Annotated in this window: 55 protein-coding genes and 1 pseudogene (1 of these 56 only partly in view); 41 read left to right on the top strand and 15 right to left on the bottom strand. The window is 42.1% G+C overall.

Features of this window, described 5'->3' with window-relative positions; genetic code table 11:
• On the bottom strand, window positions 1–843 hold the 5' portion of the coding sequence (locus tag RG959_RS17975; RefSeq protein ID WP_342798300.1) for a sulfate permease. Its footprint begins 237 nt before the window's first position; 843 of the gene's 1,080 nt are visible here — the first part of the coding sequence; the start codon lies at window positions 841–843; its stop codon lies off the left edge, out of view.
• A 774-nt stretch (window positions 844–1,617) separates the two neighbouring features.
• On the opposite strand from RG959_RS17975, the gene RG959_RS17970 reads away from it, so the two are divergent.
• From RG959_RS17970 to RG959_RS17935, 8 genes are all read left to right on the top strand, one after another.
• Window positions 1,618–2,580: a sugar-binding transcriptional regulator gene (locus RG959_RS17970; protein WP_342798299.1), complete on the top strand. Its 963-nt coding sequence runs from the start codon at window positions 1,618–1,620 to the stop codon at window positions 2,578–2,580.
• A 60-nt stretch (window positions 2,581–2,640) separates the two neighbouring features.
• Window positions 2,641–3,069, top strand: a complete 429-nt coding sequence (locus RG959_RS17965; RefSeq protein WP_342798298.1) for a transcriptional regulator GutM — start codon at window positions 2,641–2,643, stop codon at window positions 3,067–3,069.
• Between the two features lie 20 nt (window positions 3,070–3,089).
• Window positions 3,090–3,635, top strand: a complete 546-nt coding sequence (gene srlA / locus RG959_RS17960; protein ID WP_342798297.1) for a PTS glucitol/sorbitol transporter subunit IIC — start codon at window positions 3,090–3,092, stop codon at window positions 3,633–3,635.
• A gap of 13 nt (window positions 3,636–3,648) precedes the next feature.
• Window positions 3,649–4,674: a PTS glucitol/sorbitol transporter subunit IIB gene (srlE, locus tag RG959_RS17955; RefSeq protein ID WP_251272208.1), complete on the top strand. Its 1,026-nt coding sequence runs from the start codon at window positions 3,649–3,651 to the stop codon at window positions 4,672–4,674.
• Between the two features lie 52 nt (window positions 4,675–4,726).
• Window positions 4,727–5,092, top strand: coding sequence for a PTS glucitol/sorbitol transporter subunit IIA (locus RG959_RS17950; RefSeq protein ID WP_342798296.1), 366 nt, complete (start codon window positions 4,727–4,729; stop codon window positions 5,090–5,092).
• A 142-nt stretch (window positions 5,093–5,234) separates the two neighbouring features.
• Entirely contained in the window at window positions 5,235–6,035 is an 801-nt protein-coding gene (locus RG959_RS17945; RefSeq protein WP_342798295.1) for an SDR family oxidoreductase, read from the top strand.
• Window positions 6,036–6,132: 97 nt separating this feature from the next.
• Window positions 6,133–6,816, top strand: a complete 684-nt coding sequence (locus RG959_RS17940; RefSeq protein WP_342798294.1) for a transaldolase family protein — start codon at window positions 6,133–6,135, stop codon at window positions 6,814–6,816.
• 66 nt (window positions 6,817–6,882) lie between these two features.
• A complete protein-coding gene (locus RG959_RS17935) occupies window positions 6,883–7,539 on the top strand; it encodes an HAD family hydrolase (RefSeq protein ID WP_342798293.1) in 657 nt (218 codons plus the stop codon).
• A gap of 322 nt (window positions 7,540–7,861) precedes the next feature.
• Here the strand turns inward: RG959_RS17935 and RG959_RS17930 are convergent, their stop codons facing one another.
• Together RG959_RS17930 and RG959_RS17925 are read right to left on the bottom strand one after the other, a co-directional pair.
• Window positions 7,862–9,316 (bottom strand): alkaline phosphatase PhoX, encoded by a 1,455-nt coding sequence (locus tag RG959_RS17930; protein ID WP_342798292.1) that lies wholly within the window; start codon window positions 9,314–9,316, stop codon window positions 7,862–7,864.
• Window positions 9,317–9,831: 515 nt separating this feature from the next.
• A complete protein-coding gene (locus tag RG959_RS17925; protein WP_342798291.1) occupies window positions 9,832–10,716 on the bottom strand; it encodes an AraC family transcriptional regulator in 885 nt (294 codons plus the stop codon).
• Window positions 10,717–10,834: 118 nt separating this feature from the next.
• Between RG959_RS17925 and RG959_RS17920 the strand changes: the two genes are divergently transcribed.
• The 9 genes from RG959_RS17920 to RG959_RS17880 all read left to right on the top strand — a co-directional run bounded on the left by RG959_RS17920 (window position 10,835) and on the right by RG959_RS17880 (window position 18,605).
• Window positions 10,835–11,779: a DMT family transporter gene (locus RG959_RS17920; protein WP_342798290.1), complete on the top strand. Its 945-nt coding sequence runs from the start codon at window positions 10,835–10,837 to the stop codon at window positions 11,777–11,779.
• Window positions 11,780–12,001: 222 nt separating this feature from the next.
• The gene (locus tag RG959_RS17915) at window positions 12,002–12,511 is read left to right on the top strand and encodes a hypothetical protein (protein ID WP_342798289.1); all 510 of its coding nucleotides are present in this window, start codon (window positions 12,002–12,004) and stop codon (window positions 12,509–12,511) included.
• Window positions 12,512–12,578: 67 nt separating this feature from the next.
• Window positions 12,579–13,037, top strand: coding sequence for a DUF2691 family protein (locus tag RG959_RS17910; RefSeq protein ID WP_342798288.1), 459 nt, complete (start codon window positions 12,579–12,581; stop codon window positions 13,035–13,037).
• A 224-nt stretch (window positions 13,038–13,261) separates the two neighbouring features.
• On the top strand, window positions 13,262–13,909 hold the full coding sequence (locus RG959_RS17905; RefSeq protein WP_342798287.1) for a DUF3221 domain-containing protein: 648 nt from the start codon (window positions 13,262–13,264) through the stop codon (window positions 13,907–13,909).
• 131 nt (window positions 13,910–14,040) lie between these two features.
• Window positions 14,041–14,394: a DUF3221 domain-containing protein gene (locus RG959_RS17900; protein WP_342798286.1), complete on the top strand. Its 354-nt coding sequence runs from the start codon at window positions 14,041–14,043 to the stop codon at window positions 14,392–14,394.
• 140 nt (window positions 14,395–14,534) lie between these two features.
• Window positions 14,535–15,086 (top strand): hypothetical protein, encoded by a 552-nt coding sequence (locus tag RG959_RS17895; protein ID WP_342798285.1) that lies wholly within the window; start codon window positions 14,535–14,537, stop codon window positions 15,084–15,086.
• A 259-nt stretch (window positions 15,087–15,345) separates the two neighbouring features.
• The gene (locus tag RG959_RS17890) at window positions 15,346–16,716 is read left to right on the top strand and encodes an NCS2 family permease (protein WP_342798284.1); all 1,371 of its coding nucleotides are present in this window, start codon (window positions 15,346–15,348) and stop codon (window positions 16,714–16,716) included.
• A 200-nt stretch (window positions 16,717–16,916) separates the two neighbouring features.
• The gene (locus RG959_RS17885) at window positions 16,917–17,945 is read left to right on the top strand and encodes a GTPase (protein ID WP_342798283.1); all 1,029 of its coding nucleotides are present in this window, start codon (window positions 16,917–16,919) and stop codon (window positions 17,943–17,945) included.
• A gap of 6 nt (window positions 17,946–17,951) precedes the next feature.
• The gene (locus RG959_RS17880) at window positions 17,952–18,605 is read left to right on the top strand and encodes a GTPase domain-containing protein (protein WP_342798282.1); all 654 of its coding nucleotides are present in this window, start codon (window positions 17,952–17,954) and stop codon (window positions 18,603–18,605) included.
• 111 nt (window positions 18,606–18,716) lie between these two features.
• Here RG959_RS17880 and RG959_RS17875 read toward each other — a convergent pair whose 3' ends face one another.
• A complete protein-coding gene (locus RG959_RS17875; protein ID WP_342798281.1) occupies window positions 18,717–20,636 on the bottom strand; it encodes a beta-glucoside-specific PTS transporter subunit IIABC in 1,920 nt (639 codons plus the stop codon).
• Between the two features lie 196 nt (window positions 20,637–20,832).
• A complete protein-coding gene (locus tag RG959_RS17870) occupies window positions 20,833–22,263 on the bottom strand; it encodes a glycoside hydrolase family 1 protein (RefSeq protein WP_342798280.1) in 1,431 nt (476 codons plus the stop codon).
• A gap of 424 nt (window positions 22,264–22,687) precedes the next feature.
• Here RG959_RS17870 and RG959_RS17865 point away from each other — a divergent pair, with 424 nt between their 5' ends.
• Window positions 22,688–23,263: a TetR/AcrR family transcriptional regulator gene (locus RG959_RS17865; protein ID WP_342798279.1), complete on the top strand. Its 576-nt coding sequence runs from the start codon at window positions 22,688–22,690 to the stop codon at window positions 23,261–23,263.
• 52 nt (window positions 23,264–23,315) lie between these two features.
• Window positions 23,316–24,188 (top strand): NAD(P)-dependent oxidoreductase, encoded by an 873-nt coding sequence (locus RG959_RS17860; protein ID WP_342798278.1) that lies wholly within the window; start codon window positions 23,316–23,318, stop codon window positions 24,186–24,188.
• An 89-nt stretch (window positions 24,189–24,277) separates the two neighbouring features.
• Here the strand turns inward: RG959_RS17860 and RG959_RS17855 are convergent, their stop codons facing one another.
• Window positions 24,278–25,930 (bottom strand): alkaline phosphatase, encoded by a 1,653-nt coding sequence (locus tag RG959_RS17855; RefSeq protein WP_342798277.1) that lies wholly within the window; start codon window positions 25,928–25,930, stop codon window positions 24,278–24,280.
• A gap of 412 nt (window positions 25,931–26,342) precedes the next feature.
• Here RG959_RS17855 and RG959_RS17850 point away from each other — a divergent pair, with 412 nt between their 5' ends.
• From RG959_RS17850 to RG959_RS17835, 4 genes are all read left to right on the top strand, one after another.
• Window positions 26,343–27,518 carry an FAD/NAD(P)-binding protein gene (locus RG959_RS17850; RefSeq protein ID WP_342798276.1) on the top strand — a complete coding sequence of 392 codons (1,176 nt, stop codon included), beginning with the start codon at window positions 26,343–26,345 and terminating at the stop codon, window positions 27,516–27,518.
• Between the two features lie 67 nt (window positions 27,519–27,585).
• A complete protein-coding gene (locus tag RG959_RS17845) occupies window positions 27,586–28,767 on the top strand; it encodes a GTP-binding protein (RefSeq protein ID WP_342798275.1) in 1,182 nt (393 codons plus the stop codon).
• 90 nt (window positions 28,768–28,857) lie between these two features.
• Window positions 28,858–29,127 (top strand): 30S ribosomal protein S14, encoded by a 270-nt coding sequence (gene rpsN / locus RG959_RS17840; RefSeq protein WP_342798274.1) that lies wholly within the window; start codon window positions 28,858–28,860, stop codon window positions 29,125–29,127.
• Between the two features lie 4 nt (window positions 29,128–29,131).
• Complete coding sequence (locus RG959_RS17835) at window positions 29,132–29,488, top strand: hypothetical protein (protein WP_342798273.1); 357 nt, start codon at window positions 29,132–29,134, stop codon at window positions 29,486–29,488.
• 291 nt (window positions 29,489–29,779) lie between these two features.
• Here the strand turns inward: RG959_RS17835 and RG959_RS17830 are convergent, their stop codons facing one another.
• The 4 genes from RG959_RS17830 to RG959_RS17815 form a co-directional block, all read right to left on the bottom strand.
• A complete protein-coding gene (locus RG959_RS17830; protein ID WP_342798272.1) occupies window positions 29,780–29,947 on the bottom strand; it encodes an aspartyl-phosphate phosphatase Spo0E family protein in 168 nt (55 codons plus the stop codon).
• Window positions 29,948–30,234: 287 nt separating this feature from the next.
• On the bottom strand, window positions 30,235–31,215 hold the full coding sequence (locus RG959_RS17825) for a cation diffusion facilitator family transporter (protein ID WP_342798271.1): 981 nt from the start codon (window positions 31,213–31,215) through the stop codon (window positions 30,235–30,237).
• A gap of 122 nt (window positions 31,216–31,337) precedes the next feature.
• Window positions 31,338–32,279, bottom strand: coding sequence for a magnesium transporter CorA family protein (locus RG959_RS17820; RefSeq protein ID WP_342798270.1), 942 nt, complete (start codon window positions 32,277–32,279; stop codon window positions 31,338–31,340).
• 569 nt (window positions 32,280–32,848) lie between these two features.
• The gene (locus tag RG959_RS17815; protein ID WP_342798269.1) at window positions 32,849–34,414 is read right to left on the bottom strand and encodes an S-layer homology domain-containing protein; all 1,566 of its coding nucleotides are present in this window, start codon (window positions 34,412–34,414) and stop codon (window positions 32,849–32,851) included.
• A gap of 472 nt (window positions 34,415–34,886) precedes the next feature.
• Between RG959_RS17815 and RG959_RS17810 the strand changes: the two genes are divergently transcribed.
• The 8 genes from RG959_RS17810 to RG959_RS17775 all read left to right on the top strand — a co-directional run bounded on the left by RG959_RS17810 (window position 34,887) and on the right by RG959_RS17775 (window position 44,918).
• Entirely contained in the window at window positions 34,887–35,195 is a 309-nt protein-coding gene (locus RG959_RS17810; RefSeq protein WP_342798268.1) for a hypothetical protein, read from the top strand.
• A 243-nt stretch (window positions 35,196–35,438) separates the two neighbouring features.
• Window positions 35,439–36,887: a helix-turn-helix transcriptional regulator gene (locus RG959_RS17805; protein WP_342798267.1), complete on the top strand. Its 1,449-nt coding sequence runs from the start codon at window positions 35,439–35,441 to the stop codon at window positions 36,885–36,887.
• A 153-nt stretch (window positions 36,888–37,040) separates the two neighbouring features.
• A complete protein-coding gene (gene hutU / locus RG959_RS17800) occupies window positions 37,041–38,720 on the top strand; it encodes a urocanate hydratase (RefSeq protein ID WP_342798266.1) in 1,680 nt (559 codons plus the stop codon).
• A complete protein-coding gene (gene hutI, locus RG959_RS17795) occupies window positions 38,717–39,973 on the top strand; it encodes an imidazolonepropionase (protein WP_342798265.1) in 1,257 nt (418 codons plus the stop codon). The genes hutU and hutI overlap by 4 nt, the downstream gene beginning before the upstream one ends.
• Window positions 39,970–40,950 (top strand): agmatinase family protein, encoded by a 981-nt coding sequence (locus RG959_RS17790; protein WP_342798264.1) that lies wholly within the window; start codon window positions 39,970–39,972, stop codon window positions 40,948–40,950. Before hutI ends, RG959_RS17790 begins: the two co-directional genes overlap by 4 nt.
• Before the next feature lie 188 nt (window positions 40,951–41,138).
• Window positions 41,139–41,597, top strand: coding sequence for a histidine utilization transcription antiterminator HutP (gene hutP / locus RG959_RS17785; RefSeq protein ID WP_342798263.1), 459 nt, complete (start codon window positions 41,139–41,141; stop codon window positions 41,595–41,597).
• Between the two features lie 236 nt (window positions 41,598–41,833).
• Window positions 41,834–43,360 carry a histidine ammonia-lyase gene (gene hutH / locus RG959_RS17780; RefSeq protein ID WP_342798262.1) on the top strand — a complete coding sequence of 509 codons (1,527 nt, stop codon included), beginning with the start codon at window positions 41,834–41,836 and terminating at the stop codon, window positions 43,358–43,360.
• An 85-nt stretch (window positions 43,361–43,445) separates the two neighbouring features.
• Window positions 43,446–44,918 carry an alanine/glycine:cation symporter family protein gene (locus RG959_RS17775; protein WP_342798261.1) on the top strand — a complete coding sequence of 491 codons (1,473 nt, stop codon included), beginning with the start codon at window positions 43,446–43,448 and terminating at the stop codon, window positions 44,916–44,918.
• 190 nt (window positions 44,919–45,108) lie between these two features.
• Here RG959_RS17775 and RG959_RS17770 read toward each other — a convergent pair whose 3' ends face one another.
• Window positions 45,109–45,915 (bottom strand): helix-turn-helix transcriptional regulator, encoded by an 807-nt coding sequence (locus tag RG959_RS17770; protein ID WP_342798260.1) that lies wholly within the window; start codon window positions 45,913–45,915, stop codon window positions 45,109–45,111.
• Window positions 45,916–46,105: 190 nt separating this feature from the next.
• Here RG959_RS17770 and RG959_RS17765 point away from each other — a divergent pair, with 190 nt between their 5' ends.
• From RG959_RS17765 to RG959_RS17755, 3 genes are all read left to right on the top strand, one after another.
• Entirely contained in the window at window positions 46,106–48,061 is a 1,956-nt protein-coding gene (locus RG959_RS17765; RefSeq protein WP_342798259.1) for a primary-amine oxidase, read from the top strand.
• Window positions 48,062–48,122: 61 nt separating this feature from the next.
• Entirely contained in the window at window positions 48,123–48,671 is a 549-nt protein-coding gene (locus RG959_RS17760; RefSeq protein ID WP_342798258.1) for a hypothetical protein, read from the top strand.
• A 62-nt stretch (window positions 48,672–48,733) separates the two neighbouring features.
• Window positions 48,734–50,173, top strand: a complete 1,440-nt coding sequence (locus RG959_RS17755; RefSeq protein ID WP_342798257.1) for an APC family permease — start codon at window positions 48,734–48,736, stop codon at window positions 50,171–50,173.
• Window positions 50,174–50,381: 208 nt separating this feature from the next.
• On the opposite strand, the gene RG959_RS17750 is transcribed toward RG959_RS17755, so the two are convergent.
• Window positions 50,382–50,918: a helix-turn-helix domain-containing protein gene (locus RG959_RS17750; RefSeq protein ID WP_342798256.1), complete on the bottom strand. Its 537-nt coding sequence runs from the start codon at window positions 50,916–50,918 to the stop codon at window positions 50,382–50,384.
• A 194-nt stretch (window positions 50,919–51,112) separates the two neighbouring features.
• On the opposite strand from RG959_RS17750, the gene RG959_RS17745 reads away from it, so the two are divergent.
• The 4 genes from RG959_RS17745 to RG959_RS17730 are packed head-to-tail and all read left to right on the top strand — an operon-like array spanning window position 51,113 to window position 53,217.
• Window positions 51,113–51,352: a PLD nuclease N-terminal domain-containing protein gene (locus RG959_RS17745; protein ID WP_342798308.1), complete on the top strand. Its 240-nt coding sequence runs from the start codon at window positions 51,113–51,115 to the stop codon at window positions 51,350–51,352.
• Window positions 51,349–52,257, top strand: a complete 909-nt coding sequence (locus tag RG959_RS17740; RefSeq protein ID WP_342798255.1) for an ABC transporter ATP-binding protein — start codon at window positions 51,349–51,351, stop codon at window positions 52,255–52,257. The genes RG959_RS17745 and RG959_RS17740 overlap by 4 nt, the downstream gene beginning before the upstream one ends.
• Window positions 52,254–53,033 carry an ABC transporter permease gene (locus RG959_RS17735; protein ID WP_342798254.1) on the top strand — a complete coding sequence of 260 codons (780 nt, stop codon included), beginning with the start codon at window positions 52,254–52,256 and terminating at the stop codon, window positions 53,031–53,033. Before RG959_RS17740 ends, RG959_RS17735 begins: the two co-directional genes overlap by 4 nt.
• Window positions 53,034–53,046: 13 nt before the next feature.
• On the top strand, window positions 53,047–53,217 hold the full coding sequence (locus RG959_RS17730; RefSeq protein WP_342798253.1) for a hypothetical protein: 171 nt from the start codon (window positions 53,047–53,049) through the stop codon (window positions 53,215–53,217).
• A gap of 113 nt (window positions 53,218–53,330) precedes the next feature.
• Here the strand turns inward: RG959_RS17730 and RG959_RS17725 are convergent.
• From RG959_RS17725 to RG959_RS17715, 3 genes and pseudogenes are all read right to left on the bottom strand, one after another.
• Window positions 53,331–53,537: pseudogene (locus tag RG959_RS17725) on the bottom strand (KGG domain-containing protein); the annotation flags it as partial.
• Between the two features lie 124 nt (window positions 53,538–53,661).
• A complete protein-coding gene (locus tag RG959_RS17720) occupies window positions 53,662–53,940 on the bottom strand; it encodes a response regulator (protein ID WP_342798251.1) in 279 nt (92 codons plus the stop codon).
• An 18-nt stretch (window positions 53,941–53,958) separates the two neighbouring features.
• Window positions 53,959–54,156, bottom strand: coding sequence for a hypothetical protein (locus RG959_RS17715; protein ID WP_342798250.1), 198 nt, complete (start codon window positions 54,154–54,156; stop codon window positions 53,959–53,961).
• A 131-nt stretch (window positions 54,157–54,287) separates the two neighbouring features.
• Between RG959_RS17715 and RG959_RS17710 the strand changes: the two genes are divergently transcribed.
• The 3 genes from RG959_RS17710 to RG959_RS17700 all read left to right on the top strand — a co-directional run.
• The gene (locus RG959_RS17710; protein WP_342798249.1) at window positions 54,288–54,731 is read left to right on the top strand and encodes a GNAT family N-acetyltransferase; all 444 of its coding nucleotides are present in this window, start codon (window positions 54,288–54,290) and stop codon (window positions 54,729–54,731) included.
• Window positions 54,732–54,840: 109 nt separating this feature from the next.
• On the top strand, window positions 54,841–56,880 hold the full coding sequence (locus RG959_RS17705; protein ID WP_342798307.1) for a molybdopterin oxidoreductase family protein: 2,040 nt from the start codon (window positions 54,841–54,843) through the stop codon (window positions 56,878–56,880).
• A 598-nt stretch (window positions 56,881–57,478) separates the two neighbouring features.
• Window positions 57,479–57,671: hypothetical protein (locus RG959_RS17700; protein WP_342798248.1), on the top strand; the 193-nt coding region annotated here is incomplete at its 3' end.

Genomic DNA, 57,671 nt, shown 5'->3' with positions numbered 1-57,671 from the left:
TTGAGCTGCCCCTACCCCAAGAATTCCGCAAGTAGTCACTTGCGTAAGGGGGATAGGCAGTCCAAATACAGAGGCCACTACCACAAGCGTACCACCTGTAAATGAAATGGCGCTTCCTTCTAATAAAGACAATTTGGTAATTTTCTTTGCATTGGTTTCCAGCACCTTGCTGCCCAGCACCAGGGCCCCGATTGAAACAAATAAAGCGCCGAGCCAGAGGCCGCTATTAGAGGGTATAATACCTGCGCCAATAAGAGGGCCGACTGCATTGGCCACGTTGTTCATTCCGGCAGAAAATGCTTCCCAGCAGCCGCCAAGTATTAATAGAATAGTAAGCCCTTTTGCCCATTTACCCTGTCCTTTTAATTGAGGCCAGCGTTTTTCCGCCCGGGAAATCAATTTTCCAGCAACAAAAGTAATGATGAAAGACGCAATAGGAACGATCACCCAAAACAATAAAATCACCAAAAGCTGATCCGTAAATAACCGGTGGTAAGCAAGACCGACGCCTACTACCGCTCCAACCGTTACCTCACTAGTCGACAGCGGAATTCCTAGAAGATTGGAGATAAATAAAGTAAGAGTTGCGCCCAAAAGAATAATAATAACGATTTTAACCGTCAACAGATCAGAAGGGATGATTCCTTTTCCAATCGTTTTTGCTACTTCTCCGCCGCCCAAAACGGCACCTAAAAAAGCGGCAATGGAAACTAAAATTAAAGCGCCTCGCTTTTTGATGGCATTCGCGCCATAAGCCGCTCCCATGGAAGCGGCTGTTCCGCTGGCGCCAATGTTCATAGCAAAAAATAAAGCAATTCCAATAGCTGTGTACGTTAATAACATATTTTTTTCCTTTCTCTTGCGACGAAGTTAGTTTAAACAAGAACATTCAGTTTTTTCAGATCAATGTAACAGATGTGTCTCTATTGAATTTCACATCCAAATCCTAGTTAACGAATTGGAATTGTGAGTTTGTAACCCTAATTATAAATGTATTTTAAAAAAACACAAAGATTATTTTTCCTCATGCTAAAAAAGACGGCTGAATGTTCAGGATTCCTGCTTTTCATTGTGACCTTTCTATCTGTTATTTAGCCGCTCAGCCTTTTAGTTAATCAGAAGCAATCCGTTAACGGGTAAAGAAGGTGGGAGGTCAAAGCCCTTCAGGTGCCAAGTAAAAGGCATGTATGGATCCTCATTGATATTGAGTGTGTCTGAACACTTGTAATCCGCGGCCTAGAAGGTAAAGCCAGAGATATATTGGAAACAGGCTATTTCAGTGGAATACAGGTTACCTCGAACACAGTAAAGAAAAGGTTGCAGTGTGGAAGGGAAGGCGTTTATCAGCAGGCAGGGTCGGACTCTTTTAAGAGCCCGATTTTTTTCTGGCAGTTGAAAGCAGAGCAGGATGTTAAAGAAGGGTTAAACAAAAAGAGCAATGGGAAACTTATATTGCACAAATGACATGAAAAAATAAAAAACAGCACAAAAGTTAAAATGTTGTTGACAGCGCATTTTTGAAAGCGTATACTCAACCCAAGAAAAGCACAAATGATTGATTTTAAAAAAAGACTGCACATGTGTGCGAATTCATACCTTCAAAGGCAGGTAAAGAAGATGGATAGCAGAGAAGAAAAAAAGCTGATGGTGAGAATTGCTCAAATGTATTACGAAGAAGATATGACACAAAGTACCATATCAAAAGAACTGGGAATTTACCGCACATCAATCAGCCGCTGGCTTAAAAAAGCCAGGGAAGAAGGAATTGTGAATATTACAATTAAAACTGATATTGATGAAACCTTTGATTTAGAGCAGCGCATTGCCAAAATATTTAATTTGCGGGAAGTTATAATTCTGCCTGTAAAAAAAGATCAAACAGCAGCAGATAAAAAGAAAGCGGTCGCAGCGGCTGGTGCTGATCTTCTCAAGAGAATTATTAAGGACGATGACGTAGTCGGCTTTGCCTGGGGAACCACTATGTCCAGCATGATCGGTGAATTTCATCATGTTGACAAAAAAGATGCCCATTTTGTTCCGCTGGTCGGCGGTCCCGGACCTATGGATACGAAATATCATGTTAACACGATTGTGTACAATATTGCAGAAGATTTTGATGGAACAGCTTACTTTATCGACGCAGCAGCAGTAGTAGAAAGAAAAGAAACAAAAGACGATATTGTTCAATCGAACTACTTCAGCAAAATAACAGAATTATGGGATAACCTTACCGTTGCAGTTGTAGGAATAGGGAACCCGAACCAATCTTCTAACCTTGTATGGGCTGGATTTTGTGGCGATCAGGAGATAGAAGAGTTGAACCGCCAAGGGGCAATTGGGGATATTTGTTCCCGATTTTATGATATAAAAGGAACGCTCATTCGATCTGATTTATCGGAACGGACCATCGCTATTGAGATCGAGAAACTTCGTACTATTCCTTATTCTATTGCCGTAGCAGAATCGATTGAAAAAGCGCCCTCTATTATCGGTGGTTTAAGAGGAGAATTTATTAATACCCTTGTTACGACTGAAGAAACAGCTCAGGAAATGCTTCGATTAATAGAACAGGAAAAATAATTCTGCTTTAACGGTATGGTTCAGCAAAAGCATTTTGCCATCAAGAAAGGAGGCTTGGCTATGTTATGGTATGTGATTGTGTTAATCGGCTTGTCCTGGCTTACGCAAAGCTTTTTTGGCTTTCTGCAAATCAAGCATTTCAATAGGAAATATGCAGAAATGCGGCAGCTTGGCAGAGTAGCCATTGGCAAAAAAACAGGATTGTTTCAAGCTGGTACGGTTGTCATGTTCGCCATTGACCGGCGCAACAACATTTTACAGGCGGCTAAAATGCAGGGGGTAACGGTTCTTTCCAGAGTGAAGACATTAAAAGGGTTTGAAGGGAAAAATCTTCTGCATTTAAATGAAAAGGATTTCCATTCTGTAAACAAGCTGACTCGATTAGCCATCGAGGATGCGTTACATAGCTATCACATTATCTCTAAAGGAGGTGAGTTAAAGGTTAAAAAGAGCTGGATTGATTTACTTTTATCTAGAAAAAACAAATAAATAAGTATGAGGTGAAACATATGAATTGGCTTGTAAATGCAGCTGACGGGTTTATGAATTTATTTAGAGCAGGCGCTGAAACCTTTGTGGATTTAGTCACGGGGATTGTCCCCCTTCTAATTATGCTTTTAGTGGCAATGAATGCGCTTATTCGGTTGATTGGAGAAGAAAAAGTAGAGCGAGTAGCAAGAAAGTCAGGAAAAAATCCGTTTACCCGCTATTTTGTTCTCCCTGTTGTCGGGACATTCATGCTTGCCAATCCAATGACATTGTCATTAGGAAGGTTTTTGCCAGAAAAGTATAAGCCCAGCTATTACGCAGCAGCTTCCTACTCCTGCCACACGCACAATGGACTTTTCCCACATGTGAATCCAGGTGAACTATTTGTATTCTTAGGGATTGCTGCTGGAATTACAACACTGGGGTTTGAAACAACGGAACTGGCACTTCGCTATTTCTTAGTCGGGATCTTTACAAACTTTTTAAGAGGCTGGGTAACGGACCTGACTACTCATTTCGTGGCGAAACAGCAGGGTGTAAAACTGAAAGAAACAGTAGACCTGTAAGGAGGGAAAAACAATGGCTCAAACAGCAACGAAGTATAATTCAGTTATTGTTGAGGCAGGACCAGGCGGATTTGGCGGTCCTTTAATAATCACACCAACAGAGGAAAAAAATAAAGTGGTATACGTAACAGGCGGAACAAAGCCGGATATAGCGGATCGAATTGCTGAACTGACAGGGTGTGAGTTAGTAGATGGCTTTAAAACAAGTGTACCTGAAAATGAAATGGCATGCGTCATCATTGACTGTGGAGGAACACTCCGCTGCGGACTGTACCCGCAAAAGAGAATTATGACGATTAATATTATGCCAACTGGACAAAGCGGCCCGTTAGCAAAACACATTACCGAAGATATCTATGTTTCGGGTGTAAAACCGCAAAACATTCAATTACATGATGGTGCTGCAACACCTTCTGTATCGGAAAGTAGTTCTGCTAACGGACAAATTGAAAAAAATGTTTCTAAACCTAAGTATAGCGCAGATAAGAAAATTAGTGAACAACAAAAGCCTAAAGGCTTTATAGCCAGGGTTGGTATGGCGATGGGTTCCATTGTCAACGTCTTTTATCAAGCCGGCCGTGACACGATCGATACGATCATTAAAACGATTTTACCGTTTATGGCATTTGTCGCTATGTTGATTGGTGTGATTAAGGCATCTGGCGTTGGTGACTTGTTTGCCAACTACTTATCACCATATGCTGGTTCTTTACCTGGTCTTCTATTAATATCACTCATCTGCTCATTCCCATTGCTGTCCCCTTTCTTAGGGCCAGGAGCTGTTATTTCGCAGGTAATTGGAACTTTAATCGGCGTGGAAATTGGAAAAGGGAACATTCCGCCGCATCTTGCACTGCCGGCTCTTTTCGCGATCAACTCCCAGGCTGCAGCTGACTTTGTGCCAGTTGGATTAGGATTAGCAGAAGCAGAAACGGAAACGGTTGAAGTCGGTGTGCCATCTGTCTTGTATGGACGTTTCTTAACCGGAGCTCCAACCGTATTTATTGCCTGGCTTGCAAGCTTTGGATTATATGAATAAAAAAGTAGAATCTTTATAACATCATAGATAATCAAAAACGGAGGCGTATTATATGCAAACAATTTATGAAACTCAAATTAACAGATTAGGCTCTGATGTAGCGGCTTTTCTTGGAGAAAAAATGTTCATTTTATTTGGAGCAAATGCGCCAAGTGAATTAGCGGATTATTGCCTGTTAATTGATGTAAATGATATTAACGGTGAAATCGAAAAGGGAGATACTTTCGTAATGGGTGGCCAGCCATACACCATTACAGCTGTAGGAGATGTAGTGAAAAAGAATTTAGGTTCTCTTGGGCATATTACACTGAAATTTGACGGCGCTGAAACAGCGGATCTGCCAGGGACATTGCACCTTGAGGAATCAGATATCCAAGTACCTGCAGCAGGAACAACCATTCAAATTGTAAAAAAATAATTTATTTAAATGGTTAATAGATAAACACAAAATGAGGGTTTTCCTGGCGATGCCCAGCAAAAATCTTCTAAAAAGTTTAACGATAAAAAATATAAAAAATCACAAACACGTGTCTGTTTATAAAGAAAGAGGAGGAAATAAAATGAGTAATTCATGGCTTGAATTAGAAAACAAAGTAGCAGTTGTGACAGGAGGTGCTTCAGGGATTGGCGCGAAAATTACAGAAAATTTAGTGAACAACGGCGCGAAGGTCATTGTCTCTGATATTAATGTAACGACAGGTGAGCAGGCAGATGGCACTTATCACATTCAGTGTGATGTAACGAATAAAGAAAGCGTTGAAAGTATGGTGGCAAAAGCAACGGAATTGTTTGGAACCGTTGATATTTTGGTCAATAATGCAGGCGTCAACCTGCCTCGCTTGTTGGTAGATGCCAGAGGAGAAAAGGTACAATACGAGTTAAATGAAAAAGATTTTGATTTTATGGTTGCTATCAACCAAAAAGGTCCTTATCTGTGTGCGCAGGCAGCCGCAAGAGTCATGGTGAAGAATAATAAAGGCGTTATTATTAATATTTCTTCAGAAGCAGGAATGGAAGGCTCAGCTGGACAAAGTGCTTATTCAGCTACAAAAGGAGCTGTCAATGGCTTTACCCGTTCCTGGGCGAAAGAGCTGGGTAAATTTAACATTCGTGTCGTAGGAGTGGCCCCGGGAATTAACGAGCAAACAGGCTTAACAACAGATGCTTACAATGAGGCGCTGGCGTATACACGCGGTGTAACAGTAGAAGGTCTTGGAACAGACTACAGTAAAGCCATTCCACTTGGACGCCCTGGAAAGCTGGATGAGATTGGTGAACTGGTTACGTACCTGGCTTCGGATCGTGCCAGCTATGTAACAGGCACAACGGTGAATATTTCGGGAGGAAAATCACGCGGATAAATCTATCCATGAAGCATTTAACTGCTAAGATAAGTAAATCAGTGTATGATGGGAGTAACTGAAAAGTTACTCTCTTTATGTTAAAAGAGGTGAAAATATGTTACTCGTTATTGATTCAGCAAATATAGAAAGCATCCAAGAACTCAATGAATTTTTTCCGGTTGATGGGGTGACAACCAACCCGACTATTATTACGAAAGAAAAGAGGCCTTTTCTTCCTCTGCTAAAGGACATCCGCTCCATCATTAGCAAAGAGAAGATGCTTTTTGTTCAAGTATTACAGGAATATGCTGAAGAAATGGTGAAAGAAGCTGTCTATTTAAAAGAAGAAATCGGCGGGAATCTCTATATAAAAATTCCTGTAACAGCAGAAGGCATCAAAGCAATCAAACAATTAAAGCAGCAAGGAATACGGACGCTTGCCACGGCTATCTACACGCCGATGCAGGCGCTCGTAGCGGCAAAAGCTGGAGCTGACTTTGTCGCTCCATATGTAAACCGTATTGATAATCTGGCGGGTGACGGGGTTCAGGTGGTAAGAGATATCGTCGAGTCATTTGACCGCTATCAGCTGTCCTGCCAGGTGCTGGCCGCCAGCTTTAAAAACACACAGCAGGTGCATGGAGTAGGTTTAGCGGGCGCCCATGGTTTAACAGTGGGCCCAGAGATTCTTAAATCGTTAGTAGAACATCCAGTTACTGAATCAAATGTCAAACAGTTTGTAGAGAACTGGAAACTGTTTTATGGTGAATCATGTAATAGTGTCATCCATACTCAGTAAGAAGGGTACATATTTGAGGAAAGGCAAAAAATATGCATTTGATTCTAAGGAGAAAGGGTGTAAAACATGATTAAAGGTGTTATTTTTGATTTCGACGGGCTGATTTTGGATACAGAGCTCCATGAATATGAAGTACTTCAAGAAATTTTTCAGGAGCACGAGTGCGATCTGCCGCTCAGTAAATGGGCTGAATTAGTCGGGACCAAATCTGATTTTGACCCTTTCGTTTTCATGGAAGGCCAGCTGAACAGGCAGCTTGATCATGAAGCACTCAGAAAGCTGAGAACAGAACGATTTGATCAGAGAATCGCTTCTGAGAGGGCACGACCTGGCGTAGAAGCGTATTTGACTTCTGCAAAAGCGCTTGGTTTAAAAATCGGTTTGGCGTCAAGCTCTGATTCCAAGTGGATTTCCACTCATTTAGGAAACTTGGGTCTCATTGAACATTTTGAATGCATTCGCACAGCGGATGATGTAGAAAACGTGAAACCGGACCCTGCACTTTATTTACAGGCAGCGGAGTGTCTTGGCTTAAAACCGAAAGAGTGCCTTGTATTTGAGGACTCTGCAAATGGGGCTCTTGCTGCAAAAAGAGCGGGGATGCGCTGTGTGATTATACCGAATCAGGTGACGAGCGGCTTGTCTTTTTGTGAAGTGGACCATCGCCTCGCTTCCATGGAAGAAATGCCCCTTGATGAGCTGATTCGCTTTCTTCATAAATAAATATTGGTTGAGCCAAAACCTTCTAAAGAAACATTAAAAATGTCCTTCGTTTAAAGAAGGTTTTAGACGCAGTGACTTTACAGTGTTTAAATTGATATTTACTTATAGTATATAACTAGGGCGCCGCTTCTTTAACAAAGGACCGATTTTCTTAAAAGAGTTGTCTGGTTTAGCGTTGGCAATCCAGAAATATAAAAAGAGGGCTGGGGGGTTCTAAGAAACTCTCCCAGCCAATTACTTTTAGATGAAATTAGTAAAAAGAAAAGATGTAAACTATACAAAGTGTTAGTTTACATCTTTTTATGATATCCTGTTAAACAGTTTAAATCATCTTTACTCCATGGCGCTCAAATGCTGCCGCTTCTAGAATGGACATACCTTGTGCTTCAGCAGCCTTAGCCACTTTTTCTGAAACTTGTGGTGCAAGATTTGCAGGAGCAGCAAAGGACATTTCTCTTGCGCGCGCAGCGTTTCTGCGTTGGAAAGGTCCCCAAATGGCAAAGGTTTTTCCTGGGGTTTGAATATTGACAAAAAGTGTGTTTCCGTCTGGTGAGAAGGTTGGGCCACATAATTCAGAACCACTTAGGCGATTGGCGGCAAAAGGATAAACTTTGCCTTCTGGGGTAATTCCCATAATGCGATCTTGTCCAGAACCATCTTCTGCATACCAAAGGTCGCCCCAAGGAGTACAGCAAATATTATCCGGATATTCCATTTCGCGTGCATCATTTCCCTCATAGAAAAGCTCTAATGTATTAGTGTGAGGAACATAACGATAAACGCGTCCAAGCTTTTTGTCCCCAGCAGAGGTGTCATCGAACCAGAAAACACCCTCTTGAAAGAACGCTCCCTCTAGTCTGCTGAATTCAATGCATTTTTGTGCCTTAGCATCCTCGCGGCATAAATGAGGATCCAGCTCCTTCCAAACAATTTTAAATGTTTGTCCTGTTTTAAATGTGCTTGCTGCTGGGTCAGTTACTGCTTCAATTGCTGCTGCATAAAGCTTTCCGCCTTTTTGTAACGCACCTGGTTTTTGGCTCGTGTCATTTGGAATAAAACGGTACAAGTAACTTGGGCTAGCATCTTCAGTTAAATATACATATCCTGTCGCTGGGTCGATTGCGCAGGCTTCGTGGGAAAAGCGTCCCATATCCTTGATTGGAGTTTTGGACATTTCGTTCTCCGGCTGCTGCGGGTCCACTTCGAATACATATCCGTGTGTCGCGGTACGTGTTTCTTCACAAGTCAGCCACGTATTCCAAGGTGTCGCTCCTCCTGCACAATTTCGAATTGTTCCTGAAGAGCTTACATATTCTTTGATGACTTCTCGATTTTGACCAACAACAAGAGCTGTTGTACCACCTTTAGCGGCTGGATCAAAAGGGTTGATTCCAACCACCGGATTGTCCGCACTTGTTCCTAATTCATGATTGCGAACAAGAATAGTTGTATTATTAGGTCCTTCAAAAGCAGCCATTCCATCAAAGGCTCCAGGGATTTTTCCGCCGTTTGTCAGCTGACCGCCCTCTTGGGAAATAATTTTGTAATGAAAACCCTCTGGAAGATCAAGAATACCATTTGGATCCGGAACTAAAGGGCCATACCCACCAAAGCCGCTGGCTGGATTATTGGTTGGATTAGTAGCTGTATCCGCAAATACTTTTGAACCGAGTGATAATACTCCAGTTGATCCAAGGGTAAGAGCAAGTGCGCCCATTCCTCCCGCTTTTAAGAACTTTCTTCTGTTCAAGTCATTAGTAGATGTTTGATTAGTCATAAAGTACGTGTCCCCTCACCAATAATTTTTTAAATCTAGTAATAGATTAAACGGCAATTATTAAGGAGAAACCCGGGTTTTGTAAAAGCCGGGTAAAAAATCAGTTAAGAAATGCACAAAAGAAATGAAGCAGTCTAGTTTCACTTCTAGTGGCCTCAGGTTGTTTAGTTTCTTCTGAATCTGTTTCTGACATAGTAATAACCTTGTAATTCATTTTTACATTAAAAAAGCTTTTTGAATTAGTGTTGACATTCTAGGTTCATAGTTGACTAAAACTATTAAGTAAAAGGCTTTTTCGATAACTGTCTTAAAAAAGGGGGTCGAGATATTGTTGATTTTCTTATTCAACTAATAGGAACAGATTCGTTAAATAAGAAAAAGACCGAAAAGTTTTAGGAAAGCCCCCTCATATTAATGCCTATTCTCTCTGAAGTAACCGTTTAATGTTAGTATTTTAAGACATGAGAAGGGGAGGGCACAAAATAGCCATTCGTCAAAAAATAACACTAATAAAGCTATCCGTTTTTGAGTTTTTTGTATGCTAGTGGTGTCATGTTGACAGACTTCCGGAATTTATCGATAAAATAGCTTGTACTATTGAATCCTGCTTGATAGGCAACATCTGTGACATTGGCATCTGGTTGTTGGAGCAAGAGTAAGCTTTTTTGAATGCGGTAATCTATTACATAATTTAATGGTGTTTTGTTTAACATTCGCTTGAAATATCGACAGCATTCCGAACGGCTCAATTGACCAGCTTTTGCAATATCATCCAACATGATTTTCTCAGCGTAATGTAGATGTATCCAATTTAACATTTGCTTCAATCGATGATTTTTCAACATTTCTGTTTGTTCGTACTCTGGTTGGAAGCCATTAGCGATTAAATTTCTCCAAATGAACGTTAGCTGTATGGTGATTTCGATTTCATAGAATGGTGGCTTTTGTTGAATCAATTGATTGATTTTTATAATGGTATCTACAATGTTTTTCTCCCAAGGTTCCTTTGTATCTAGGTATAAGTAAGATAAATTAGTCGCATGAATATAAGGGCTTACATAAGAAGAATAAAGTTCTTGTGATAAAACAAAATGCGGAGAAACATTTAAACAAATATAAACACAACCAGATGCATCTTTTTCTTCCGCCATGTGCAGGCAGCCGCTATTTATAAATATCCCTTTGCCTTCGCGAACCGCTACTTTTTCCTCATTTATTTGAAAGATGGCTTCTCCTTTTATAATCAAAACAAATTGAATTTCATCATGCCAATGAAGAGGTATATATCCATTAATATTTTGGCTAATCGTGGTTTCATAACAGGCAATCGGCAATACAACGGTACGATGTTCTGTTAATTCCTTTAAATTTTGATCAATTCTAAAATCTTTTATTTGCATAGTACCGCCTCAATATATTTATATTTTTACATTCAATTTAAGTATTATTTAAGGGATTCTTCACTTATTATGACAATATTATAATATTATTTTTATAGTTGAAGGTGGAGAACCGAACATGAATAGAAGAAAAGGATTATTTCTCGTCATTACCGGAGCGACTTTTTGGGGTATTGGAGGCACCGTTGCACAAAAGCTTTTTTATCAATACGCCATTGATATAAATTGGCTTGTAACGATCCGATTACTTATAGCAGGTTTTTTACTCCTGGCCGTTCAATTTTTTAGGAAAGACTCTTCTCAGATACTTGATGTATGGAAAAAGAAAAGAACTGCTGTTCCACTGATGATCTTTGGATTAATGGGTATGCTTGCGGTTCAGTATACGTATATGGCATCCATCAAACACGGAAATGCGGCTGTCGCAACGCTATTGCAATATTTAGCACCTGTCATGATTATTCTGTATTCCATCTTACGCAAACAATCCGTTTTCACAAGAAAGGATTTCATAACCGTCTCGCTTGCTTTAGCAGGCTGCTTTTTTTTATTAACCAACGGCTCAATCTCTCAATTATCTGTACCGATACTTGCAGTGATTTGGGGTGTTTTATCTGGAATCGCCTTTGCCTTTTACACGTTATATGCTGTTCCTTTATTAAAGCAATACGATTCTCTTGTCATTGTTGGCTGGGCTATGGTTATCGGCGGTTTTGCATTAAGTTTCACCCATTCACCTTGGCAAATGGATTTTAAAAGCTTAACATTAGAGGCTTATGTATATTTAGTCTTCGTTATTGTATTTGGTACAATGATTGCCTTTTGGTTTTATATCGAAAGTTTACAAAGTCTGTCGCCTAAAGAATCAAGCCTTTTTGGCAGTATAGAACCGCTGGCGGCTGTCCTAACGACAGTCTTTTGGCTAAAAGAACCCTTTGGAGTTTTCCAATGGGTGGGCGCAGTTTGTATTATTGGAATGATTTTATTATTGGCTTTGAATAAGGATTCTTCCTCGAAGTTTGCCCAGCCGTTAAAGATTAAAAAGCTTCTTAGGTTTAGATAATTTCACTCTAACCACAATACAAGTATGTTATTCAACACATCCATATAATGAACAACCTATTCTCTCACTGAGCAGTAGTTTGCCGAAACTGTTGAATAAAAGGCGTTTTCGATAACCGGCTTCCAGGAAGGGCATATTAAAGAACACTATTCATTTTCTTGTTAAACTAGTGGAGCGGGCTGAGGCTAAAATCATTATTCAATAGTAAAAGGAGAATCCTTTATGTTGGGAATTAAACACTACAACCCCAAAATGTATACCAATCCATCCAATATTATAGAAGACCACGGAATGAAACTTGAAGCGCTTATCGGTAAAAATATACAAGAGGTATGGATCGTTTGGAAACAAACTGAAAATGAATGGTTTAATGACTACCCCGTGATAATTGGTTTCGAAGATTATCAATTAGAATTATGTGCATATAAAACGGACGAATTCGCTGTTACGTTTGATCAAATCCTCGTTTCCCAAGATCCTTCCTGGTATGAATCAGATTTAAAGCTTCATTGGGAAAAGAACAAATTAGAAGAATGGAATTTCGTTGTGGGAAAAAAGGTGATGGGGATTGAAATAATGGAAAGGTGTGAAACAAGCGAAGCGAATTTTCATTTAGCAGGTATTGGTTTTCACTTAAACGAGGGCTATTTCGCCGTATGTAATGGGCTCGATGAAAACGTAATGATTAAAAAAAGGCAAGAAGGACCAAATTTCAAATACACCATAATTTGAGATGCTTGTACGTTCTTTAACGAACTTGGCTGCTTAGTTAAACGATAATCTTCAGGGAGGTGAGGTTATGAGAAGAGGTGTTAGTTTTGAAATCCCAAATGAATATGGAAGCTTGCTTGGAAACGTGCTAAAGCCAATCGATATTACCGTTTTTGCTTGGCAAATTGGCAGTGGTGAGTCCTATAGGGTAGAGAATGGACAGCTGAAAGAGCTTTTTCCAGCAGATAAGGATACCATTGGTGGGGCAGAACTCAAACGTTTATTAGAAGACCATACATATTACATGATTTTCGCTGATTTAAAGGCCTATCAAAATGGTGAATTCTCAACAATTGATACTTATGAAGAGTTTATAGAAAGCCAGTGTGAGCTTGTTCTGTTAGTAGTTGATTGCAGTTATGTCACAATATATTGCAAAAATAAGAAAGGCCTCGAATTATTACATGACCATGCTATCGATTGCGGATTTGAAAATGTGGAATATATAACGGATGAAAATGATACAAGAACAGGGCTGACTGTTTGATGATGAGAAACCTTTTCTTTAAAATCAAAAGCATTATTTAATGGAGCCTAGGAAACAGACTGGATAAAATAAACGAGTTACAGTATTCATTCAATACGAAAAAACAAAGGACCAGAAAAGTAATTGGTTCTTTTTTACATGGAATGTTACCATATCCATTGTAAACATATTCCTTTTGGGTTGCGGATTATATGGTTTAACACTAGAAAAAGGAGGGCTGAAGCTTGAAAAGCAAATGGATTATTACTATATTGGTTGTTTTCTCGATACTGGCAGGTTGTTCAGGTGGAAAAGATGCGGGCTCAACCGATACGGATACACAATCATTAGAAGAGTTTCAAGGTTATGCTACAGCAAAAGAGACTGAGGATAATGGAAGAGAAAAAATATTAGTGGTAAAAGGTATTACACAGAAGGATGCCTTAAACACAAGCTACAAAGAGATTGTTAAAAGCACAGAACCTGAGAATATCATTTGGTTTGTAACTGAAAAAAATATCTTTGATGAAATAAAAAAAGGTGACGAAGTGAAGGTCTGGTGGGATAATTCTAAACCCCATAACGAGCCTGCCATTCTCACACTGGCAGCGGAAAAGGTGGAAGTGATACGGAAATCAGAAGAAACTACTCCAAATAACGAAGTCTCTACGTTTACTGGATACATTCAAAATGAAGATTCCGCGACTATCTGGGTGACTTCGAAGCCAGATGATAAAAAGAACGGTATTATATTTGATATAAAATCCATGGATCAAGCTAAAGCAGCTGCATTAAAGACCGGTCAAAAAGTACAAGTTACCCATGATGCTGATTTAATGTTTTCTGATCCTGCACAAGGAACAGCCGTTGAAATTGAAGTGCTGGAAGAATAGATTATATGAAAACAAGACATTATGTCTCCATTTAATAGGATGTCTTGTTTTCTTTATGAGAAAAGATGAATGATAAAAACGGATAAATGAACGGCAGCGAATATGGAAAAAGACAAAAGGGGGGAGAGTAAATGAAAAAAGCAGTTGTTGGAGCAGCTGCCTTACTTTCTATTATTTTAATTATATGGATCTTTAATCAAAGAGTGAGCGAGGGATATGTTTTATCCGCAGAGGGTTCCAGGGTTTTGGTCATTCCAATGAGTGATATTGACGTGGAAGGAAAAACAGAAAAAGATCTTATAGCTGCTTTAGAAGATAAGGGTATTCAATCAGAGGGAACGTATTATGATATCCCTTTGATTAATAAAACTTTTGATACAGAATTCCAAAAAGGGCAGAAGGTAAAGGTGTATTGGACCGGATATGCTTTAGAGTCTGCACCAGCACAAATCAAAGATACATTGCTTATGATAAAAACCCATTAGCCTTACGAAAGCCTAATGGAAAGAAGTGTTTTAAAGTCGATTCTCTAACCAGGGAAACGGCTTTTTTAATTAAATGAGTGGGACAGAAGGGTTTAAAGCTGTGTTAAAATAAATTATCGTTTTTCACAGGAGCTGATGAAATGGATGCGCGAGTTCAAAGTTATTTTCAGGATTTAGAATCAGATAACAAAGGAATCCAGTATGAGGCTTATCAAAAGGTATTAACGGAAACCGAAAAGGAAGTCGAATGGGCATATGAAGTTTGGGATCAATTGCTACAGGAGCTGACGAGCCGTGATCATCATAAAAGAGCACGTGCAGCACAATTTCTGGCTTCTTTAGCCATAAGTGATCCAGAGAAAAGAATAGTGAATGACTTTCCGAAGCTGTGGGAAGTAACGAAAGATCCTAAGTTTGTCACTGCCAGGCATAGTTTACAGTCTATTTGGAGAGTGGGCTTAGCGGGAGATGAACAACAAAAACTCATTATGGATCACTTTACTGACCGTTTTATAAATTGCACAGATGAAAAAAATGATACATTGATTCGATATGATATCATTCATGGTTTAAAACACTTATATGATGAAGTGAAAAGAGAAGAAATCAAACAAGCAGCTCTCGACTTAATAGAAAGAGAAGAAGACCCTAAATATCAAAGGAAATATGCGGCGGTATGGCGCAATATATAAAGATATAATCAAAAGGACCTCGTTGGGTTCTTTTCTTTTGTTCGAAACCAAACGTCAGCATATTAGTTTTTTAATTATATAAAGTGTTCCTAATCCCTTGTTAAATAAAGCTTACAGCCGTATAATGACCCATATTGAAATCCGCAATTTTATTATTCCGCTAGAAAAACCGGCATTTCCAAGCTACAGAAGATATGCTTAGTCGGCATATTTTTTGCAGCTTATTTTTTTTTGACTAACGACGAAGGAGCTGAAAAAAATGAGTAACTTAAACGCGAAAAAACAGGAAAAGCCTCCTGCGCGTTCACTATATTTGTTTTTAGACAGGTTTTTTAAATTGTCCGAGCGCAATACGAGCGTAAAAACAGAAATGTTAGCCGGGTTGACGACATTTATGACCGTCAGCTATATTATCCTGATCAATCCTATTATTTTAGGAGATGCAGGCATGCCGGTAGAAGCTGCACTGGGAGCGACCATCTATGCGGTTATGTTTGCCACACTCCTCATGGGTCTGTGGGCAAACTTTCCAATTGTTTTAGGACCGGGCATGGGACTCAATGCCTTTTTTACTTATTCGGTTGTGTTAGGGCAGGGGCTTTCCTGGCAAACAGCGCTAGGAGCTGTTTTTATTTCAGGTATTGTCTTCTTCCTGCTGACGGTTACAGGTATTCGTGAAAAAATTATTATTGCAATTCCAGAAGGTTTAAAAGCGGCAATTACGGCAGGTATTGGATTGTTTATTGCCTTTGTTGGATTTAAAAATGCTGGATTAGTTGTGGCGAATGAGTCCACATTTGTCTCCCTGGGAGACCTTTCCCAGCCAGGCCCGCTGCTTGCTTTGTTCGGGCTCGTGTTGTGTGCCGTGTTAATGGCGAAGCGGATAAAAGGAGCATTGATTATCAGCATTTTCGCTACAACGGTTTTAGCCATGCTGGTGGGAGCTCAAGAGATTCCGCACAAATGGAGTGACGTCTTTTCATTAACGCCGCCCAGCATTTCGGATACGTTCCTGCAGCTTGATTTAAAAGGGGCAATTGCGTACGGCCTTTTTTCAGTTGTTTTTTCTTTTACCATTGTGGAGCTGTTTGATACGTTGGCGACTTTGATCGGTTTAACAAAAAAGGCGGGACTGGCTGACGAAAACGGAAAAGTACCCGGCTTAAACCGCGCTTTAACGGCAGATTCGATTGGAACGATGGCCAGTGCTGTCTTCGGGAGCACTGCGCTAAATACGTATGTTGAAAATGCCACGGGCATTGTAGAAGGCGGGAAAACGGGATTAAAAGCCGTAACTGCAGCTGTTTTATTTGGTTTTACGCTGTTTTTGGCACCGCTTATTCACTTTATCCCAAATGCGGCAACAGCAGCTGTGTTGATTATTATCGGCTCAATGATGCTGAGCGAAATCAAAAAAATCAACTTTGATGATTTCACAGAATCTGTTCCGGCTTTCTTAACGCTGATTTTAATGCCTTTAACGTACAGCATTGCAGAAGGACTGGCATTCGGCTTTGTTTCTTACGCTGTACTAAAGCTTGTGACAGGCCGAACGAAAGAAGTTCATTGGATGATGTATGTAGTGAGTACCGCCTTTATTATTAATTTTGTGCTGATCGGCCATTCATGAGGTAAAGAGGCAGAGTTAACTAGATTTTAAAATGGAATGAAGTAGTATACTAGTGACAAGCTTTACGTTTTAGAGACCCGGCTTTTTCTGAGTAGGAAAAGAAGGTGCCTTTAGCGTAAAGCTTTTTATTTTGATCTTTTATAATGGCTCAAGCAATCTATGATAAAATATTGCTTAACGATACATATGAGGTGAAGGACATGTCGATTTATGATGATATTGAAAAAATTAAAAAACAAATAGAGGAAGAAAACAGCGAGCCGCTGAAAATTGCCCTGTTTGGCCAGCCGGGAGCAGGTAAATCCTCAATTATTAATAAGCTGGTCGGTGAACGGGTAGCCGAAACGGGAGCGTCTACTGATGTGACAACAGAAGCTGATTTTATTCCGTATGAAGGCCTGCTGCTGGTGGATCTGCCGGGCTATGGGACAAGCAAGTTCCCGCCAAATGAATGGATGAGCCAGTTTAATCCAAAGGAATTTGATTTGTTCCTCTGTGTGTTCTCCGGAAAATTCCATGAAGCGGATACGCGCTTTTTTAAAGAGCTGCAGGAAAGCGGGAAAGTGTGCTTGTTTGTCCGCAACATGAGCGATCAGCTGTGGGAAGACGGAAAAACGTTGGAAGAATTGAAGCAAGATATTATCGATGATGTAGAAAAGCAGGTGGGATCGAAGCAAAACATATACTTTACAAGCTGCCGAACTTCTACTGGTTTTGATTTTTTGCAGGACGCTATTCAGGAATCTCTGGAGCCCGCGAAGAAAGAAAAGTATATCCGTTATGCGAAAGCGTATACGGTAGAGCATCTAGAGCAAAAAAGAGAAGAATGCAAAAAGCTGGTGACGAAATATGCAGCGATCGCAGCAGCAAATGGAATTAACCCAGTTCCGGGAGTCGACATCAGCGTTGACCTTTCTGTCATGTTAAAGCTGTTCTCTCAAATTAATAAAGCGTATGGATTAAATGACGCCAAACTTGCTTTATTAGAAGGCGCACTGCTTCCAGTGGCTAAAAAAGTACTGGACTACGCGACAAAAGAAGGGCTGTCTCTTCTGTTAAAACGCTTTGCCACCAAGACGGCACTTAAAAATTCATCTAAATATGTTCCGATCGTCGGCCAGGTTATCGCGGCGTCAGCCGGATATGCAATGACGTATAAAGCGGGCATTCATTACCTGGATGACTGCCATGAATTGGCGACTGAGGTATTGAAGAAAGAGCTGCAGTAACGGACTATGGTGAAAAATCCATTTAAGCGGGACAAAAAGAACACTGGTTATGATTCTTCCATTTACGATACTGCTCCTTATTGGAGAAAAAGCAGGCTGGAAGAGAATTTTTTGAAGCTTGCGGCATTGCTGGAAGAAGCGGAGAGCAGGAAGATTGCATTTATTGGCCAGCCGGGTGCCGGAAAATCTTCTCTTCTACTGAAGCTGACGGATGGAAAGTGTGAACCGAAACCGAACATTGGCCAGGGAACGGATACAACCGATTGGAGCAGCAGCCGAGAGCCTGTATGGTATCATCTGTATAATGGAATGTACTTTATCGATACACCAGGTTATGATACAAAAGCCCATCCGCTTCGAAGCTACCGTGAGTATTTTCCTTTCCAGAATGTTGATGCGATTGTATTTGTGATAAAAGGGAAGATTCATCAAAGTGATGAAGACATGTTCCGGCTGATTATAGATAAAAGCAAGCGCGCATCTACTGTTGTACTGGTTAGAGGGTATGCGGAAGACTTAACCGAGGACGACAGAAAAAACCTCGAGCAGGAGTTTAATGAGAAATTTAAATTGAAGAGATACAACATTCCTTTCTTTTTTGTGAGCAGCCGTTCAGGAGAGGGGATCATAGAGCTTCAGTTTTTTCTCTATATAAAGTGATCATTAGCCGATTCAGCTTTTTTGTATAAAAAAAGGATAACGAAGCCGTTATCCTTTTTCTTTTTGCTTATTTATTCTTTCACCTTATAAAAACCGGTTATACACAGCTGCTTATGACAGGACGGGTGAAGTATGGAGTGCAGATTCTTCCGCACTCTCTGCAGACAGCATCAGCAGCGGTTCTCCGGCACGTACTGTCCCTTGAGCGGCCGCTTCGATTTGTTTGTAGCGATCTGTATTTGTAATAATAATCGGTGTCACCAGGTCATAGCCGGCTGCTTGAATGGCTTCCACGTCAAAGGAAACAATTTTGTCACCAGGTTTAACTCTGCTGCCTTCGTGCAGATGGGCGGTAAAGTGCTGGCCGTCCAGTCGAACCGTATCCAAGCCGACATGAATCAGAATTTCGGCTCCATCGTCACTCGTAATGCCAATTGCGTGCTTCGTTTTGAAAATCGTCGTAATGGTTCCGTGTACAGGAGAGACTACTTCTCCTTGATGAGGAAAAATGGCGAGGCCTTTCCCCATAATTTCCTGTGAAAATGTCGCATCATTCACTGTGTGCAAACTTCTCACTTCCCCTTGAAGAGGACTGAACAGCTGTTCAGCAGTGACACCTGGCTGGACAGATAAGGTGTTGTTCTCTACCGGCTGTTTTGGTTCAGACGGGGCTTTTTGTTCCGTTTCTACATCTTTGAATCCGAGGAAGTAGCCGGCAATGATGGCAGCCGCAAAGGCAATCACTAAACCAATTAAGGCGTGAATAAAAGTAGGACCAATTAAAACTGGAATACCCGGCAGGCCGGCATTTCCGGTGATGACGAAGGCTTTAGCGCCTGTCAGCCCGTTGTAGAACCCGCCGGCAGCACCGCCAATCATAGCTGCGACAAAAGGTCTTTTCAGCTTCATATTGACTCCGTACATGGCTGGTTCTGTAATACCCATTAAAGCGGTAATTCCAGTCGTGAAAGCCAGTGATTTGAACTTTGTATTTTTAGTACGCAGGGAAACAGCCAAGGCCGCACCTGCCTGTCCCATATTAGCGACAAACATAGCTGGAATCATGTAGTCAAATCCGTTTTGAGCCAGCCCATTAATAATAATCGGTGAAAGAGCATAGTGCATACCCGTCATAATAATTAATGAGAATGTTGCCCCCAGCAGAATGGAAGAAACAATGGCTGCATTATTAAACAAGAAGTTAACGCCTGTTGATAAATAATCGCCAATTACCGTTCCAAGCGGACCAACCGCAATTAATGTAAAAGGAACAATGATCAACAGAGTTAATGTTGGTACAACAATTAATTTTAAAGATTGATGTGTAACACGGTCTATCCATTTTTCTACGTAAGAAGCCGCCCAGATTGCCAATAAAATCGGGATAACAGTAGACGAATAGGTTGCTACTACGGTTACAGGAATGCCGATAAATTCAATCTTTTCTCCGCTGGCAAATAACGCTGCTAAATTCGGATGAAGAATAGCGGCGCCGACTGACGCGGCGATAAAGGGATTGGTGTTAAATTTTCTCGCTGCACTCACTGCCAACAGAATAGGCAGGAAGTAAAAAGCGCCGTCACCGATAATATTTAAAATCGCATACGTCTGGCTTTCCGGTGTTAACCATCCCAGTGTAACGAACAAGGCCAGAAAACCTTTAATCATACCCGCTCCGGCGATGGCTGGGATGATCGGCGTAAATACGCCTGCAATCACTTCAAACACAGCCGTTACAGGGTTTTTCTTTTCCTTTGATTCGGTTGCTTTGTTTCCTTCTGTGCTTATATGGCTATTTTGGACAAGAGCCTGATAAACTTTAGGAACATTGTTTCCGATGATAATTTGAAATTGCCCGCTGCTGATATTAGTTCCCATCACCCCGGGTAAATTTTCGAGCTGAGCACGATCTGCTTTGCTGTTGTCAGAGAGGGTAAAGCGGAGTCTCGTCATGCAATGAACAACGTTCTGCACATTTTCTTCTCCACCGACCAGCTTTAAAATATCTTTGGCTAACGCTGTGTGGTCCATACAGGTACCTCCTAAGTTGAGTGAATAAAAAGCGGCTACCAAAATAGCCGGCTGTTTTTGCTGTTTGAAAAATGAAAAAACCTAAATTACACGGCACACAGAAGCAAATTCTGAGGCCAGCTGTAATTTAGGTTTTGCCTGCTTTACCAGTAACAATCCAAATAAAAAATGTTCATTTTAACCAAAAGAAATGTTTTTATAATTCTTCTCCATTGGTAGCTATAACGTTTTTGTACCAGTGGAAGGATTCTTTCTTTTTACGTTCTAGTGTACCGCTGCCATCATCGTGTTTATCTACATAAATAAAACCATAACGTTTAGACATTTCTCCGGTAGATGCACTTACTAGGTCGATACAGCCCCAAGGTGTGTAACCCATTAATTCTACACCGTCTTCAATCGCTTCACCCATTGCTTTAATGTGCTCGCGCAGATAATCAATCCGGTAATCATCATGGATGGTTCCGTCTTCTTCTACTTTATCATAAGCGCCCAGTCCGTTTTCAACGACGAACAAAGGAACCTGGTAGTGGTCATAGAGTTGATTTAAAGCAATTCTCAAGCCAGTTGGGTCAATCTCCCAGCCCCAATCACTTGCAGCCAGGAATGGATTTTTTACGCCGCCGATCAAGTTGCCTTGTCCAATTTCTTCTGGCGTTTTATCCTTTTTCTCTGTACGCGACATGTAGTAGCTTAATGAAATGAAATCAACTGTACCTTCCTTAATGGTTTCTAAGTCGCCTTCTTGAATGTCTAAAGTGATGCCATTTTCCTTCCAGAAACGTTTTGCGAAGGCTGGATATGCGCCTCTCACTTGTACATCACCGCAATAGTTATTGAATAGACGCTGCTCTTGCAGAGCGTGCATCACATTTTTAGGATTTGAGTCGTAAGAATAAGTTGGGACGTAAACCAGCATACAGCCAATTTGGCTGCCAGGGAGGATTTCGTGTCCGGCTTTTACAGCAAGTGCGCTTGCTACAAACTGGTGGTGCAGACCTTGGAAGCTATCTTGTAACTTTGTTTCTTCACTCTCCGGTGAAAAACCAAGACCCAAAATCGGCATGTGTGTTGCGCCGTTAATTTCGTTGAATGTTAACCAATATTTCACCTTGTTTTTATAGCGTTTAAACAATGTTGTTGCATAACGTTCAAAAAATTCAATCACTTTTCGGTTACGCCAGCCGCCGTATTCAGTAATTAAATGCAGTGGAATCTCGTAGTGAGAAATCGTAACAACGGGTTCAATGTTATATTTTTTTAATTCATCAAATACACGGTCGTAAAATGCTAAACCTTCTTCGTTTGGCTCCGTTTCATCGCCTTGTGGGAAAATACGGCTCCATGCGATACTCATACGGTATGTTTTAAATCCCATTTCAGCAAAAAGAGCGATATCCTCTTTAAAGCGGTGATAGAAATCAATACCGTCATGATTCGGATAAACATATTTCTCTTTATTGATTTTAAAATCAAATCCAGGTTCTGCAATAACCTTTAATCGTACCTTCCCGCCCGGCATAACATCTGCCAAGTTCATTCCTTTGCCGCCCTCTTGGTAGGCACCTTCTAATTGGTTAGCTGCCGTAGCTCCGCCCCATAAAAAGCCTTGTGGAAATTGACTCATTATCTTCATCTCCTCATATGTATCATTATGTTTATGGTTGGAAATCGTGTAATTGAATACAGCTTACATCGCGTTTACGCGTTTGCCCGACAGTGGGCCAGGCAATAAAAAAAACCTAAACTGACCGCGTGAAACGATCTGTATAAAGGTGCACTCTTTATACAGTGTTCGCGAAAAAGTCAATTTAGGTTTTGCCTGCCGAACAGTAACAATCCGTTTAAAAATGAAATTGTAAGCGTTGATATTTTTATAGCACGAAAAAAATAAAGTGTCAAATAAAAATGTGAAAAATGATGAAAGGTGTTTACGGCTTCGAAGAGTCGAATGAGCCAGGTAAAGAAGCTAAATAACATTGAAAAATAAATGAACTATTTCTGGACTGATCATTCCAGAGATGATAAGGTAGTGAACAAAGGAGGGGCAAATGGGAAGAACAAAAGAATTTGATAGGGAACTCGTTTTACATAAAGCGATGCTTGTGTTTTGGGAAAAAGGGTATGAATCCACTAGTATTCCAGATTTGATTCAATCTATGGGAATCAGCCGTTCGAGTTTGTATGAAAGTTTTACGGATAAAAGAAGCCTTTATTTAGAATCAATTGACCACTACAAAAAAGTAAGGCGGAACAAGCGGGAGCTTCTTTTGGGAGCATCGACAGTAAAGGAAGGGATCCGGCAGTTTTTTAGCTCTCATATTAACGCTGCTTATGATAAGGATTTCCCAGGCGGCTGTCTCATTACAAATGAAGCGGTCCGGGCGGGAACTGCTGATAAAGCCATTATTCAGGTTGTGCAAGAGAGTGTGGAAGACTTGGAGGAACTGTTTTATAAGGTGTTAAAAAAAGGGCAGCGTTCCGGTGAAGTTGACCAAACAACAGACTTGCGCGTTGCGGCATATCTGCTTTTAAACCTTAACCACAGCATCAATTTGCTTTCTAAAGTAACAAAAGAAAAACAGCTCATTTATGCGATGGTCGATAAGGTAATCGATTCACTCTAAAAAATTTAATTTTTCTGGACTGAACGTTCCGGAAAAAATTGGAGGAAAAACGATGAAAGTTTCATTAATCGGGCTGGGGAATATGGGGATGCCAATAGCAGAAAATCTACTGAAAAGCGGTTATAAACTAACGGTTTATAATCGAACCAAAAGCAAAACAGGAGAGATAGCTGCGAAAGGAGCAAGAATTGCTTCGTCTCCGGCAGAAGCTGCACGGGAGACGGGTATTGTTTTCACCGTTCTTTCGGATGATTCAGCTGCAGAAGAGGTAACCTTTGGAGAAGAAGGGATCCTCGCGGGACTTGAAGAAGGAGGCGTCCATGTATCCATCAGCACGCTCAGTGTGGAATTAGCAGAGAAGCTTTCAAAGGAACACGCAAAACGCGGCCAGCATTTCATTTCTTCACCTGTTTTAGGCCGTCCGGATGCGGCAGCAGCTGCTGCACTGCGGCTTATGATTGCCGGACCGGAAGAAGCGCAAAACAGGGTGATGCCGCTATTAGAATGCATTGGACAGGATCTTTTTGTGATCGGCGAAAAAGCTTATTTAGCGAATGTAGTAAAGCTGGGGAATAACTTTTTAATTGTCTCCATGCTTGAAGCGCTGTCAGAAGTGTTGACGATGGTGAATAAGTATGGAATTGAATCAACATCGTTTTTAGAAGTAGCGAATGCTCTCTTTGCTTCACCGGTATATAAAAACTATGGAAGCATAATGGAGGAAAACCGATTTGAGCCGGCTGGCTTTAAAATGAAGCTCGGCTTAAAAGATGTGAATCTCATGCTGGATGCAGCCCAGAAAGTAAAGGCTCCGCTTCCAGGCGCAGAGCTGATTAAGAAGCATTATACGAAGGGGATTGAAAAAGGCTGGGAAGACTTGGACTGGGCGGCTTTGATTAAAGTGTTAAAAGGGGCAGCTGAATGAAGACGAAATTTTTTCTGTTAGCTGTTCGTAACTCACATAAAAAAGCCGGGGCATAGTCCCGGCTTTTTAAAGTCGTGAAATGAAAATATTTATTTCACTAATTTCAATGCTTGTTCGGAAATGTAAAAGTCTTTTCCATTGTACACTGTAACAGCGTTCACTTCTTTTTGTTCAGTTGACTTTCCTGATTTTTGAATGACAATATTTTTGTTCACCGGGAATTGAACGGTTTTATCGCCTTTTTGCGCTACTAAAACAGGATTGTTTGGATTTGTTACATCAATGCGGGATGTATAGCCTTTTTTCGCTAAAGCTTCCTCGGCATTCGTGTACAGCTTATCGGACACCTTCCCGAGATCGAAGTTCATAACTTCTGCCATCTTTTTCGCAATATCTGTGTTTTCAACTAATCCAGTTGGTCTTGATGGACCGTATGAGTACAAGAAAACATCCTCACCTGTATGGCCGCCGGTTGTAAAGCCGAGATTTGCGCGTTTAGCCAGCATTTTTGACATATCAGAACCAATGTTTTTGGAAGCAGTAAGAGTTTTTAGTTCTTCATCTGTCAGGTCTTCAAGGCCGTAAAGAGCGGCTACTTCCTTCAAATTCGATTTATCTTCTTTCAACTGGCTGAGAACACCTTCAACAGTCATCTTTGCTTTTTTCAATGGGTCAATGTAAGAAGAAACCGGCGTTGAAGGATAAGAGGAATTTGTATTTGTGTTCCCAATTGAAATACCGCTGTTGCCATGGTCCGTAAGTGCAATAACCATCGTGTTTCCATCTTTTTTCGCAAACTCAACCGCTTCTTTTACGGCATCATCAAAAGCAAGCGTGTCACTAATCATTCCGATTGGATCGTTGGCATGAGCTGCCCAGTCAACCTTGCTTCCTTCCACAAATAAAAAGAATCCATTTTTGTCTTTGTTTAACGTATCAATCGCTTTTCCTGTCATTTCCGCTAACGTCGGCTGGCTTGGCTGAGTGCTTTCGCGGTCAAAATCATAAGCAAGAGCACTTGTGGCAAAGCTTCCCCAAATTTTGTTGGAATCAGAAGCCAAAAGTTCATCGCGGTTTTCGACAAAGTCATATTTTTTCTGATCTAAAACCTCTAGAAGGTTTTCACCATCTTTTCTGGCATTTTTCGTTGTTCCTGGAGCAAGAGACTCTTTTCCTCCGCCTAATACAACATCAATACCTTGATACACCTGCTGTTCAGCGATATCACCGTAGTTGTTGCGGTGCGTAGCGTGAGCAGAGAAGCCTGCTGGTGTGGCATGTTGAATTTCAGAAGTAGCAATGATACCTGTTGCTTTTCCTTGCAGCTTAGCTCCTTCTAACACATTGGCTACAGGCTTTTGAGCATCTTCCGGTTTGACGGGCTCCAAGCCAGGTGAATTCACGACAGAAGGCAGGATGCCCACATACTTATCATTTGATTTGTTGCCTGTTGCAAGCGCAGTTCCGGCCGGTGCAGAGTCTGTAATCGCCGATTCAGCAGAGTATGTACGAACACCACCAGCCAGCATTTGATCCATAGCCAGATTTCCGCCCTTGTACCATCTTGAAAGGGTAGTTGTACTCGAGCTTGTCCCATCCATTACCATCATAATGACATTAACTGGCTCTTTTTTCGGGTTTTTCGCCTGTACGTCTTCTTTAGCGGCAGAAAAACCTAACGAAGAAAGCGCTACAGCTCCCGCTAAGGTAATTCCTGCAGCTTTTTTGTTTAACTTCTTCAACGTAATCCCTCCGAGTAACTTAATAAAGCTAAGAATAAAGAAGTTTTATTAAGAAAATAAAACAGCAGCGTAAAGATACTGTTTAAGTATTGTGAAGCTGTTTAAAATTTTGCAGGATGCGTAAAAGTAAGACGTAAGGAGCTTGAAACAGATCGCTTGGTTTGCATAGGTTTAAATAATATTGAAGAAAAGCAATAATGAAGGAATAACGATTCAATTTTCTGTCTTTAATGTGCATTTTTAAGCTTTTTTTATACGAAAAAAGGTACAAAAACAAATGGAAATCCATACAGGCGGCTGTATATCAAAAGCAAAAAAATGTATATAAAAAGATTTGGCAGTTGATTGGAAGAAAGGATTGATGTATGATAAATAAATCGTAATGATTTCGATTTAAAAAAGGGGGAGAAGTATGTTCAAGTGGATTATCGTAGGGGGAGGCATTCAAGGCGTAACGATGGCTTCTTTCCTGCTAAAGGAAAACAAGGCCTCTATCAGGGATATGGCCATTGTTGATCCGCATCAAAAACCGCTGCAAAACTGGAAAAGGTGTACAGAGCTTATATCAATGCCGTATTTGCGCTCGCCGGTTGTTCATCATCTTGACGTGCGCCCATTCAGCCTGCAGTCGTTTGTAAAAAGCAATGTGATGGATGAGTCCACGGCTTTTTATGGAAGGTTTAAGCGGTCGGCTCTTGCCTTGTTTAATGAGCATTGCAGCCATCTTATTCAAGACATAGGGCTGAAAGAGAGCTGGATTCAAGGCCGGGTTAAAAAGCTGGAGCGATTTCAAAACTACTGGCAGCTTGAACTGCAGGATGGCAGGAAACTTGCTGGAGAAAATATTGTGCTGGCTGTTGGTGTCAGTGAACAGCTCGTCTGGCCTGACTGGGCAATAGAAGTGAAAAAACAGCCGGATGTGCCTGTTTATCATATTTTTAACTCCACCCTTCCGACGTTCGAGCAAATGAAACGTCCTTTTACCATAATCGGAGGGGGGATTACATCTGTTCATTTGGCATTAAAATTATCTTCCGTGTTTCCTGGTGAGGTGATATTGCTTAAACAACATTCGTTTCGCCTGCATGATTTTGACAGTGATCCAGCCTGGCTTGGTCCCAAAAATCAAATGTCATTTCGGAAAACGGCGTGTTATCAAAAACGCAGAGAACAAATTAAACAAGCTCGCCATAAAGGTTCGCTGCCCCGTGATTTGTATATGAAGATGCGGCGTTCTATCCGTGATGAGAAGTTAATGGCAGTGGATGGAGAAGTTTATGGAGCTTCGATGAAAAAGGGACAGATTATCCTTGAAAATGAACAGGGCCGTGTTATTCATCAAACAGGAACGGTTCTTTTAGCCACAGGATTTAATCCATCTCTGCCCGAAAAACATTGGCTAGAGCCGGTCATTAAAAAGCTGAATCTCTCGTGTGCCGCTTGCGGCTATCCCATTGTTTCTTCTTCTCTTCAGTGGGGGCCGGGGTTATATGTGATCGGCGCTTTGGCGGAATTAGAAGTAGGGCCAATTGCAAGAAACATTTCAGGCGCGCGCCAGGCAGCAGAACGAATTGTACAAAGCTTTTAATCACTAAAGCATGAGGAAGATGTTTATATTTTAAATCGTAATTATTACTATTTATAGGGGGATTCACATGAAGAAAGTTCCTGTTACTGTTTTAAGCGGCTATTTAGGCTCAGGGAAAACCACACTGCTTAATCATATCCTGCAAAATCGTGAAGGCTTAAAGGTAGCGGTTATTGTAAATGACATGAGCGAAATAAACATCGATGCAGCACTTTTAAAGCATGGCGGGTTTACACGCACAGAGGAAAAACTGGTCGAAATGCAAAATGGCTGTATTTGCTGCACGCTGCGCGACGACTTAATGAAGGAAGTAGAAAGGCTGGTAGACCTGGGCGATATTGAGTATATTGTGATCGAGTCTTCAGGCATCAGCGAACCGGTACCGGTCGCACAGACATTTACATACATCGATGAAGAATTGGGGATTGATTTAACGCAAAAAACCCGTCTGGATACGCTGGTCACTGTTGTAGACGGCAACCGTTTTTGGCATGATTTTTCATCAGGAGAAACACTTGTGGACCGCAGTCAGGGAACAGATGAAACTGATACCCGGGAGGTGGTAGACCTGTTAATTGACCAAATTGAATTTGCTAATGTCATCTTATTGAATAAAACCGATTTGCTGAATGAACAATGTGTGGAAGAATTAGAAGCGGTACTGACAAAGCTCAATCCCGAAGCTCAGATTATCAAAACAGTTTTTAGCCAGGTTCCACTAACGGCGGTTTTGCACACAAAACTTTTTGACTTTGACCAAATGAGCCAGGCAGCCGGCTGGATAAAAGAATTAAATGAAGAACACACGCCAGAAACAGAAAGTCTCGGTATCTCATCGTTTGTTTACCGTCGCCGCCGCCCTTTTCATCCAGAACGCTTTATGAGCTGGCTCGAAAACTGGCCGGAAGACGTTATCCGGGCGAAAGGATTTTTCTGGCTTGCCAGCCGAAATGACATGACCGGTTTATTATCGCAGGCAGGACCCTCTATTATGATTCAAGGAGCAGGAAAGTGGGTGGATGCGTATTCGGAATCCGAAAAACAAGCCCTTTTGGCTGAAGAACCTGAACTGCTTCAAGATTGGGATCCCGTATATGGGGACCGCATGATTGAAATGGTTTTGATCGGAGTGGGTATGAAGAAAGAGGAAGTACTAGCTTCTCTGGACGCTTGTCTGCTTTCTGAAGAAGAGGAAACGATGGACTGGACTCAATTTCGGGATCCTATTCCAGCTTTTTCAGCTGACTAATGAGGAAAGCTTTAAGCACGTTTAGGATACAAGGGCGTCATTTAATATTTAAAACGTAATGATTACGATACAGGGATGGAGTGTTAAGAAATGGCTAAAAAATCAAAAGTGGCGAAAGAGAAAAAAAGACAGGAAATGGTCGCAAAATATGCGGAGCTGCGCCGGGAGTTAAAAGAAAAAGGTGACTATGAAGCACTTCGCAAACTGCCAAGAGATTCTTCTCCAACACGGCTGAAAAGCAGATGCGAAGTAACAGGCCGTCCGCGTGGATACTTGCGGAAATTTAAAATGTCACGCATTGCTTTTCGGGAATATGCCCATAAAGGCCAGATCCCGGGTGTAAAAAAGGCCAGCTGGTAAGCCGATGAACGAATCACTGGCTGGCATGCTGCTGAAAGGACTTGTTAGATCCCTGCCGGAAGAAAAGAGAATGCTGTACGAGTATATTGTAAACATTGAAGACACACTTGCACAGCAGGCCGCAACGTCGGAGCATTTTATATCTCTTTTAATAGAGCATGCTCCGCACAAACAGGCTGCAGCACATTTTGGCTGTTCATATGGTGAGATCTTAAAAAGAATGAGGGAAATTGAGGAAGAGCTGGATGATCAGCTGCATATAAGATTAAGCAAAGCGAAATGGATGGACTGCACATGTGCCATCCTGCAAAAAAGAGAAGAAGCGAAAAATAAAACGGCCCTTTATTTGTTCATGATATAAAGCGATTGCCGTCTATCGGAAAGCCCTAAGCTGCAAAGGCGGGGGCTTTCTTTTTTATTTCTAATTAAAGAATACTGTCAATCGGTACCTTTATGGATCGTGGACTAAGAGGAAACAAAGGAAGAGTAGAAATAGGAGTTAGGGTCGTAGGGATGAGATTGTCAAAAGGATAAGGGAGGCAGAATAAAAAAGCAGGTTGATAGTAAAAAGATTCTTTTTATACGTTCGAGTTCGTCACACAGCACACGTTTAAAGATGATCTTTAGATTAAGAGAAACTTTGCAAAGAATATTATTGATTTTGCAGCTGTGCCTGCATAATCAGCTTATCCAGCTCCTCGCTGTATCGTAATGTATCCAGGCTGCTGATTCCATGCAACGTGGCAGCATCAATCATTAAACAGCGAAGCTCTTCAATTTGAGAATGCAAATCGTTGTAGGTTGCTTCGAGGGTTTCCATGATTTTTCCCAGCCTTTTCATTTGATGAGGTGATGATCATTCATTTGAAGGGACAATAACGCACTTTTTGAACCTAATGATTTCAAGTCTTAATGGCGATTTTAAATGAATATGTCAAAAGAAGAAGCTGTTTCAGCTTTCGTCTTTGTATCCCGCTTTTATTGTCTATCTGTTTAAATCTTTAATTCTACGACATTCACAAAAAACCCTTTTTGATTTTGATGAAAAAGAAAAAACTCTAAGCAAATATCATCTTTATTCGCTTAGAGCTTTTCCTGTTAGGATAGTTATTCTTTTACATTTTTGATCTTGTCCCAAGTGTTGACGCCATCATCTTCATCAAACTCGATGACGACATTCGTAACATTCGCAACGCTTTCTTTGATTTTCTTTTCAATATCATCTTTGATGTCATCTGCTTGCTCGATCGTCATTTTCGGATCTACTTCGAGTGTAAGCTCAACATGAAGGCTGTCTCCTTCTTTAATGACATCCAAATCTTGAATATCGTTTACTTGCGGATGGGCGAAAACTTTAGAGCCAATTCTGGCCTGCATTTTCACATCAGCCACACCAAGCGCCCCAGCGGCATTGTCCAAAAAGATGCGTCCGACTACTAATAAAAGAAGGACACCGATAATGATAGACGCATAACCGGTTGCGCTGTGAAACGGGGTATAGGTGGAAATGATGATCGCCAGCAGCGCCAGCACTGCACCGCCGACAGCCACATTATCTTCTAAGAAAACCAGCTTTGTAGCAGGCTTTGCGTCTCGAACATGCTTATAGCTTTCCGGTATGACCTTTAATCCTTTTACTTTTTCGCGCGGCAAATGTTCCGTAATTTCCTGCATGGCTTTATACAAAACCATCGCTTCAAGTGCGGCTGCAGCTCCTAAGACGCCAATGTTCAGCCAGAACCAGTCATCTGAATGAGTCGCATCCGAAATATGGTGAATGCCTTCGACAATTGTTTCATAGGCCAGGACGCCAACAACGAGTACAGCGCCAAGCAGTACAAGGTTGACAAGGCGTCCAAAACCAGCCGGAAAACGGTCGGTGGGCGCTTTTTTACTTAAAGCCGATCCGATAAAAACGAAAAGCTGGTTGGCTGCATCCCCGAAACTATGCATCATTTCAGCAAACATGGCGACGTTTCCTGTAATGAGGTAAGCAGCGGTCTTGATCAGCGCGACAATGGTATTTACAATGGCGGCCCACAGGGCAGATTTGCTGCCGAGCTTCAATAATTTGAAGGATTCTCTCATTCCCTTTACTCCTTTCTCTTTCTCTAATCTCCTTTCTTTTCCCTTACACAAGTAAGAAATAACATGTTTTTTTAGCCAAAAGCTGATAAGAACAGCGGGTCAGCTGCCTTTAAAAAATGCCTTTATTTAAAAAAGGATTTTTTACTTTTCGTGTTTAAAAGGTCGCCCATCCAGCCTTTACTTTTCAAATAAAAATAAAGGAACACTGTACTAAAAATGATTAAGGTACCCGCAAATGCGTAACCAAATTTCCATTCCAGCTCGGGCATATGCTTAAAGTTCATTCCCCAAATTGCACCAAGGGCTGTAGTAGGAGCAAACAGAGTTGTCATAATGGTTAGTGTCTTTGTAATTTCGTTCCCCCGGTGAGTGGATATCAGGTTTTCAAGATTTAATACCGATTTAATCTCACCTTCATACGCATCTAAAAGTGTTTTAGCCCGGTCAATCCGGCATGTAGCCCGTTTAAATTGCTCTCCCTGTGCAGCCTGCGCTCCAAATGCTTCTTCAACAGCCATTTGTGTTTCCTGTATTGGAATGATTAAGTTTTTCCAGACAAGCAATTCATGTTCTACCGCAGCGGCTCTATCCAAGATTTTCGTGCGATTGTTCTCTTTTATTTCCCAAAGCAGAGTGTGCAGTTTTACTTCAAACTTATCGATTTTTTTTAAAAAGTCAGCAATTATTTCACTAAGCAGGACCAAAAAACCTTCCATTGGCGATTCACAATGGTGCATTTTTTCCTTCATGGTTTTGGCATTATGATGATCTAATCGGGATAAATTAAAATTTGCCGTGACCAGTTCTTTCCTTGTTAAATAAAAGTGAAAGGTCGCATTTTCTTCTCTTTTTTCAACGTCCTGCTGATAAATAAGAGAACCCCAAACATTTTCTTTGCCAGGCGTTCCAGTGTACATATTGATCGAATTATTGTCGTCTTTCTCTACCTTCTTGATCCATCTTTTATATTCGTGTGGTTCTTTTATTACTTTTTCGATCAGATGAGTATCTTGAAGATCAAGTTCATACCATTTCCATTGGGAAGAGTGGAAAGTATGCTCCACTTTTATCAATCCTTTCAATAAGCACTTTTCCATTAGGGATTTTCAGCAAGTTATAAAATTTTCTACTCAGTATCCCCGTTGGCTGCCAATAATATGAATCAGGATTTCAACTTTAAAGATCTTGCCCAGCTACGACGCTTTGGAACCCAATACTTTTCAGAAGTGGAGGACTGAGGCTCAGGCGAACGGGCGATAACAGAATTAATAAGGAAAAATATGGGAGGTTGTATATGTATTACATTGTTTTATATAGAGGCCATTTGTTTTCCTCTTTTAAGGATAAATGCCTGTACAATTGAGCAATTCTCCATGCGGTCTTTTTGCTTTTGCTTATTTAATCCTATAAAGATAGTGAAAACACGGACAATTCATATATGAATTCCACATTTGCACCTGAAATTTGATAAGAACCTTACAATTTTAAAAATTTAATCCAACCTTTGCGATCACTAATTAAAAATTTTTAAGCATTGGCATTCTTTAAAAAGGCCATTATAAAAAACACCCCAACTAGCGTCATAGATAAAAGCTAGCTGGGGTGTTGCTTCTTTTGTAGATAGTAATATTTTTTATTCTTCTGTATCAAAATAAACGACTTCGAGACCTGTAAATGGCACAGTTGATTTTCCTAAATAAACAGTTGTAAAGGCAAGAAGTGTATCAGAATTTTGATCATAAAACATCTTTTTAACATTTCCGTATGTGGTCATTTGTCCAATGGCGTCCATGGTCTGATAATCATATGCCTGGATATATTTTTGATTGTTGGACGTATACAATTCTCCATACTCTGTATCAAAAGCGATAGAGCTATATGGGCGGTCCAGTTTGGCAAAATACGTCATATCAGATGCAGCCCCGGCTGATGCCCGGAAAATATGACCTGTGCTGTTAAAAATATATTTACCGTCTGGTGATAGTGTTAAATCCTTACCAAGAGCATATTCTCCGTGATAAGGTGAATCTGTTTCGGGACCAAGGACACCTTCTGTAATCGAGTATGCACCAAAATCACGTGGAGAAAGTCCTGTCGAAATAGTGTAAAGCTTATTTTGAGATGGGTTCAATTCAATTAGTCCTTGCTCGTATATACCTTGAGAGCTGAGCAGCGCGCCTGTTTGGCTGTTGAAGCTTTCCACTCGAGTGTGCTGCCCGGAGCCTGACGAAATATAAACGACACCTTTGTCATCTGCTTCAATATCATATGGATCTAAATTAATTTGGATAGATTTCTCTATCTTCAGGGTAGCGGCATCCACAACTGCGAATGCGCCTTCTTGATCTTTGTCGAACCAGTAATGACTGTGAGCACGTTTTTGCTGTGTTACGTAAATTTTGTTGTTAGCGTAAGCAATCCGTTCAGCAGGCAGCGGCAGGTCTAAAGAAGAAATGACTTCATAAGTCTCGTAATTAATAGCAGCCACTTCATTTGTTGCGCCATCTAGTACATAAATAATAGGTTTAGCCGGGTCCATATCATAGTCAATCGCATTTACATCATATAATGCTTCTAAATACGTATCAGCTACTTCCGGGTTATCAGGCTGGAAGGAAGGTTCAATAATTCTTGTCATAAATGCGGCAAAGTGAGCACGGCTAATCGTTAATGTAGGCTTAAACGTGCCATCTTTATACCCGATGGTAATATTATTGGCTGCCAGAGAAGAAATATAAGGATAGCCCCAGTATTGAAGAGATACATCAGTAAAGCCTTTCGGATAAATGCCCGACAAGTTGTATGTTCTAACCAAGACCGTAGCCATTTCAGCTCTTGTTAGGTTTCCGTTTGGATCAAAAATATTGCCTGGTTTTCCGGAAATAATGCCAAGCTCAACCGCTTTTGCTACTTCATCATAGCCTTTTGAGCCAACTGGCATGTCTTTAAAATTTGGATTAGGAGATTGGCCAAGCGGTTCATCTAATTCGCGCATAATCATGCGGACTGCATCTACACGTTTAATCGGCAGGTCAGGGCGGAATGTTCCGTCAGGAAATCCCATGATAATTCCGGCATTAGTTAAATAATCTATTTCTTTACTGAATGTGCCGGCATCTTTAAACGTAGCAGCAGAGGCAGAAGGAGCGAGGGATACAAGCATCAACAGAGCAGCGATGCCTTTAAAAAATCTTTTCAATTATTGCAGTCAACCTTTCATAATGTAGTAGATATTCATCATACTACGAAATTTGGATTTTAACACCAAAAAATAAGGCAAGAAAGTATCTTTTTTTTGAGGAGTTAAAAACCTTGCGTAGAAAGCATGAAATAGACCTTCGTTAATATGATCTAATTTAAAAATGTAAAAATAGATTGTGATTTGGAGGTTTGTTTTGATGTATAGAAGGGGTTTGAAAATTTAAGGCTATCAAGTTCAATAGGCTTTTTTGCTCATTTTTGGTGTTTTTTTTGTTATCACTGATTTTTAAGGTCTAGATTACAAGAAGATGGGTAAAGAATAAAAAACAAAATAAACATGAACGTTCAATACTCCACGACCTATAGAAAAAGTGAGATCTGTACCGATGCCTGGTTTGTATAAAATAGTTTATTTAAAGTCGGTTGCTCGGCATATAAATGAGACGGACCTATTTAAAGGAGGAATTTTCATGCTTTTATATAAACAATCAAGAAACGATCAATCGGTAAAAGCCTCTAAATTTATTATACGCTTAAAGCAAAAAGGCCTTATTAAAGCATTTGTTTGCTTTACAGATGAAAAAGGCCAGTTAAAGAGTATGACCTATGAAAACGGTGAATACTATTTATTTAATTTAACAGATGGAAATATCAAGCCAATAACGTCTTTTATGTTTTTTCAAACATTGGATTTAATTAAAAAAGGTTTTTATACCGGCCGTTCTTATGGACAGGTGCGCCTGAAGCAAACGAAGCAAAGAAGATACGGCAACTGGTAAGAAGTCAGAGTAAATACGGACAATAAGACAACGTCAAGCGAATTAAATATAGATGCAATGCAAAAGAGCGTTTAAAAAGCCAAATCCTTTTAGGGTTTGGTTTTTTGCGTTTTTACCATTTAAAAGAATGGAGGAATGTCGAGTTAATAAGACTGGCTGAGGGTGGAGTAGTAAATGACTTATCTATTCTAGTAAATTTGTAATCAACTGTTAAAATAAAAAAGACAGAATGGGGGTGTGCGAATGAAGGTATATGTACTGGCAAAAGACGAACTTGAAGCACAAGGGATTGAGTGGATGATCAAATCCCATTTGCAGACGCTGGAATTAACTTTATTACATAGTGTGTCCGAACTTGATGCAGCATTTGAGCGGGAAAGGCCCTTGATGGTGATTGTGGATATGGACCAGTGGCAGCATGAGGACGTGGGTAAACTGCTAAAAAGGTACAATGCCCGCTGGCTTGGCCTATCTTCAGAACGTATTTTTCAAACAGCTTATAAAGCACTTAGGTTTCGAGCGGAAGATGTTTTGTTTCGTCCCTTTGCGCCTATGGAGGTGATCCGCCATCTTCAGCAGGCTCGTTTTGAAAAGCGCAATCAACCCGTTTCTCACTCAGCGAAACAATCGTTTATCCAGTATGCGGACTTATTTATTTCCAGTCAAAGGCTGAGCGGAGATCCGTACAGGATGGCGGCTTTTTTAACACCAGATGAGACCGTACTGTCAGACCTTTATGAAGAATTGCTGGCGTATCCTTTTGCAGAAGAAGTTTATGTATTCGTGCTGACAGACATGGTTTTAGCCGTTCAAGAAAGTGTGAATCGTGCTGATTTAGAGGATTATCAAGCTTTCCTTCGTTTTTGTAAGAAGCGGCTCAGTCAGCCAATTGCCATTGTGATACAAGAAGGTAAAAGCGGTGCCCCGTTTAAATCAACCTATCAAACACTGCGAAGACAGGCCGAGCGTGTATTTTTTGAAGGATATGACGTTATTTTGCAGGGGGGTGAAGAGGATGGGGTGCAGGAAATGGACCCTTTTTTAACGCCGCTCGAGCAGCGGGAATGGGTGGAAATGCTGGAAACCCGTAATATGAAAGAAATCCAACAGTGGCTGGAACAGCATTATTTAAAAATGGAGCCTCCGTATCCAGATCCAGAGATGGTCCGGATTGCGTTAACGAGCGTACTGGCCCAGGTGAGGCGTTATATGAAATCACACGGCATTGAAGGAAACGACTTAGAATATGAATATCATAATGTATTCAATCAAATAATCAGGCAGCCGGTGATGTATAAAATTGTTCAAGCACTTCAAATATTTATTCGCAAGCTGCTTGTATCAGGCGGTCAATTGGCTTCTCAAGATACTCCACAGTCGCTCGTTGATAAAACCCGCAGCTTAATTGAAGGGAACTACTGGAACAGTCAATGGAACCTGGCTGACTGCGCAGAAGCACTTCGTTTGAATAAAAGCACGTTAAGCCGCCGGTTTGCGGCAGAATCCGGACGTACATTCCGCGATACCTTACACCGCGTACGGCTTGATGAAGCGAAGCGGCTGCTGAAAGAAACGGATTTGTCATTTCGGGAAATTGCCCGTTTAACCGGATATACTCATCAGACCCAGTTTAATGCGAAATTTAAGCAATACGAACACCGGACTCCTCGAGACTATCGCTCCGGCTTCTAGCCTGCTAAAGTTTATAAGATAATTCATAACAAAAAGAAAAAAGGGTTAATTTGGTGAAATAAATAATAAAATAATCATTACTACATAACCAAAAAGGAATATTCTCCATGCTATCATCAATTTATAAAAGAAAGCAAGGGAGGAAATATCCATATGAAAACGGTATCAGGAAGAAAGGTCATTCAGTATAGAGGAACAGCGCTTCACACGAAAGGGTGGCAGCAGGAGGCCGTGCTGCGCATGCTGATGAACAATTTAGATCCGGATGTGGCTGAGCATCCAGATCAACTGGTGGTCTACGGCGGCATTGGAAAAGCAGCACGCAATTGGGAATCATTCGATGCAATTGTAAAGACGATCAAGAATCTTGAAAATGATGAAACCCTTCTCGTCCAGTCAGGAAAGCCGGTCGTTGTGTTTAAAACACATACGGATGCTCCACGAGTGCTTCTCGCCAATTCTAATATCGTACCGGCTTATGCCAATTGGGATACTTTCCACGAGCTTGATAAAAAAGGACTGATGATGTACGGCCAGATGACAGCAGGAAGCTGGATTTACATTGGGTCCCAAGGCATTGTCCAGGGGACATATGAAACATTTGCAGAACTGGCCAAGCAGCATTTTAACGGCTCATTAAAAGGGACCATTACCGTCACAGCCGGTCTTGGCGGTATGGGCGGCGCACAGCCGCTTGCTGTTACAATGAATGGTGGTGTCTGTATCGGCATTGACACAGATGAAACCCGAATTGACCGCCGCATCGAAACGAGATATACAGATGTGAAAACCCATTCGCTTGATGAGGCAATCCAGCAGGCAGAAGAAGCGAAAAAAGAAGGCAGGGCCCTTTCAATCGGCTTGATTGGCAATGCAGCGGAAGTGCTGCCAGCCATGATAAAGCGCGGCTTTATACCGGATGTATTAACGGATCAGACATCTGCTCATGATCCACTAAACGGGTATACACCGGCAGGGATGACCCTCCATGAAGCAGCAAAGCTTCGTCAGGCTGATCCTGGAGAATATGTGAAGCGTTCAAAGGCTTCAATGGCTGTACATGTTAAAGCGATGCTTGAAATGATGGAAAAAGGGGCCGTTACGTTTGATTATGGCAATAACATTCGCCAGGTCGCTAAAGACGAAGGGGTAGAAAACGCTTTTGATTTCCCGGGTTTCGTACCGGCTTATATCCGGCCACAGTTCTGTGAAGGAAAAGGGCCGTTTCGCTGGGTGGCCTTGTCTGGCGATCCAGAAGATATTTATAAAACAGACGAAGCCATTTTGCGGGAGTTTGCGGATAATGAGCACTTATGCAACTGGATCCGCATGGCGCAGAAGAAAATTCAATTCCAGGGGCTTCCATCGCGCATCTGCTGGCTCGGTTACGGAGAACGAGCCCGCTTTGGCAAAATTTTAAATGATATGGTGGCAAGCGGTGAATTAAAAGCACCGATTGTGATTGGCCGTGATCATCTTGACTCCGGTTCTGTTGCTTCACCAAACCGTGAAACAGAAGCGATGAAAGACGGATCTGATGCGGTATCTGACTGGCCGATTTTAAACGCCATGATTAATGCCGTAGGCGGCGCTACATGGGTATCCGTTCATCACGGCGGAGGCGTCGGGATGGGATATTCTCTTCACGCGGGTGTCGTCATTGTCGCAGATGGAACAGAAGAAGCAGCCAAGCGCATCGAGCGAGTGCTGACAACCGATCCTGGCATGGGTGTGGTCCGCCATGCGGACGCGGGATATGAACTAGCTCAAAAAACAGCCCGGGAAAAAGACATCCACATGCCGATGCTGGACAAAGGAGCATCTTCCTCATGACGAAATATGTATGGATTAAACACGCAGCACTCGCGACGCTTTATTCTAACCAAAAAGGGCCGCGTACGAAAGCAGCAATGTCTGATATTGGCTTTATTGAAGATGGCAGTGTCTGGATTGAAGATGGCATCATCCAAGCAGTTGGGACAACAGCTGAACTAAAGAAGATTTATGGACAGAAAGAAGCTGAGATTATTGACGCTGCTTACCGCCTTGTCACACCTGGCCTTGTTGATCCGCACACCCACGTTGTCTATGGCGGTACAAGAGAAAAAGAATTCGAGATGCGTCTTGAAGGCGCCTCCTATATGGACATTATGAATGCAGGTGGCGGTATTCATGCAACGGCAAGAATGACCAGAGAAGCAGAGGAAGAAGAGCTGATCAGCCAAACGTGGAGACGCCTGGATTCGTTTTTAGCGCACGGCGTAACCACTATTGAGAGTAAAAGCGGATACGGCATGAACTGGGAAACAGAGCGCAAGCAGCTGCAGGTAATGAAAGCTTTGCAGAAGCGGCATCCCATTGACATTGTTTCAACTTTTATGGGAGCCCATGCAGTCCCTCCAGAGTTTAAAGGAAGGGAAGATGAATTTGTTGACCTGATTATCGAGGAGATGCTGCCGGCAGTTGCAAAAGAAAAATTAGCCGAGTTTAATGATGTTTTCTGTGAAAAAGATGTTTTTACTCCCGAACAGTCCAGGCGCATTTTGGAAGCAGGGAAAACATACGGGCTTGTTCCAAAAATCCATGCGGATGAAATTGTATCTTATGGAGGTGCAGAGCTGGCAGCCGAAGTGGGTGCGATCTCAGCAGAGCATCTTTTAAAGGCGTCGGATGAAGGCATTGAGGCAATGGCGAAAGCTGGCACGATCGCCTGCCTGCTTCCGGCTACAGCTTTGTATTTGCGTGAAGAAGCGGCTCAAGGACGGAAAATGATTGACCGTGGTGTAGCGGTAGCTATTTCAACCGACTGTAATCCCGGGTCTTCGCCGACTACATCTATGCCGCTTGTCATGAACCTGGCCTGTATTTCTATGAGATTAACACCAGCTGAAGCGCTGACTGCAGCAACATACAATGCGGCTTGTGCCATTCGTCGTGAAGATACGATTGGTTCCATTGAAAGAGGCAAGCAGGCTGATTTTGTATTGTGGAATGTGAAGAGCTATCAAGAGCTGCAGTATTTGTTCGGCGTGAACCATGTCCGTTCGGTTTGGAAAAAAGGTGTTCAAGTGGCGGGCGGCTTATGAGCGGCTCATGGCTTCAAAAACCAGCCTGGTCATGGAAGGCAGCCGGTGGTGAAGAGCATTTTGTACATCAGTGGGTAAAACCGCTGGAGGACATACAACAGCCTGACCTTATTATATACGGTGCGCCAATTTCACGCTCATCAATCAGTGTATCGGGTGCTTCCATGTATCCGGAGGAATTTCGCCGCATGTGGAAGAGCTTTGCAGCGTATAACTTGGATGAAGATCTTGATTTATCTCCTTACCGTGTCGCAGATGCAGGGGATGTAATGATGCATACAACGGATATTGTCCTGTCACATGGCCGTATTCAAGCTTCAACAAAATATTTAGCTGAAGCTTTCCCGCACGTACCTACCTGCATGATTGGCGGTGACCACTCAACAACGGCCTGTGCCGTAAGAGGAATTAAAGAAGCTTATCCAGAAGACATAATAGGGGTTTTGCAATTTGACACGCATTTAGATGTTCGGGATCCCAAAGAGTTTGGCCCGGCGAATGGTACGCCGATCCGCCAGCTCATTGATGGGGAAACTGTGAAAGGCGAACATGTTGTTAACATTGGCCTGCATGGCTATTTTAATGCGAAGCCGCTCATTGACTATGCGAAAAAACAGGGTATACAAATGGTTTCATTAAGCAGCGCACGCAAAAGGGGTATGATCCAAACTGTTCAAGAGTCTCTTATGTATTTAGCAGAAAGAACAGACCGCCTTTATGTGACAGTTGATATGGATGTGCTCGACATTTCAAACGCACCGGGTGTTCCAGCGTCTACACCAGGCGGAATGAAACCCGAGGAGTTGTTTGACGTGCTGCTGGAAGTGGGCAGGCATCCCAAAGTATCTCATATTGACTTTGTGTGTCTGGACCCATCTAAAGATTCACCTGTGGAGCAGACGGTAAAAACCGGTGTTTATGCCTGGCTCCAATTTGTAAGCGGCCTTGTCAGCAAAAAAAAGAATAATGTCTTTTAAGAAGAACGGATAATCAAGCCCATTAAAAATGGTCGAATAAAACAGAGTTCTCAATTGGCTCGAGACTCGTGTAAGCTTTATCTCAAAAAGTAATATGTTTTACTCTATAAGAAGCCTTCAAAGCCTGACCCGCGCTAGAAAAGCACGGCATTTTGTCAGAGATGACGGAGATTGGAAAGTGAAGAAGAATGTCTTACAACGACGAAAAAGAATTTCCTTTAGGAAAGTTAACAACACTGCTGGCATTGCTTCATAAAAGTCCGGCAGGCCATGAAATCAAAAAAGAATTAACAAACAGAGGATATCGGTTTACAGTTGGGCGCGTTGGGGCGATGGATCTCAATAAAGTGATTGCCTCCATTGAAACAAATGCTAAATCCAACGGTATCATTGATGGAGAATCTTACCGTGAAGTACATGCCCTTTACCATAGTATTTTAGAAGCCGTTCAAGGAGTTGGACGGGGTACGGTTCAGTTCGGAGAAATACTTCGAACTGTCGGACTGACCTATAGCGTCGTCAGAGGAGAAATTAACAGTCCCGGTTATTCAGGTGAATGGATCAGTATCTGTATTTATGGGACGATCGGTGCGCCTAAAAAAGGCTTTGAACATGATGCCCTGGGGTTTGGGTTTAACCATATTTAACCTTGACAATTTTAGGAATCATGCATAAAATGAAAGTATAGGATGAAGTGAGAATCCTAACTTAGTGATTTACCTAGCAGTAAGACCTTTTTAAAGAAGCGAATAGAATAAAATTGCCCAGAGTGGTTTTTAGTTTAGAGGGGGCTGCACAAAAGAACGCGTGTTCTTTTTGTGCAGCCCTCTTTTTTGTTTTTATATAATCGATGTTTGAAAAACAGATGAGGGGAGCGGTCCACATGGCCATTCAATTAGACGGGAGCACATTAACATTTGAGGAAATTAAACAGGTGGTGTATCATGCCGAACCAGTAGAATTGAGCGAAGCAGCGTGGAAAAAAGTCGAGGAAAGCCGCACAGCTGTCGAGCGGCTGATGGCAGAAGGAAAAATTATGTATGGAGTCAATACGGGATTTGGCAAATTTAGCGATACACCGATTTCTGAAGAAAACGTGGAAAACCTGCAGCTCAATTTAATTAGAAGCCATGCGTGCGCTACAGGCAAGCCGTTTTCTGATACGGTTGCCCGCACGATGGTGCTGCTTCGTGCGAATGCCCTGGCAAAAGGATACTCGGGCATCCGCAAAGAAACGCTTCAGCTTCTTATTGACTGTTTAAACCATGGCATTCACCCCGTCGTGCCAAGCCAGGGTTCGCTCGGTGCAAGCGGTGACCTGGCTCCGCTCGCTCATTTAGCTCTCGTCTTAATTGGTGAAGGAGAAGTCATGTATAAAGGAAACACACTGCCTGCAGAAAAAGCGCTTCAACGAGCGGGCCTGCATTCAGTCCGTTTACAGGCAAAAGAAGGGCTGGCGCTGATTAATGGAACTCAGGCGATGACATCCGTTGGAGTGATTGCTTACATGGAAGCGCAAGAGCTCGCTGATTTAGCGGATGGTGTGGCGGCACTCACACTGGAAGGGCTTCAGGGTATTGTGGATGCATTCAAGCCGGAATCCCACCTGGTACGTCCATACCCGGAACAGCAGCAGGTGGCCAGCCGTATTCTCTCTTACATGCAAGGGAGCCAGCTGACCACTACCCAAGGGGAAATACGCGTACAGGATGCTTATTCTCTCCGCTGCATTCCACAGGTGCATGGCGCCATTCAGCAGGTACTTCATTATGTAAAAGAAAAGTTATTGATTGAAATCAACTCGGCTACCGATAATCCGCTTATTTTTGCGGACAGTGGAAATGTCATCTCCGGAGGAAACTTTCATGGCCAGCCGATTGCGTTTGCAATGGACTTTCTTGGCATTGCGGTGGCCGAAATCGCGAGTATTTCCGAACGACGGATTGAGCGCCTTGTCAATCCGCAGCTCAATGACCTGCCCGCTTTTTTAAGTCCGGATCCGGGTCTTCAATCCGGATTAATGATCACGCAGTATGTGGCAGCTTCGCTCGTTTCTGAAAATAAAACACTCGCACACCCGTCCAGTGTCGATTCAATACCATCCTCTGCGAACCAGGAAGATCATGTCAGCATGGGGACAACAGCTGCACGCCACGCATACGATATCGTGCAAAACTCGCGCCGAGTGCTTGGGATTGAAGCGATATGTGCCGCCCAAGCCGCTGACATTCGCGGGAAAGAGCGCTTATCTCCTTTTTCAAAGCGGCTGCATGCTAATATCCGCTCTGTTGTGCCTGTTATTACAGAAGATCGGGTATTTTCGAAAGATATTGAAAATATAGCGCAGGCAATGAAAAAAGAGCAATGGCTGAAGCAGGTGCTGGAATCTGAAAAAATCAGCAAAAACTAATAAACGAGCCGCTTGATTTATTGATCAGGCGGCTCTCAATCAAATAACATTGAAAGCGCATACAAAAAGGATGGGAGACGATATGATGGAGAAAATCATCACATTCTTAAACGGAATATTATGGAGTGACCCTGTGATTTACCTGCTTCTTGGAATAGGGGTTTTTTTCACGATCAGCACCCGTTTTTTGCAAATTCGTCATTTTAAAGAAATGCTTTATTTAATTTTCCAAGGGAAAAGTTCAACTGCGGGTATTTCCTCTTTTGAAGCTTTGTCTATGGCACTTTCAGGACGGGTAGGGACTGGAAACATTGCAGGGGTTGCCACTGCTATCGCATTTGGCGGCCCAGGAGCTGTTTTTTGGATGTGGCTTATTGCTTTTATTGGTTCAGCCAGTGCTTATATTGAATCGACACTTGCCCAAATTTATAAAATAAAGCAAGATGGCCAGTACCGGGGTGGCCCGGCCTACTATATTGAAAAAGGGCTTGGCTGGAAAAGATTCGCTGCACTTTATGCAGTAGCGGCTGTTTTCGCGATGACACTGCTTATGCCCGGGGTTCAATCCAATTCTATTGCCCAAAGTGTAGAGATGGCTTTTCATATTTCTCCTGTACCAACAGGATTAATAATCGTTGCTTTGTTGGCTGCCGTTATTTTTGGCGGTACACAACGTATTGCAAAAACAGCCGTTGTCGTTGTTCCATTTATGGCGCTCGGTTATATTTTATTAGCTGTTTTTATTATTTGTATGAATATATCCGAACTTCCATCTGTTCTGGCACTGATTTTCCGAAGTGCGTTTGCGGTCGATTCTGCTTTTGGGGGGATAATCGGGATGGCCATTTCCTGGGGTGTAAAACGGGGAATGTATTCCAATGAAGCAGGACAGGGAACAGGAGCTCATGCAGCTGCGGCCGCTGAAGTTACTCATCCGGCAAAACAGGGATTAGTTCAAGCGTTTTCTGTTTACATTGATACACTTTTTGTTTGCTCTGCTACAGCTTTTATGATTTTAATTACAGGGATGTACAATACTGAACGGCCGGATGGGAGCTTTATCATTCAGAAACTCAGTGAGGTTGAAGCCGGTCCTGGATTTACCCAGGCTGCTATTGAAAGTACATTTCCTGGCTTCGGTGCTGCTTTTGTGGCTGCTGCGCTATTCTTCTTTGCTTTTACAACTTTAATGGCCTACTACTATATCGCAGAAACAAATACCATTTACTTACTAAAAAATCGGAGAAGGAGTAATATGCTTGTTGCATTAAAAGTAGTTTTTTTAGCTGCTGTTTTTTATGGAGCGGTGAATGAGGCCGCTCTTGCTTGGGCACTTGGAGATGCTGGGCTTGGAATTACTATATGGATTAATATGATCGCCATTGTTTTTTTAGCAAAACCGGCTCTTGCCGCTTTAAAAGACTATGAACAACAAAAAAGGAAAGGCCTTGATCCTGTTTTCAATCCGAGTGATCTTCAAATTAAAAATGCAGATTATTGGGAAAGCAAAAATCTTATTACAGAAGATGAGGACTTCCGTAGTAAGAAGGTAGATTGAGAAAAACGAAGCTGGAAACACAGAGTTCTGCTTTCCACGCAAATATAGACGATACGGTGAGTCATGATAAGAGTATATTTCAAGCATTGCTGCTGAAATATACTCTTTTATTTGTTTTTAACAATCATTTAGTAGATTTTTTGCTTATACAACAACTAAAGCCGGCTGCAGAGCAGAAGCGTTAGATGGGTTACTTTGGAGAATAAGTATTCTTATATTGCATCGGTGTTAGAGACATGTACTTTTCGAAATCCTTGTAAAAATGGGCTTTGTCGTAAAAATCACACCTTTCAACAAGGCTGTTGATGTTTATATTTTGAGAAAGCAGCTCTTGAACAGAATACTGCAGCCGGACAATTTGGCTGAAGCTTTTTGGGGAAAAGCCGATGGACTGTTCGAATTTTTTTCGAACATACCGGTCTGTATATCCGGTGGCTTCTGCAAGCTTCCGAATATTGATCATCCCTTTAGCGGCATAAATCATATTCAAGCAGTAGGAGACCAAGGTATGGGTTTCTGTTTTTTCATTTTGTCTGCTCAATAAAAAAGAAGAAAAAAAGGCAACCCGTTCCTGAAATGTTGAGAGAGAAGCAATTTTTTCAAGCAGGCTGCCTTCAACTTTTGCGATTTCAAACAATGGAAGTTGTTCATATTGAAGAAGTTCTTTTACGGAACAATGAAACTGCAGGCTTGTTTGATCTGGAATTAACCGAACCCCGAAGTAAGAAACATTGGTACGGAAGTGATAAGAGCAGCGGTGGCGGGGGCTGACGGCTACAACTGCAAACGGATGCGAGGGATCGCAGCAAAAAAGCAAATCCAGGCAGCCATCCGGAATAACAGGAAGCAAGCTGGGCAATTGTTCGTTGATTTTAAATTCGTATAAAAGCGAAATATCTGAAGACAGGGCATTGTCAGGCTTGCATTCAATGTAAGAAGAACTATGAGATATCATTTCAGGCTGAGTAGGATGAAAAGCCGTGCTTTGTAACAGCATGCTGGTACGCCTCCTCTTTTTTCGGTTTTGTACCACGATTATAGGAAGAAGGATTACAGAGAGAAGCAAATATGTTAGAAAAACTGACAGAAAATTTAGATAAATGCGTACATAGTTCCGTTTTTTACAATGAATTGTTCTGAAAATGTATCTATAGTGAAATCAAGCTAAATACAAGGAGGAATCATTCATGCAAGTACATGATCAAGTAGTAAATGCCGTCAATCACCCGCTGGAGCCTCTTACAGCAGAAGAAATTAAAAGTGCCGTCGCCATTTTGCGCACACAAAAAAATCTGAGTGAAAAAGCCCGGTTTGTGACCGTTGTCTTAAAGGAGCCAGATAAAGAGACTGTGTTAAACTACCAGACTGGCGATCCGATTACTTGTGAAGCTTTTATGATTATTTTAGATAACCAGTCTGAAAAAACATATGAAGCCGTCGTCTCCGTAACAGAAAATAAAGTGGTCAGCTGGGAGTACATTCCGGGCGTGCAGCCGGGTGTCATGCTGGATGAATTTGAAGAGTGCGAGCGGGTAGTGAAAAACAGTCCTGAGTTTCAAGAAGCGCTTTTAAAGCGGGGCATTACAAATCCGGATTTAGTAATGGTAGATCCGTGGTCAGCCGGGAATTTCGGAATAAAAGAAGATGAAGGGAAACGCCTAGCACGGGCTATCTGCTGGGTACGGAAGTTTCCGAACGATAATGGGTATGCATATCCGCTGACAGGTATTGTGGTGTATGTCGACTTAAACAAAATGGAGGTGCACCGGTTTGAAGACCATGGGGTTCGCCCGCTGCCACCGACCGATGCCAACTATACACCTGAAACCTCTGACAGCATTACATTTAGAACGGACTTAAAACCGCTTGAAATCATCCAGCCGGAAGGGCCAAGCTTTCAGGTGGACGGTCATTTTATTAAGTGGCAAAAGTGGAATATTCGGTTTGGCTTTACGCCGAGAGAAGGGCTTGTTCTGTATACAGTCGGCTATGAAGACAAAGGAAAAGTCCGTCCTATATTATACCGGGCATCACTTTCTGAAATGGTTGTGCCGTATGCCGATGCGAGCTTTGCACATAATTCGCAGAATGCGTTTGACGCCGGTGAATATGGAATGGGCCAGCTGGCCAACTCGCTGGAGCTTGGCTGTGACTGCCTTGGCGAAATTCATTACTTTGACGCCTTAATGACAGACAGCAGAGGAAACGTGCGGAAAATTCCGAACGCCATCTGTCTTCACGAAGAAGATTACGGGGTTGCTTGGAAACATACGGACTGGAGAACCGAGCAGGTAGAAGTGCGCCGGTCCCGCCGGTTAGTTCTTTCCTTTTTCTGTACAGTCGGAAACTATGATTATGGATTTTATTGGAGCTTTTATCAGGATGGAACGATGGAAATGGAAGTAAAGCTGACAGGCATGCTCAATACAGGTACGTTCGATGAAAGCGGCATGTCCAAATATGGAACAGAGATTGCTCCGCACTTAAACGCTGCTTATCATCAGCACTTCTTTAACTTCCGCTTAGATACGATGCTCGATGGGATCAATAACTCGGTTGTTGAAATCAATACGCTGCCTGAGAAAAAAGGAGAAGACAATCCATACAGTAACGCATTTTATATTGATACAAAAACATTTAAAACGGAACAGGAAGCACAGCGGATTATGGATCTGGTTTCGCAACGGACGTGGAAAATTATCAATCCAAATTCCCTGAACGCAGTCGGCAAGCCGGTCGGCTACAAAATTATGCCTGGTGAAAACTGCCTGCCGTTTGCGAATGAAGAAGCAAGCGTGATGAAGCGTGCCGGCTTTTTGAGTAAGCATTTGTTTGTAACGAAGTACAACGAAAAGGAAATGCATGCAACCGGCAGCTATCCGAATCAGCATAAAGGGGGAGACGGACTGCCAAAGTATATTTCTGCAAACCGCAATATTGAAAACGAAGATATTGTCGTCTGGTATACGATGGGCCATCACCATATTACACGACCAGAAGACTGGCCGGTCATGCCGACTGCTTATATTAATTTTCAATTAAAGCCGGTGGGCTTCTTTGACCGAAATCCGGCACTTGACCTTCCGCGTCCTGCCTCGAAAGCTTCATCCTGCAACAGCGGCGGATCTTCCTGCCACAATTGACCACGGAAAGGGAGCAGACACTATGCTCCCTTTTTAAAATCACAATAAAGGAGGGAATTCTATGCTGCTTGCAATGAACATGATGCTGATTGCAGGATACAGTATTTATTTTTCTTTTGCTTCTCGTGGAAAAGGGAAGGGAGCAGCTGCCAAATGCTTTCCGATGCTGTTAGGCACGACAAGCAGTTTAACACTAGGATTGGTTACCGCTCTTTTAATGCCTGATAAACTTGCTCTCTCGACCATTGTGTCCATTGTTTTAAGTGCAGGTACTGCTTATTTGATCGGAAAGAATTACGGGCTCAACGGATTGATCGAGGCACAGGCTTCTAGCTTGATGGGTGCGATGATGGGTGCTATGCTCGGCGTTATGCTTTCATCGAATGAAGAGACGATGATGGTGCTGGCAATGGATATGATTTATCTTGCTAGTTTGTACGGGGCAAGAGTTTGGCAGGCAAAAGAAAATCAGGCGCTTCTCAATCCAAAATTAACCCCTTTGTTGATCACCATGTGTGTAAGCTTCTGCCTAGTAGCTGCGGCTGGCTTTTTGCAATCCGCCAGCACAGAAGCGCCGGCAGAAGAGTCATCACATGACCATATGCATTAAAAGGAGAATCCCCCTCCAACTCTTTTTGATTTATGAAACCAAAAGTTAAAGGAGAGATCAACATGGGATTAGAAGCAAAAAACGTCACAGAAGAAGCGGCTTCGGCTGTATCTAAATTTGGATACGAACAAGAATTAAAAGGCTCCATGACTGTTGTTCAATTAACGGCCTTTGGGCTGAACTATATGCTTCCGCTGGCACCTGCGGTTATTTTTGGCGTTTTGCTCGCCACTTCAGGCGGTACGGTGGCCCTTCCTTTTTTATTTGCGGGGATCGCCATGCTGCTGACGGCCTTTAGCTACTCCACTATGGTCAGGAACTATCCGTTATCCGGATCGGTTTACAGCTATGTTGGCCGGGGATGGAATGCCCACTTAGGCTTTTTAGCCGGCTGGGTTGTGACATTGGATTACGTGTTAATCCCGACCATTACTTCTGTCAGTGCCGCTTATATGGTACAGGAATATTTTCCGGCTGTCCCTTTTTGGGTACTGCTAGGCGTGTTTTCCGTAGGGATTGGGCTTTTGAACTTATTTGGCGTTGAACTTATGAATAAGCTGGGCATCTGGTTTTTGCTGCTGGGAGAATTTGTAGTCTGGACGTGTATCTTAGTTTGGGGGAAGGCGGTTCATATGGATGGAGCCGGCACAGGAACCCTGCTCAGCATGCAGCCTTTTCACTTTGACAGTGTAAGTGGCTTGGTCGCAGCTACTTCACTGGCCGTTTTAAGCTTTTTGGGATTTGATGCGATTACAACGCTGGCGGAAGAAACAAAGGAACCAAAGCGGGATATCCCCAAAGCAATCTTTATGTGTGTTGGCATCGGCCTTGTCACCATGGTAGTCTGCAGCTATGTGGCGATGCTGGTTATTCCGGAATGGAGAACACATTTAAATGATGCAAATTGGATGAATACAGTACTGCTTCAAGTTTCCGAGAAGGCAGGCGGGGATCTTTTCGGCCTCTTCTTCACAGCAGGATTTTTAAGCTCATTAGCTGTTTTCAACCTGGTTGCAACCGTTGCAGGCGCCCGTTTGTTATATGGAATGGGTCGGGATAACCTGCTGCCGAAAAGCATTTTTGCAGCTGTAAATAAAAAGTTTAGTACGCCACATTTTAACATCATTTTTATTGTAGCTATTGAATTTATATTAGGAAATACAATGGATATCAACCTTATTTCCAACTTGGTCAACTACGGAGCTTTTTTTGGCTTCGCTGCACTAAACTTGTCTGTCATTTGGCTGTACTATGTTAAAAAAAAGGGAGAATCACCGCTTAAACTTGGCAGCCAGCCAAACTGGCTTCCAACCGGCCTGCAGCATATCCAATACTTTGTGCTTCCGCTGTTGGGCTTTTTAGTCATTGCCTATATCTGGTTCGGCATGGACAGGCTTGCTTTACTACTGGGAACTGTATGGCTGGCAATCGGAATCGCTTTTTTATTCTCCAGAACAAACGGATTTAAAAAGCTGCCGCCTTCTTTGCATGAAGCTGAGTAGCGCATACTAAATATTTTCTTGAAAAACAGAAGGACCGTAAAAGGTTCTTCTGTTTTGTGCTTATAACTTTTAAAATGTTTGTAATCAGCTGTTGGTTTCTTTCAATTTGAATTTAGACTATTAAAATCAGCTGTATTCTGTTTCACTACTATTCCAGCCTTTTATTCAATAGTATTCATTTGGAACTCGGATCTAAAAGGTATTTATATTAAGTCTCAGGAATAATCGTTACCGCAATCGTGCGGGCTGGCGCATCAGCATCCTCATTTTTTCGATCATAATATTTGCGCATTAACTGGTTTAATTCCTTCTGAAAATCCTCAAAATGCTGCTCGTCGATTTTTAATTCCATAAGCGAGAAAGTGGAGAGGTCTTCCGCTTGTTGCTTTTTCTCTAGCATAGACAAATAGTTTTGATACTGGGTCATGAGCGACAGCTGATAATATGAAAGATAGCTGAGCTTTTTTTCTTTCGTTAAATGTTTCCACTCATCCGCATGGAGCTGGGCAGCTTCTTCGTCCAATACATAATATTTTTCAGACACGGACCGGACCTTTTTTTCTTTTGTCACACGTATGATACCTGCTTGATGCAGGGTGCTAATATGACGGTAAAGTGTCGCTTGAGGCACATCCTGAATGATTTTAACCATTTCTAAAGGTGTCAGGCCGTTTTCTTTGTTTCGCATAAGAGCCTGCGATATTTTCATTCTGACTGGGTGCATTAATATTTCCGCTTTATTCATATATAAGTCTCCTTTGAGAACAAAAATGTTCTATTTTTTAGCATTAAAAACTGTCATTTGAAAAAAGTTGAGAACATTATCAGTAACGATAATAAAGAAATCATATTAAACTTTAGCCAAAAAAACAAATGCATTCTCCATATTTTAATGTTATCATTATCGATAATGATAATAAAGTGAAAGGAATGAGACAATTGCAGCTTCATTACGGATTGGAAGAATTGAAAGAAATCGACTGGACGGTTGTGCTGCCTATTCTTATGCCGTTTATAGCCATTGCTCTGGTTTTGATTGTGGTGGCGTTAATTGATTTATACCGGCACCGCAAAACACAAGAGCATGTGCTTTTTTGGATGATCATCATTCTGGTTTGTAACACGATCGGTCCTATTTTATATTTCACAATTGGACGAAAAGGAGGCGCTGCCCGATGAAAATAAGCGTTGAACATGTGACTAAAACGTTTAAACATAAAACAGCTGTCAAGGATGTTTCTTTACATATTGAGGAAGGAGAATGTGTAGGGCTGCTTGGCCCGAATGGAGCAGGAAAGTCAACGCTGCTCAATATTATTACAGATGTGCTGCCAGCAGATAAAGGTGAGGTGCACCTAGACGGAAAAAGGCTGTCTTCTATGAAGCGCCAGATTGGCTACCTTCCACAGGAGCCACCTCTTTATTCCTGGATGACGGCTAAAGAAACACTCGTTTTTATGGGGCGCCTATCAGACATGCCAAAGAAAAACCTTCTGAAAGAAATTGAAACGGTGCTGACGCGGGTAGGCCTCAAGCAGGAAGAGAATATAAAAGTCGGCACCTTTTCCGGGGGCATGAAACAAAGGCTGGGTATTGCGCAAGCTCTCCTTCATAAGCCGTCTTTTCTTATATTGGATGAACCGGTTTCAGCGCTGGATCCAATCGGAAGAAGAGAGGTGTTGGATTTAATTCGTGATATAAAAAAAGACACCACTGTACTGGTATCAACACATATCTTAAGTGATGCAGAAGAAATTTGTGAGCGGCTCGTCATTATGAAAAACGGCATAAAACTGGAAGATACTACACTGGCTGAGCTGACATGCAGAAATGAGGATTCAGCGGTGTATGTTGACATTACGCCAAGAGACTTGGGCTGGGCGGGGCTCGTCCGGTGCCTGCCCTATGTTCAGAAGGTAGACCTTATTGGTAATACTGTTAAAGTAACGCTTGACGATGTGCAGGCATATAAAAACCATTTGATTGGGCATGCATTGAAGAATAATGTAGACATTTTACGTTTTGGAACAAGAAGGTCAGATACCCTGGAGGAAATCTTTTTAAGAATGGTGGCAGGCGCATGAATGCTTTTTACGTGATCTGGCATAAAGAGTGGATTCAATTAATAAGAGAAGCGAAAATCATTTGGATGCCGCTCGCCTTCATGGGTTTAGGAGCTGCTCAGCCTGTTCTGCTGTTTTTTCTGCCTTCTATTTTGGAAGCAGGTGGAGGAGGGCAGGGGATTACTATTGATCCGGCGATGCCCAATCAAAGCGGAGATGAAGTGCTCGCTGGTACACTTGCCTCACAATTTGATCAGGTGGGCTTAATCATTATTGTCGTTTCGACTATGGGAATTATTCAGGCAGACAAAGTGAGCGGCATGCTCAAATTCATTTTAACAAAACCGGTTACTGTGGGAGCTTATATAGGAGGGAAAATAGCGGCCGGCTGCTCCGCAGCTGCCCTAAGCGTGGCAGCTGGATTTGCCGCCTCGCTATTGTATACAGATTATTTGTTTACAGATGTCCCTTTTCGAGTGGTACTGCCGGCTTTGCTTTTGTATTTAATCTGGGTATTTTTTATTGTTTCCTTTACGGCAATGGTCAGTACCTTGTTTAATGGGCAAGCGGTTATTGCGCTTATCAGTATAGCCTGTCTTCTTGCTTTTCGAATACTGGCCGGGCTGCATCCTATGTTGGGTTGGCTGAATCCAGCCAGTGCCAGCCTGCAGGCGATAGAATTGCTTTCCTCCCATTTGAATAAAGCAGAAATGTTTAAAGGTGTAGCAGCAACAGTCGTATGGATTATTATAACGGTTGCCTTTTCTTATAAATGGATCGCAAAAAAACGTTTTTAATACGACTGCGAAAATGATCAAAGGAGTGAGCGAGATTTCTGAGCAGGCTGCCGGAAACATACAAAATGTAGCTGCCTCGGCTGAAGAGCAAAATGCAGCGATGGAAGAAGTGTCGGCTTCTGCAGAAGCATTAAGCCGGATGGCTCAAGAGTTAAGAGAAACAATCAGTAAATTTAAAGTATGAGATGCCAAAAGCACACAAAAACGAGCATGCTAGAACAGCGAAGCATGCTCGTTTTTGATTTGATCAATAGCGATTTGATTTTTGTGATTATCTTCGGTGTTTAACCGGCATTAATCGTTATCGCGCTGTTTAGCGCGAGCTTCTCCGCCCTTTTCGCCAATTTCTTGATAAAATTCTTTATCATGATTCTTGACAGTGGCTTCTCCACCTTTTTTTCCAATTTCCTGATAGAATTCCTTGTCATGGTTCTTTGCTGTAGCTTCTCCGCCTTTGCGGCCTGCTTCTTCACGACTCATTTTGTCGTTATTGTTGTTAGCCATTAAAAGTTCCTCCTCAGTTCTCTTAGAATTTCTGGTGGTTCTGGTGGTACAGTGTTAATGATACCCGCCTATTCTTCTCTTAAACACCTTTTTAAGATTTAAGCGAAAGCACTACATAAAAGCTCTATGTCCAAGCTTCTTTGAGCAGGTGGACACCCAAGCGGATTTGTTCTGGCGAAAGGCCGCTGAACCCTAGTTGAATGAAAGGAACGGAGGGAAGATCTTTTGAAAAATAAGGGGCGGTAGGATAAATTTTTACCCCAGCCTGTTTGGCTTTTTCGATTAATTCTGATTCGCCGAATGAAGAAGCGTATTGGACTAAAACATACAGGACCCACTGAGTGCCTGTTATTTTAATATTTTGATCGAATGTACCTTGCAGAGCAGTGACAAGCACCTGCATTTTCCGTTTATATGTTTTTCACATTTTACCAATATGAAAATCCCAGTTTCCGCGAGCCATAAAATGGGCCCTTGTACGCTGGTGAATATTTGAGGCTGTTTGTTCTACGGCTGCAAACCGCTGCTTGGGCCGTTTAAGCAAAGAAGGCGGCAGAATCATATAGCTCAGCCGGATCGACGGTAAAAAGGCTTTAGAAAATGTGCTGATATAAATCACGCGCGCTTCCTGCATAAAGCACTTCAATCTGACATGGAAAAATAATAAAAACTGTATCTCTTTAACATGTCGCTTTTTTCCCATACTATAAAACAGAAAGTTTTTTTATCAATCAAGTGGGAGGAAGACAAATGAAAATAATAAGAGCTGGGCTGAAGGATCTGCCTGTACTCTCTCCATTATTTGATGCTTATCGCGTGTTTTACGGGCAGCCAAGTGATGAAAAAGGAGCAGCTGCTTTTTTAAAGGAGAGATTGGAGAGGGAAGAGTCGATTGTTTTTATTGGATACGAAAAAGAAAAGGCAGCTGGATTTGTTCAGCTGTATCCAACGTTTACATCAGTCGGCATGCAGCGGGCATACATCTTGAATGATTTATTCGTTCATCCTGATTGCCGGAAAGAAGGAATCGGTAAAGCACTGATGCACACCGCTTTTCAATTTTGCGAGGACGAAGGAGCCAAATTTGTCACCCTTCAGACAGCTAGAGATAACATAACTGCGCAGACGCTGTATGAAAAAGTCGGCATGCAAAGAGACACCAAATTTTACTCTTATGTAAAATCGTTAACTTAAAAGAAATTGCTGGGAAAAAGCAGGGCTGAAGCCGCTCTATTGTCAGGCTTTTTCGCCTGCGCTATGATGAAATAACAGATATCTATTTTAGAAGGTTAGGAGAATGGAGATGTATGCTTACAAAGACCAGCCGGATGGCGTGTTTCCTTCGGTCTGCTCACTTGACTGTCCGGACCAGTGCGGCCTGCTGGTCCACAAAAAGAATGGCAGAATCGTAAAGGTAGAAGGTGACCCAAACCATCCTGTTACAAAAGGCAGTATCTGCAATAAAGTTCGCAACATAAAAGAACGGCTTTATGACGAAAAACGGCTGGCATACCCAATGAAGCGTGTCGGAGAAAAAGGAGAAGGCCGGTTTGAACGGATTACGTGGGAAGAAGCGCTTGAGACGATTACGTCCCGCTGGAAAGAGCTTATCGAAACGGATGGGCCGGAGAGCATCCTGCCATACAGCTATTATGGCAACATGGGTGTACTCAATTCCGAAAGTATGGACCGGCGCTTTTTCTACAGGCTCGGTGCATCACAGCTGGACCGGAAAATCTGCCAGTCAGCCGGTGAAGCGGGTTACCGGTACACAATGGGAGACAGCAAAGGAACAAATCCCGAGGATACTGTTCATGCCAAGCTGATCATTTTCTGGGGTGTCAATGCTGTCAGCACCAATATGCACCAGGTTGTGCTCGCGCAAAAAGCACGGAAAAACGGTGCCAAAATTGTGGTCATTGATGTACATCAAAACCAGACTGGAAAGATGGCGGACTGGTTTATCCCAATTAAGCCGGGTACCGATGCAGCGCTCGCGCTTGGTATGATGCATATTTTGTTTGCGGAGCATTTAGTAGATGAAGACTTTTTAAGAGAATACACAGTGGGCTTTGAAGAACTGCGGGAGCATGTGGTTCAGTATGATCCGGAAACGGTTGCGCAGATTACAGGCGTTTCAGTCGATGATCTCTATACGCTTGCCCGTTTATACGGGACAACCTCACCTTCTTTTATCCGCATTGGAAATGGCCTGCAGCACCATGACAACGGCGGCATGTGCATCCGCACGATTTCCTGCCTGCCTGCTTTAACCGGACAGTGGCTGAAGCGGGGCGGCGGAGCCATTAAAGGAAACGCGGGGTACCTGGCTTTTAATTCCGATGCACTGCAGCGTCCGGATTTTCTCCAAAACAAACACACACGCCGTATTAACATGAACCAGATCGGCCGAGCTTTGACGGAGCTTAAACAGCCGGTTAAATCCATGTTTGTGTACAGCACAAATCCAGCGGTGGTGGCTCCAGAAGGAAACAAGGTGAGAAAAGGGCTGGAGCGTGAAGATTTGTTTCTTGTCGTCCATGATTTGTTTTTAACTGAAACAGCCAAGTACGCGGATATTGTCCTGCCGGCTTCATCTTCGTATGAAAACACTGACTTTTTTACATCGTACTGGCATCATTTTGTTCAAATTCAGCAGCCGGTTATTGGGCCATACGGGGAGTCTAAATCGAATGTTGATGTGTTCCGCCTGCTGGCTCAAAAAATGGGATATGAAGAGCCGGAGTTCCGGGAAACAGACGAAGAAATAATTGACCGTGCGCTTGATTATCCGGAGAATCCATCTATTAAACACATCAATTATACATCCCTGACGGAAAAGCAGTTTATAAGAGCAGATGTGAAACCAATTCTTCCAGGGAAACTGCTGACACCAAGCGGGAAAATCGAATTGTATTCTGAAAAAATGAAGCAGGATGGCTTTCCACCATTGCCTACTTATGTGTCGATTAAGCAAGATGAGAAGCTTCCCTATGTATTCATTCCGGCGCCGAATCATAACTTTTTAAATTCGACGTTTTCCAATAATGAAAAACATGTTCAGCTTGAAAAAGAAGCTCGGTTATATATGAATGTGGAAGATGCACAAGCGGCCGGGATTGAAGACGGAGACCAGGTACGTGTTTGGAATTCGCGCGGAGAATGCTGCCTGACTGTATCGGTCGGCAGCCAGGTGCTGCCGGGTGTGGTCGTATCCCTAGGGCTGTGGGCAGATGCACCGGGAACCAACCAGCTCGTCAACTCTCTTACACCAGACCGCTTGTCGGATATGGGTGGGGGAGCAGTCTTTTTTTCCGGTCGTGTGAATGTAGCAAAAGATTAAAGTATTAAAGCGAATTTGAGCTTTAAAAATAATTCGTGTCAAATGCTGTTTATGGTACAAAGACAGTTGATAGTTACACGAGAAAGCAGGCTTTACAACAAAGAAGGATGTTCTGAAACATGTAGTTTAGGAAGGGGAAGATAACCTGCCTAGTACTTAACAGATAAAACACGTAAAAACCCTTGATTATCAAGGGTTTTTTATTTATACAGCTTAACCCTAACTTATTTTGCCGGCTAACCGGCAAAACACAATGGTGTTTAAAGTACTATCGAATGGTAGAACTTGTTTCGATTTATTCTCAAAAAGTGTATAAGATCTAATTATTCCCTCCCCTTCCTTTGTCTTTCTGCAGAATAAAACAAAAATAATCGTAACCACAAGTCCCAGTGGTGACTGATCATAAAGAATATTCGAATTATATAAGCCATTGGCTAAATACAAAATAATATATATGTTTAAAAATAGACTATTGTGCAACCAAAATTTCCATTTGTTACATAGAGTAGTATGAGGATAATTTTAATCAGGTAGCTATTTCTCATTTCTACCTCAAATTACCTCAACCAAATTTAATGTGAAAGGAGGGAGATGTAACATGCCTAAACACATGCCTAAACACAAAAAAGAGGATCACAAAGGAAAAGACTGGAAAGAAAAAGACGAGAAAGACAAAGACTGGAAAGAAAAAGACGGGAAAGACAAAGACGGGAAAGACAAAGACAAGAAAGACAAAGACGGGAAAGACAAAGACAAGAAAGACAAAGACGGGAAAGACAAAGACAAGAAAG

The organism is Domibacillus sp. 8LH, from assembly GCF_038806185.1.
Taxonomy (GTDB): Bacteria; Bacillota; Bacilli; order Bacillales; family Domibacillaceae; genus Domibacillus; species Domibacillus indicus_A.
Note: the sequence above shows the minus strand (reverse complement) of the source record. Positions and strands in the feature narration are given on the sequence as shown.

Bases quoted from the DNA above. Each gene is read 5' to 3' on its own strand.
- RG959_RS17970 (WP_342798299.1), top strand. From the start codon at position 1,618: ATGGATAGCAGAGAAGAAAAAAAGCTGATGGTGAGAATTGCTCAAATG.
- RG959_RS17965 (WP_342798298.1), top strand. From the start codon at position 2,641: ATGTTATGGTATGTGATTGTGTTAATCGGCTTGTCCTGGCTTACGCAA.
- srlA (WP_342798297.1), top strand. From the start codon at position 3,090: ATGAATTGGCTTGTAAATGCAGCTGACGGGTTTATGAATTTATTTAGA.
- srlE (WP_251272208.1), top strand. From the start codon at position 3,649: ATGGCTCAAACAGCAACGAAGTATAATTCAGTTATTGTTGAGGCAGGA.
- RG959_RS17950 (WP_342798296.1), top strand. From the start codon at position 4,727: ATGCAAACAATTTATGAAACTCAAATTAACAGATTAGGCTCTGATGTA.
- RG959_RS17945 (WP_342798295.1), top strand. From the start codon at position 5,235: ATGAGTAATTCATGGCTTGAATTAGAAAACAAAGTAGCAGTTGTGACA.
- RG959_RS17940 (WP_342798294.1), top strand. From the start codon at position 6,133: ATGTTACTCGTTATTGATTCAGCAAATATAGAAAGCATCCAAGAACTC.
- RG959_RS17935 (WP_342798293.1), top strand. From the start codon at position 6,883: ATGATTAAAGGTGTTATTTTTGATTTCGACGGGCTGATTTTGGATACA.
- RG959_RS17930 (WP_342798292.1), bottom strand. From the start codon at position 9,316: ATGACTAATCAAACATCTACTAATGACTTGAACAGAAGAAAGTTCTTA.
- RG959_RS17925 (WP_342798291.1), bottom strand. From the start codon at position 10,716: ATGCAAATAAAAGATTTTAGAATTGATCAAAATTTAAAGGAATTAACA.
- RG959_RS17920 (WP_342798290.1), top strand. From the start codon at position 10,835: ATGAATAGAAGAAAAGGATTATTTCTCGTCATTACCGGAGCGACTTTT.
- RG959_RS17915 (WP_342798289.1), top strand. From the start codon at position 12,002: ATGTTGGGAATTAAACACTACAACCCCAAAATGTATACCAATCCATCC.
- RG959_RS17910 (WP_342798288.1), top strand. From the start codon at position 12,579: ATGAGAAGAGGTGTTAGTTTTGAAATCCCAAATGAATATGGAAGCTTG.
- RG959_RS17900 (WP_342798286.1), top strand. From the start codon at position 14,041: ATGAAAAAAGCAGTTGTTGGAGCAGCTGCCTTACTTTCTATTATTTTA.
- RG959_RS17895 (WP_342798285.1), top strand. From the start codon at position 14,535: ATGGATGCGCGAGTTCAAAGTTATTTTCAGGATTTAGAATCAGATAAC.
- RG959_RS17890 (WP_342798284.1), top strand. From the start codon at position 15,346: ATGAGTAACTTAAACGCGAAAAAACAGGAAAAGCCTCCTGCGCGTTCA.
- RG959_RS17885 (WP_342798283.1), top strand. From the start codon at position 16,917: ATGTCGATTTATGATGATATTGAAAAAATTAAAAAACAAATAGAGGAA.
- RG959_RS17880 (WP_342798282.1), top strand. From the start codon at position 17,952: ATGGTGAAAAATCCATTTAAGCGGGACAAAAAGAACACTGGTTATGAT.
- RG959_RS17875 (WP_342798281.1), bottom strand. From the start codon at position 20,636: ATGGACCACACAGCGTTAGCCAAAGATATTTTAAAGCTGGTCGGTGGA.
- RG959_RS17870 (WP_342798280.1), bottom strand. From the start codon at position 22,263: ATGAGTCAATTTCCACAAGGCTTTTTATGGGGCGGAGCTACGGCAGCT.
- RG959_RS17865 (WP_342798279.1), top strand. From the start codon at position 22,688: ATGGGAAGAACAAAAGAATTTGATAGGGAACTCGTTTTACATAAAGCG.
- RG959_RS17860 (WP_342798278.1), top strand. From the start codon at position 23,316: ATGAAAGTTTCATTAATCGGGCTGGGGAATATGGGGATGCCAATAGCA.
- RG959_RS17850 (WP_342798276.1), top strand. From the start codon at position 26,343: ATGTTCAAGTGGATTATCGTAGGGGGAGGCATTCAAGGCGTAACGATG.
- RG959_RS17845 (WP_342798275.1), top strand. From the start codon at position 27,586: ATGAAGAAAGTTCCTGTTACTGTTTTAAGCGGCTATTTAGGCTCAGGG.
- rpsN (WP_342798274.1), top strand. From the start codon at position 28,858: ATGGCTAAAAAATCAAAAGTGGCGAAAGAGAAAAAAAGACAGGAAATG.
- RG959_RS17835 (WP_342798273.1), top strand. From the start codon at position 29,132: ATGAACGAATCACTGGCTGGCATGCTGCTGAAAGGACTTGTTAGATCC.
- RG959_RS17830 (WP_342798272.1), bottom strand. From the start codon at position 29,947: ATGGAAACCCTCGAAGCAACCTACAACGATTTGCATTCTCAAATTGAA.
- RG959_RS17825 (WP_342798271.1), bottom strand. From the start codon at position 31,215: ATGAGAGAATCCTTCAAATTATTGAAGCTCGGCAGCAAATCTGCCCTG.
- RG959_RS17810 (WP_342798268.1), top strand. From the start codon at position 34,887: ATGCTTTTATATAAACAATCAAGAAACGATCAATCGGTAAAAGCCTCT.
- RG959_RS17805 (WP_342798267.1), top strand. From the start codon at position 35,439: ATGAAGGTATATGTACTGGCAAAAGACGAACTTGAAGCACAAGGGATT.
- hutU (WP_342798266.1), top strand. From the start codon at position 37,041: ATGAAAACGGTATCAGGAAGAAAGGTCATTCAGTATAGAGGAACAGCG.
- hutI (WP_342798265.1), top strand. From the start codon at position 38,717: ATGACGAAATATGTATGGATTAAACACGCAGCACTCGCGACGCTTTAT.
- RG959_RS17790 (WP_342798264.1), top strand. From the start codon at position 39,970: ATGAGCGGCTCATGGCTTCAAAAACCAGCCTGGTCATGGAAGGCAGCC.
- hutP (WP_342798263.1), top strand. From the start codon at position 41,139: ATGTCTTACAACGACGAAAAAGAATTTCCTTTAGGAAAGTTAACAACA.
- hutH (WP_342798262.1), top strand. From the start codon at position 41,834: ATGGCCATTCAATTAGACGGGAGCACATTAACATTTGAGGAAATTAAA.
- RG959_RS17775 (WP_342798261.1), top strand. From the start codon at position 43,446: ATGGAGAAAATCATCACATTCTTAAACGGAATATTATGGAGTGACCCT.
- RG959_RS17770 (WP_342798260.1), bottom strand. From the start codon at position 45,915: ATGCTGTTACAAAGCACGGCTTTTCATCCTACTCAGCCTGAAATGATA.
- RG959_RS17765 (WP_342798259.1), top strand. From the start codon at position 46,106: ATGCAAGTACATGATCAAGTAGTAAATGCCGTCAATCACCCGCTGGAG.
- RG959_RS17760 (WP_342798258.1), top strand. From the start codon at position 48,123: ATGCTGCTTGCAATGAACATGATGCTGATTGCAGGATACAGTATTTAT.
- RG959_RS17755 (WP_342798257.1), top strand. From the start codon at position 48,734: ATGGGATTAGAAGCAAAAAACGTCACAGAAGAAGCGGCTTCGGCTGTA.
- RG959_RS17750 (WP_342798256.1), bottom strand. From the start codon at position 50,918: ATGAATAAAGCGGAAATATTAATGCACCCAGTCAGAATGAAAATATCG.
- RG959_RS17740 (WP_342798255.1), top strand. From the start codon at position 51,349: ATGAAAATAAGCGTTGAACATGTGACTAAAACGTTTAAACATAAAACA.
- RG959_RS17735 (WP_342798254.1), top strand. From the start codon at position 52,254: ATGAATGCTTTTTACGTGATCTGGCATAAAGAGTGGATTCAATTAATA.
- RG959_RS17730 (WP_342798253.1), top strand. From the start codon at position 53,047: ATGATCAAAGGAGTGAGCGAGATTTCTGAGCAGGCTGCCGGAAACATA.
- RG959_RS17720 (WP_342798251.1), bottom strand. From the start codon at position 53,940: ATGCAGGTGCTTGTCACTGCTCTGCAAGGTACATTCGATCAAAATATT.
- RG959_RS17710 (WP_342798249.1), top strand. From the start codon at position 54,288: ATGAAAATAATAAGAGCTGGGCTGAAGGATCTGCCTGTACTCTCTCCA.
- RG959_RS17705 (WP_342798307.1), top strand. From the start codon at position 54,841: ATGTATGCTTACAAAGACCAGCCGGATGGCGTGTTTCCTTCGGTCTGC.